Raw genomic sequence first — 54,245 nt, 5'->3', positions numbered from 1 at the left:
GGTGCGGGGCCCTCGAGCACCTCGGGGGCGCACCACAGCTCGTGGCCGGCGCGGTCGTGCACCGCCACGACACCGTCCGTCCCCGCCAGCGCGGCCCGCACCGCGGACCGCGGCAGCGCGGCCCACCGGGCGGCGTCCGCGACGGAGGCCGGGCCGTGGCCGCGCAGGTACCGGCGCACCCAGCGCGCGACGACGGGCGGGGTGCCGCCGGCGCCCGTCCCGGCCTCGGCGGTCCCCTCCCCCGCCGCCGGGACCCAGTCCGCGACGGGCACGACCAGCTGGTCCCGTCCGTCCGCGGTCAGCGGGCCCAGGCACAGGGTCGCGTCCAGGTGCAGGGCGAGCATCAGGTGGTAGGCCCGGCCCGGCTCCCCCAGCAGCCCGGCCTCCTCCCACGCGGCGTGCAGGCGCTCGCGGTGCTGCGGGCCGTGGCGCAGCGCGGCGAGCGCGGACTCCCGGGCCGCGTCGAGCCGCTCGTCGATGCCCAGGGCCCGGCGCCGGGCGGCCGTCGAGGCGACGGTGCGGGGGCCCAGCACCGCGAGCCACTCGCGCAGGTCCTCCGCCGGGACCAGGTGCAGGGTGCCGCGCATGGGCCAGGTCCGCACGATCCGGCCGTCCTCGAAGGCCTGCCGCAGTCCGTGGGACCCGCCGGCCCGCCGCAGGCCGACCGACACCAGGGCGCCGGGCAGGTCCTGCGCCTGGACGGCCCCGAGGCTCCGCACCACGTCCTCGGGCGCCACGTCCTGCGGGCGCACGAGCCCGTGGGCCGCGAGCCGCGCGAGGCCGATCTCGCGGTCGGTCAGGACGGTCGGGGAGGTCACCGCAGGGCCCGTCCCCGCTGCTCGGGCAGGGCGAACGCGGAGAGCGCGGCCACGAGGAAGGCGGCGCCGAAGACGGCGAAGACGGTGACGACGTCGTAGCGCTCCCCGCCGAGCGCGAGCAGCGCCGGCACGGTCAGCGGGGCCAGGATCGAGGCGACCCGGCCGAAGGCGGCCGCCGCCCCGGTCCCCGTCCCGCGCAGCGCGGTGGGATAGAGCTCGGGGCCGATCGCGTACAGCGCGCCCCACGCGCCCAGGTTGAAGAAGGACAGCGCCATGCCGGAGCCGATCACCTGCCACGGGAGCACGATGCTGCCCATCGACACGATGCCGAAGAGCAGGGCGCTCACCGCGGAGCCCCCGAGGAACACGGCCAGCGTGATCCGCCGGCCCCAGACCTCGATGAGCCAGGCGGCCGCGGCGTAGCCGGGGAGCTGGGCGAGCGTGATGACCAGGACGTAGCCGAAGGACGTCGTCAGGGTGAGGCCCTGCTGGAGCAGCAGCGTGGGCAGCCAGGTGAACGCCCCGTAGTAGGCGAAGTTGATGCAGAACCAGACGGTCCACAGCGCCGACGTGCGCCGCCGCAGGGACGGCCCCCAGATCGCCGTCGCCTCCTCCGCCAGGCCCGGGCCGGTCTCCTCGGCGGCCCGGGCCTGCGCGGCGGTCTCGGCCCGGGAGCGGCCCAGGGGCCGGGCCCGTTCGAACCGGCGCACCGCGGCCTCGGCCTCGTCGGTCCGGCCCCGGTGCTCGAGGAAGTGCACGGACTCCGGCAGGGCCCGGCGCACGACCACGGCGTAGAGGGCCGGCACGAGACCCACCACGAGCGCCCAGCGCCAGCCGTCCGGGGAGGACGGCACCACGAAGTAGCCCACGAGCGCGGCGAGGATCCAGCCGACGGCCCAGAAGGACTCGAGGACCACCACCACGCGGCCGCGGATCCGCCGGGGGGCGTACTCGGAGACGAGGGTGGAGGCGACGGGCAGCTCGGCGCCGAGGCCGAGGCCCACCACGAAGCGCAGGATCACGAGCGCAGCGAGGGAGCCGACGAGCGCGGACGCGCCGGTGGCCGTGCCGTAGACGAGCAGGGTCAGGGCGAAGACCTGGCGCCGGCCGAGCCGGTCGGCCAGGAGCCCGCCGAGGCTGGCGCCCACGGCCATGCCCACGAAGCCGATCGACGCCAGCAGGGACAGCTGCCCGGAGCCCAGGCCCCACTCCTGGGCGAGGGCGGCCATCACGAAGGAGATCAGGCCCACGTCCATGGCGTCCAGGGCCCAGCCGACGCCGGAGCCGACCAGCAGCTTCCGGTGCTCGGTGGTGAACGGCAGCCGGTCCAGCCGCTGGGACCGCGTCGGCGCGGACGTCGCGCCGGCGGGCCCCTGGCTCTCGTGCATGCTCCGGTCCTTCCCTCGCTGCCCAGTGCTGCGACCACTGTAGGCGGTCCGGGTCGCCGGGCGCCCCGGAGGGTCCCGGGAGCGGGCCCGAACTCGCTCTAGACTGGGAGGGTCCCACCACCGGACGGCGAGGGAGCTGCCTGTGTCCACGGTCGCCGTGTATCTCGTCGTCGCCTTCGGGGCCGGTGCTGTGGCCGTCCTCGCGCGCCTGCCGCCGCTGATCGGGTTCCTCGCGGCGGGGTTCGTGCTCAACGGCCTGGGCGTGGAGCGGCTCCCCGTGCTCGACCAGCTGGCCGACGTCGGGGTGACCCTGATGCTCTTCGGCATCGGGCTCAAGCTCGACGCCCGGTCCCTGCTGCGCAAGGAGATCTGGGGAACGGCCGGGATCCACATGGTCCTGAGCACCGCGCTCGGAGCCGGACTCCTGGGCCTGCTCATGCTGGTGGGGCTGCAGCTGCCGGGCGAGGACCTCCGCGCGCTGCTGCTGGCCGGGTTCGCCCTGTCCTTCTCGAGCACCGTGCTGGTGTTCAAGGTGCTCGAGGAGCGCAGCGAGACCACGTCCCTCTACGGGCGCGTGGCGATCGGCATCCTCATCATCCAGGACGTCGCCGCCGTCGCGTTCATCACCGCCACGAGCGAGCAGCCGCCGAGCCCGTGGGCCCTGGCCCTCGTGCTGCTGCTGCCGGCGGCGTGGCTGTTCCGCCGGATCTGGGACCGCATCGGCCACGGGGAGATGCAGGCCCTGTTCGGGGTCCTCATGGCCCTGGTGCCCGGCTACGTCGCCTTCTCCGCCGTGGGCCTGAAAGGGGACCTCGGGGCGCTGCTGGTCGGCATGCTCCTGGCCTCCCACGCCAACGCCGGGGAGCTGTCCCGGACCCTGTTCACCCTCAAGGACCTGCTGCTGGTCGCGTTCTTCGTCTCGATCGGCTTCCACGGGATGCCGACCCTCGAGATGGTCGCCATGGGCGTGCTGCTGCTGGGCCTCCTGCCGGTGCAGGCGATGCTGTTCGTGCTGCTGCTGTGGCTGTTCGGGCTGCGCCGCCGCACCTGCCTCCGGACGGGTCTGGCCCTGGGCAACCACTCGGAGTTCGCCCTCATCGTGGGGGCCATCGGCGTCTCTGCCGGGCTGTTCGACGAGGACTGGCTGGTGATGCTCTCCGTGGCGGTCGCCCTGAGCTTCGTGGTCTCGGCCCTGCTCAACCGGCGCGGCTCCTCCCTGACCAGCACCCTCGCCCGCCGGCTTCCCGAGCACCCGGACGACCGGCTGCACCCGGAGGACCGTCCCATCGACATCAGCCACGCCGAGGTGCTCGTGCTCGGCATGGGCAGGGTGGGGCAGGCGGCCTACCGGGAGCTCGCCGAGGAGCACGGCTACTCCGTGGTGGGCATCGAGAACGCCACGGACCGCGTGGAGCGGCTGCGGGCGCAGGGGGTCGACGTCCAGGAGGCCGACGCGACCGACCAGGAGTTCTGGGAGCGGGTGATCGCGACCGGCCACGTGAAGGTCGCCGTGCTGGCCATGCCCTTCCACGGCTCCAACCTCGCGGCCCTCCAGCAGCTGAGCGCCACGGGCTTCGACGGGGCCGTGGCCGCCGTGGCGCAGTACGACGACGAGGTGCAGGAGCTGCGCGGGCACGGGGTCCGGACGGTCTTCAACCTCTACAGCGGCGCCGGCCTCGCCCTGGCCGCCGAGACCGTCGAGGCCCTCGGCCGCCGGGCCGACTGACCGCGGCCGGGCGGGGCGCGCACTCCTGCGACGGTCCTCCCGGCGACGCGGCCCGGGGCGTTCCGGGGCGTTCCGGGGCTAGGCTCGCGGCATGAGGGCCCGGATCGACCGCTACCTGCTCAACGTCGCGGGACCCCGCCGCACCCCCGCCCTCAACCGGCACCTCGCCTGCCTGCTCGCCCTGGTGGCCGGAGTGCTCAACTCCGTGGGCTTCGTGGCCGTGGCCGTGTACACCTCCCACATGACGGGTCTCACCGCGATGGTCGCGGACCACCTCGTGCTGGGCGACCTGCGGCTCGTGGCGCTCGGCGTGCTGGCCGTCGTCGCCTTCACGTGCGGGGCCGCGTGCTGCGCGCTGATGTTCAACTGGGCGCGGCGCCGCGGGCTGCACAGCCGCTACGCCAACGTCCTGCTGTTCGAGGGCCTGCTCATGCTCGCCTTCGGGCTCCTGGCCGAGAGCCTCGCCTGGGTGCACCTGGACCTCCTCTTCGTCCCGGTGCTCGCGTTCACCATGGGACTGCAGAACGCCGTGATCACCAAGATCTCGGGCGCCCAGATCCGCACCACCCACGTGACGGGCATGGTCACGGACATCGGCATCGAGCTCGGCAAGTTCCTCTACCGCAACCGGCTCGCGGACGCGGACCCCGTGACCGGCGACGCCGGGAAGCTCCGGCTGCTGGCCGCGCTCGTGGGACTGTTCTTCGCCGGCGGGGTGCTCGGCGCCCTGGGCTACCTGGCCGTGGGCTTCCCGGTCCTCGTGCCCACCGCGCTCACCCTGCTCGTGGCGGCGTGGCGCCCGCTCGCCGCGGACCTGGGCTTCCGCCGCTCCCCCGCCTCCTGAGCCGAGGTGTGGGCCGGGTGCGGGTCCCGGGTCCTGACATCGGCTCCGGCCCTGGCCCCGGCCCCGGCCCCGGTGGACGTTGCCTCAGGCGCCCCGCTGCAGCGCCTTGCACAGCTGGACCAGCCGGCTGACCTCGCGGTGCGGGGCCCCGGTGGGACGGGCGACCTCGTCCCGGGCCGCCACCGCGCACCGGACGAGCGCCCACGCCCGGAGGCGCTCGTCGTCGGCGCCGGCCGCGAGGGCGAGGGCCTCCATCCGGTCCGCCAGGGCCGCGGCCAGGACCCCGCCGCGGCCGGCCTCGTCCGCGCGGTGCCACAGGGCGGGGACCAGCGCGAACTCCGGGGTGCCGACCACCGCGTCGGCCCCGGTGGCCAGCCACGGGGCGCGCGCCGACGCACGGACGGCACCGTAGTGCAGGTCCTGGTGCACGAGCGCCGCGTCCAGCTCGTCGCGCCGGAGCCGCTCGAGGCTCCGGACGGCCTGGAGCCGGAAGCGGCGCGGGAACCGGGCGTCCAGGTCCACGGCTCCCTCCAGCTCCGTCTGCCACCGCCGGGCGGTCGCGGACAGGCGCGGGAACGGGGGCCGCGCCGGGCGGGCGAGGACCCGGGTCAGCTCGCCGAGCACGCGGCAGGCCTCGAGCACCGGCAGGTCGTGCAGGTCCCGGTCGGCGGTCCGTTCGAGCAGCAGCGCCCGGTCCGCGGGCTCCGCCCGGAGCAGCTGCACGGCCCCGCGGCCGGCCCACACGCGCAGGGCCAGGTGCTCGTGCTCGGCGCCGGGCCGCGGCGGGGAGAGCCGCAGCACGGCCGGCTCCCGAGCGCGGGTGCGCACCGGCAGGATCAGGGCCCCGTCATCGTCCCGCGCCGGCCCGTCCGGGACCAGCTCCCACGCGGTCGTGTAGCGGTCGGCGAGCCCGGCCGGGACAACCACCGGGCGGCCGCCAGTTCCCGGGACGTGCCCGGAGGAAGTCGTCATCGGACCATTCTGGCGCACCGCAGAAGGGCCCCCGAGGGCGCCCGTGCCGTTCGCTAGACTGCGAGCGCCCCACCCCGCCCACGAACGGAGTCGACACGCCCGTGAACGAGCTGCTGTTCGCCTTCGGCCTGACACTGTTCGCGGGGCTGGCCACGGGCGTGGGCGCCTTCCTGTCCCTGGTCACCAAGCGCACCGACGCCAAGTTCCTGGCGGTGAGCCTCGGCTTCTCGGCCGGGGTGATGATCTACGTGTCCATGATCGAGATCTTCGTCAAGGCCCAGGTCGCCCTGGTCGCGGAGCTCGGGGCGCGCTCCGGGGCGTGGGCCACGGCGGGCGGGTTCTTCGCGGGGATCCTCCTGATCGCGATCATCGACCGGCTCGTGCCCGCCCGCGCCAACCCGCACGAGTACCCGCACGACGACGCCGGACGGCAGCGCCGGCTCATGCGGATGGGGACGATGACCGCGGTGGCGATCGCCGTCCACAACTTCCCCGAGGGCTTCGCGACGTTCGTGGCGGCCATGCAGGAGCCGTCCGTGGCGATCCCGGTGGTCGTGGCCATCGCGCTGCACAACATCCCCGAGGGGATCTCCGTGGCGGTGCCCATCTACCACGCCACGGGCAGCCGCCGGAAGGCCTTCCGCTGGGCGTTCCTCTCGGGCCTGGCGGAGCCCGTCGGCGGGGTGCTCGGGTACCTCGTCCTGCTCCCCTTCCTCGACGACGTCCTCTTCGGCGTCGTGTTCGCGAGCGTGGCCGGGATCATGGTGTTCATCTCCCTGGACAAGCTGCTGCCCACGGCCCAGGAGTACGGCGAGCACCACCTGTCGGTCTACGGGCTGGTGGCCGGGATGGCGGTCATGGCGGTGAGCCTGCTCCTGTTCGTCTGAGGCGCGTGCGGCGCCCGCCGCGGCCGGGACCGGGTCACGGGAGCGCCCGGGCGGCCGGAATGCCCGCCGCCCGGCCGGCCTCGGCGAACGCGGCCGCGAGGCTCGCCCGGGACGCGTGGGCGTTGAGCCCGCTGGGGCTCGGCAGCGCCCACAGCTGCGCCCCGGCCAGCTCCCGGTCCTGCCGCCCGAGCGCGGCCCCCGGGTCCGCGAAGGCGTGCCGGTAGGCGGTGACCCCGGCGACCGCGACGACGGCGGGGCGCAGCTCGGCGACGAGCTCCGCCAGCCGCTCCCGGCCGGCCACGAACTCGGCGGGGTCCAGCTCGTCGGCCCGGGCGGTGGCCCGGCGCACCAGGTTCGTGATGCCGAGGCCCCGGCCCAGGACGTGCGCCCGGTCCTCCGCGCTCATCCCGGCCGAGCAGTCCACCAGCCGGCCGGTGAGCCCGGCGTCGTGCAGGGCCGGCCAGAACCGGTTGCCGGGCCGGGCGAAGTGCGCCTGGGTGGCCGCGGCCCACAGGCTCGGGTTGATGCCGCAGATCAGCAGTCGCAGGTCCGGGCCGAGCAGGTCGGGCAGGGTCGTGTTCCGGGCGGCCTCGAGGTCCGCCCGGCTCGGCCGGGCGCCGCCGGACGCGTTCGGGGATGCCATGGCCACATGCTAGGCCGCGCACCGCCGGGCGAGCACCACGGGCCCTGGGTGCCCGCCGGGCTACCGTGGTGGCCATGCCCCGACCCACCGAGCTCATCGTGCCCACCGGGACCGGACCGGGACGCCTCCTGGTCTCCCCCGCCGAGACCCCCGCGGCGCTGCTGTGGCTCGGGCACGGCGCGGGCGGGGGCGCCGGTGCCCAGGACCTCGGCGCTCTCGCCGACGAGCTCCCCCGTCACGGCATCACGGTGGTGCGCCACGAGCAGCCGTGGGTGCTCGCCGGCCGGAGGATCGCTCCCCGTCCGGCCGCCCTCGACGCCGGGTGGCTGGCCGCCGCGCCGGCCGTGACCGAGCTGGCGGACGGGCTGCCCGTGGTTGTCGGGGGCCGCAGTGCCGGGGCGCGCGTGGCGTGCCGGACGGCCGCCGCGGTGGGCGCGTCCGCCGTCGTCTGCCTGGCCTTCCCCCTGCACCCGCCGGGCCGGCCGGAGCGCTCGCGGGCCGAGGAGCTGCTGCGCCCCGCGGTCCCCGTGCTCGTGCTGCAGGGCACGCGGGACGTCTTCGGCTCGGCGGACGAGGTCGTGGCCGCCGTGGACGGCGCGCCGGAGGTCGCCGTCGTCCCGGTGGAGGGGGCGGACCACGCCATGACGGTCCGCCGGTCCGGGCCCGTGGGCCAGGAGGACACGCTCGCGCTGGTCGCCGCCGAGGTGCGCCGCTTTCTCCGGCGGTCGTGCACGACCCGCTGAGCGCCGACGGGTCTTCAGCGCCGCGCCGACCAGGACTACCGTGAGGAGCACAGGGTCTCCGCGACCCGTCCGCGACCAGGGAGAGAACCGTCATGGCCCGCACCCCAGCATCCTCCGACCCGCACCGGCCCGATCCCTCCCCCGGGGAGGACCCGCGGGTCCCCGCGCCGGACGCGTCCGCCGCGGACCGCCCGGCGGCCGGCCGTGAGCCGGCCGTCCGGCCGCAGGTGGGCACGGACCCCGCGCTGGACGAGCACCAGAAGCAGGGCATCTCGGGGGCCATGTGGACCGCCCTGATCCTCGGCCTGCTGATCCTGATCCTGCTGCTGGTCTTCATCCTGCAGAACAACGTCCCGGCGGTCTTCAACTACATGGGCTGGGAGTTCAGCCTGCCCCTCGGCGTCGCCATGCTGCTGGCGGCCGTCGCCGGTGCCCTCATCATGGGCCTCGTCGGCTCCGTGCGGCTCTTCAAGCTGGGCCACCGGGTGCGCAAGCTCGAGAAGGAGCGCGCCGACATCAAGCGTGCGCTGCGCTGATCCCCCGGGGACGCCCGCCGGTCCGGGCCATCAGCGGCGGGCGTCGAGCTCTCGCACCAGGCGGCGCGGCGCCGTGAGCCGGTAGGACGTCTCGACGAGCTCGGCGGCCTCGGCCCAGTCGGTGCCCGCCGGGGACAGGTCCATCCCGACCCAGCCCGAGGGCCACAGGTACGCCGGTTCGAAGAACCGCGCGCCGGCCAGCAGGGCGGGGCGCTCCTGCGGATCGGCCTTGACCAGCAGTGCCGCGTCGAAGGCGGTGGAGACGTCCCCCCGCAGCGTGCCGCCGTACACCGCGAAGCCGGTCCTCGTGCAGAACCACGGTCGGCCGTGGGAGGTCCTCTCCTGCGCCCCGGGCAGCGCGAGGCAGATCGATCGCACGCGGGCCAGCGCCGGGTCGTCGCCGTCGAACATGATCGGGTGCGCCATGACACCCATGCTAGGCCGGTCCACGGCGCGGACGGCATCAGGCAGTAGCCTGACAGCACCCCGAACGACAGGACGGATCCCATGAGCTCTCCCGCACCGCCCGACGACCGCCCGGCGCCCGAGGACGTCGAGGTGGTCGCCCCCGCGACCGTCGTCGACCTCACGAGCGGCCCCGCCCACATCACGCCCGTGCTCGTCGACGGCGAGGCCCGCTACGCCGTGGACCTGCCCGACCAGCTCCTGGACGACGACGACGTGGCGAGCCTCGCCGTCGCGCTGCAGGTGGCGCAGTCCGGCCCTGCCGTGCTGGTGGACATCGAGGACTACCTCGGGGCGGAGGCCCCGCCGGAGGACGTCACCGACTCCCCGCAGTAGACGCTGCCGCGTGCGCCGGGGCCGCTGCCCCCGGGCGCACCGGCTCCGTGCGCCCGGGTGCCGCGCAGAGCACCGACGAGCCGGAGAACGCACTCGTCCGATGGTCACCCTGGCGTCCGGCCCCTCGGCGCGCCGACGATGGTGGTGCGGGCAGGCAGGGCGGACCGTCGCGGCGTCGTGGACGGCGCGGGCCCAGGGCGTGGGACCGGGACCCTGTCGCAGCCGCACCGACGGGGGAGAGACCATGACCGACATGACGACAGGGGCCGAGCTGCGTGCGCCCACCGCGCGAGGACGAGCACCGGGGGGCGACCGGCTCTCGGTGCTGGTCCGGATCGATCTGGACGGCCGGCACGTGACTCTGGTCGTCACGGGCCCGCTGACCGGCACCAGCCAGAAGGCGCTGGCGCCGCTCGCGGTCCGCGCCAGGGCGCTGTTCCCCGGGTCGGACCTCACCGTGGACCTGCACGAGGCCCTGGAAGCGGAGCCCGCGGCCGTGGACCTCCTGCGCTGGAGCCTCGACGAGGTGCAGCCGGTCACCGGCCCGGTGCGGATCACCGCGCTGGTCCCGTCCCGGGATCAGCAGCCGGTGGGCTTCCCGGCCGGCGGCACTCCGTGAGCACGTGGACCGCCGAGGCGACGGTCAGGACGACCCGCCGGGTGGACGTCTCCGCGGTCGGCGCCCTGAGCCGGATCGTCGCGGCGGCGCACTGCGTCGCCCGGAGCAGCGGGGCGCAGGGCGTCTGCCTCCGGATGACCGTGGAGGCCGGGACGAGGACCGGAGCGTACGGCACGGCCCTGTCCCTGCTGGCCACCCAGGTCCTGCCGCACCTCGAGGGCGCGGATCTCACCGATCTGAGGATCGTGGCCGGCGCCCCGGCCCCGGGGACGGAGACCGCCCCCCAGCCGGCACGCTGACCGGCCGGGAGGACGGAGGACCGCCGAGCACGCGGAGACCTTCGGCGTGCCCGCGGGTAGCCCTCTGCTCGTCATCGAGACGACCTTCTTCACGACGGGCGGCGTGACCGCGGGATGGCGCTCCGCGGTGCACCAGGCCGAGGACGTCAAGCACCGGTTCGTCACGATCGGCTGAGCCGCCGCGCCCTCCCCGACGACTGGCCCGACCGGCACGGTCGACAGCATCACCGGCGAGCACATCGGGAACCAGCAGGACCCGCCCCCGGACCGACCAGCGGCGCCCACGTCGCAGGTGCGGGACAATCGTCGGGTGGACGATCTGCACGTGCCCCCGGGCCCCGGCGCTCCCCGCGGCCTCAAGGTGCCGGCGGGAGAGCTGGCCGAGCAGTTCTCCCATGCTTCCGGACCGGGCGGCCAGGGCGTCAACACCACCGACTCACGGGTGCAGCTCTCTCTCGACCTGGCCACGACGACAGCGCTGAGCGACGTGCAGCGCGCACGCGCCCTCGACCAGCTCGCCGGCAGACTCTCGGGCACAGTGCTGACCGTGAGCGCCGCCGAGCATCGTTCCCAGCGACAGAACAGGACCGCGGCACGACAGCGTCTCGCCGCACTTCTGCGCGAGGCAGTGGTTCCTCCGGTTGTCCGGCGATCGACCCGGCCCACGAGCGGCTCGCGGCGTCGACGGATCGAAGGAAAGCGCCGGCGCTCCGAGACCAAGCGGAACCGCAGGCGGCCCGGGCCCGAATGACCCGCGCGCCGGCGCGGATCGCCCGGCCGGCTCAGACGTTGAAGCGGCCTTCATGACACCTCCTGCAACTACGCGGGCGGCGGTCGAAACCCTTGAAATTCCGGGGCTTTTGCTAGTCGTTGACGGTCGTCAACAGTCGTCCCTGGTCGATGTCTGCGTGCACCGATCGTGCACCAATTCGTCGTCGTTAGTCGTTGTCAGCCGACACCTTCCACCCGATCCCGGACCATTGAGTGCATGAGTACGGATCATGGGCGAGAGATGGATGAGACCTCCCGCAAGGGGGCAGAAGCACTCCGTCGCTTTTGGCAGAACCTCACGCCCGAGCAGCGCGAAGAACACATCGCCAAGAGCACGGAGACTCGGCGCCGCAACCGAGAACTGGACAGGCAACGGGTGGCTGAGCGCCAGGAGCGGGATCGCAAGAACCAAGAGAGAGCGGCCAAGGCAGCGGCCACGCGCCGACGCAATCTCGGCATCGACCACCTCAACGAATGGCAGCTCGAGGAGTGGAAGAGAGAGCGGAAACGCGAGTACAAGCGCCGGGAGAGAGAGGCGTTGTACGGCCCCATAAAGCCGACCGAGTGGCGCAAGGTGCCTGGAGGCGGGGACACGCTCTACGAGTTCCCTGGCGTAGAACCCAAGGTGCGCTACCGACGCAACGAGAAGTTCTGGGCCTACGTGGATAGCTCAGGCGGTGTAGATGCGTGTTGGCCCTGGCACGGTCCTTACAACCCTGACCAGTCTCGGTACGGCTACTTCTACTGGGACCGCGGGATGGTCGGTGCCCATCGAGCTGCCTGGATGCTTGTCAACGGCCTCTACGTTTCGGGCCAGTTGGTGGTCGATCACATGTGCGAAGTGAAGTGGTGCGTCAATGCCTACTCGCACCTAGAAGTAGTGACGCCAGGCGAGAACAGTCGGCGCATTCATCATCGAGAACCCGAAAACGCGCGCACGGCGACAAGCTTTGATGAGCCTTGGGATGACCGCTGGTATCCCTTCGGTCGCCGCCTCTACGACGAGAACGGCAAACGCATCAAGAAGAACGACGACGAGGACGGGCCGAACTACTGGATCGACCCGTTGCCGCCACGGGACGAAGCCAAGGCGCAGCAGGAACGTGCGCGCCTCAAGAACTCCACAAGCCGGCGCCTCCACTTCTAAAAGGAAAGAGCAAGGCCATGACTACTTCACTGCGAACCCTGGTCCGCGAAATGCCGTTCCCGCTCCCCCGATGCGTTCAGCGCTGGTGCGACGGCGACCTCAGGTGGACAGTCGATCCCGAGCTGATGAGGCGCATGGAAGCCGAGATCGTCGCCGCTACGTCTGCTCGTCGGCTACAAGAGCAAGGCATCGACGTGTGAAGGGTGTGGCTGGCCCCCTCAACGCGAGAGGGCCAGCCGCTCTAGCTACAGGTCGAGCACGGGCCAGTAGGTGTCGCCGGGCCCAGCCTTGGGGAAGCAACGCCCCTCTTGCACGAACTCAGACAGTCCCGTCCCGCGAAACTTCTTATCGCGTAGGGCGTACAGGGCAGTCCGGGCGCACTTCTCCCCAGGCTTGTGGATATTCAGAAGCAAGTTGTTTCCTAAGGTCGTTCCAGAGTGGACGACAAGGAATGTCAAGCAGCGCCATGTAACGTGACGCAACTCGCCGACGACACGGAGGCATCTGGCCCCACCGTCGCGCTAGTCTTTGGGTGTCTGCACGTCCAAGTAAAGACACCCGAGCCCAGCTTCCTTGCCAGAGCAAGTACGAAGCTGGGCCTCGTCGTTTGCTCTTGCACTCAGTTTACGGGTCCGTTTCACGGGACGGCCATTCGGCCGACCCGTAGCGGCCTTCTTGTGGTTCGGCTGTCCACAGGCCCAACCACAATGCACCGCAGTAGGCAGTAGTTCGCCGTAACTTGCAACCGCATCAAGTCCGTTCATGACGTTCATCACATGTCCGGGAGTGCCCGGATTTGTCCACAGCTCCGGCGCTCAGCCCTCGTGCATCGGCGCTGGAAGCTCGAGGTAAGGCTTGTCGCCGGGCTGAAGCCGCACCACATGCATTTCTGTCAGTACGACGACATCGCTTACGAACTCGCCTTCCGCGACTGGCGCAAGCACCTTCCACCCTTCCGGCATGAGCAGTCGTAGAACCTCGGGGTGATTGCGGAGGTACTCGCACACGGCGTCTCCCATCTCCAGGCATTCGTGTTCCTCAAGCCCTGCCGCCGCTGGACCCCAGCCTTCTTGGGCTGATTCGGATTCCCACATGACCGCGGCAATCTCTTGCTCGGGCGTCGTCACAGGCCCATACCCTCGTCGCCAGGCTCTAGCCGAATCCACTCACTGGCGCCCTGGTTGATGCTCTCTGCCCGCTCCAGAAGGGCACGCTCGGCCACATGGCCGCCGTTGACCGACGCCGTGAGTTCAGCATCCTTACGCGTCCAGAACGTCTCTACCTTCTCGGTGAGCATGGGGAGCCACTCGCGCTCTCCGGTGATGGCCTTGCTCTCGTCTATGTCGCCGCCGCCCCTACGGGACAGATAGGAGTACGAGACGCTGCGCTGTCCGTTGCCGTCCTCGAAGACAGTGCCGGAGTAGACCACGAAGCCTTCGGCCGGCCTCATGCGCCTACCGCCTCGTCTAGCTCGAGCACGCAGCCGGTGCACATGTCGTCGGTGCCCTTGTCCGCTTCGCCGCAGGTGACGCAGCGCCGACCGGATTCCACTTCATCGAGGAAGGCGTCGAGCTGGGGCTGAGTTAGGCCCGTGTCGTTGTCCATGATCGTTTCAAGCTGGGCGATCGTGTTGGGGAACTTGTGCACGCTCTTGACGTCGTCCCACACCTCACTGCGAAGGGTGAACGAGCCTTTGAACAGCTCCTTGAGCTCCCCTTCTTGGATCTCGGTTAGTGGCTGGGCCAGTAGGTTCATTGTTGCCATCTGAGTCTCCTTCACAGACTTAGGTGAGTAAGAGATAAGCGCGGCAGGAGCGGGGGGACTAACTGCCGCGCTTTCTCTATGCCCCTGTTCTAATCCGCTTTATCTATTGCGTCAAGGCAAAAAGCATAGAATCAAACAGAATGGGTCAATCGACCTATTTTCAGGGAAAACACCTCATTTTGCTAGTGCGCCTTAACAATAGCGGCTAATGTATTTCGCATGGACGACACATTAGTTAAAAAGCGGTTCGGAGACTTCTTAGATTCCGAACTTCAACGGACCAAGCTGAGCCAGTCAGAACTAGGACGGCGCACGAATATCCACGCATGCGACATCAATCGCTATGTACGTGGAGAGGCCATGCCGGGCTATGACCGCTTCATGAGAATCAACGAAGCATTGGAGCGAAGCCCAGGCCGCACGCTTATGCGGATTCTCTACGGCGAGAAGTGAGCCGGAAACGAGAAAGAGCGCCCCGAAGGACGCCCTAGCTCGATGAAAACAACAACCAAGCACCCCGTCAGAAGCACTTACCAGAAAGATAACAGATGAACGTAGACCCACACCTAGCCGAAGCAACAGTGGAAGTGATCACTCAGCTACGCCGCCTCTCCGCTGGCCTTGAAGTAGCAGAAGCCGACGCAGAGAAACGCTTTGCTCTTGCTGTCGACGCAATGAAGAAGGGCGGTGCAAACCTTCACTATGACGATGAGAAGCCTGCACCTCTAATCCAGGTCATTGAGAAAATGCACCCAGCGATTCGATTTGCTGGATACGAGCAATGGACCAAGACCATCGTGCTTACGCCGTATGCGATTGGTGCAAAATCCGCAGTCATTCCTGCTGAGTGGTTCTGCCCCGAGCTGATCGAAGTAGAGACGCGCTGGGGTCACGCCAACTACCCCTACGACTCCGCCGAGGTAGAGGCATGAGCGAGCACATCTACAAGGGCGACCCCTTCTGCTACCCCTGCCAGGGCACAGGCAAGGTCATCGGCTTCGGAAGCGACGGCCAGCCCTGCAAATGCCAGAACTGGTGCGACAACCACGACAACTACTGCAACCCCGAGGACGACGAATGAGCGAGACAGATGCCCTAGAGGCGGTCGAGGAACTAGCCGAGCAGCTTATTGAAGTCACCCGTCTCGCTGCGGTGCTTCGTGAGCGCAAGGTCGAAATCGAGAACCGTATAGGCGACCTCATGGAAGCCAAGCGCGTCGAGGTTCATGGCGTCGGGCCTGTAGAGCGCATGAAGCGCAAGACCCGCAAAGCGTGGGATCACGAATCCCTGCAACGCACCCTCTACCGCAAGGCACTGAATGAGCGACAAGCAGACGAGGAAACCGGCGAAGTGCTCTCCGAAGCAGAAGCGGTGTTTCGCCTCCTGACCGAGACAGCAAACCCCTCCTGGCGCACTACCGCGCTCAAGTACCACGGCCTTGACCCCGACGAATACAGCGAAACCATTATCGAGCCAGGGTGGGCGATTCGCCTGCCAGCAGAAGCCACCAAGACGAAAGACCTAGAAGCATGACCGAAGCAACAACACCCACCAATGTCATCCAAGCCCTAGCCAGGGTGATGGAAGAACTACCTGCCATCGGCAAGGAGAACAAGAGCCAGCAGGGATACAACTATCGAGGCATCGAGCAGATCACCGCGCACGCCCAACGCTTGTTCGGAAAGTACGGCATCGTGTTCGTCCCTCACGTTCAAGAGCGCAAGACCGTTGATCTGGTTGTCAACGGCAAACCCTGGACCGAGGAACAGCTGCACGTTGGCTACACCGTGTACGGACCAGGCGGCATCACAGACAAGATTGAAGTAGGCCCTGTCCTCGGTCTAGGTCGCGACAACAGCGACAAGGGTGCAAACAAGGCGATCACGCAGGCGTACAAGTACGCCCTGCTCCAAACGCTCTGCATCAGTGACGCCAAGGACGACGCCGATAGCGACCACGCGCATGAAGCAGACCCCGAGCCACCCACCGTGGATCTGTGGAACACCATCAAGGCTGCCGGACTGAGCAAGGCTGAAAAGGCCGCACTCATGGAGAACTGGAAGGCCGATTACTCCTTTGGTCCTGGCAAGGTCCCACTCACCAAGCAGACCGAGCTCACTACCCTGATCGATTCCTTTGTAGGCACCGACCCTGACGAACCAGTACCGGCACTCAAGGCGGGCGAGGAGCCGTTCGCATGACCGAGCTAACCACCCAAGAATGCGCCGATTTGCTAGGAGTGAATCGGCGCAGCATCTTCCGCTACAAGCACTACGGATTCCCTGCCCCTGTTCGTTCTGAGTCTTCGACGAAGTTCTACAACCGTGCAGAGGTTCTGGACTGGGCTGTCGAAGTCGGCGTGTATGACGACGTAGTTGGCGTAGCCACGCCCGTCCGCTTTAACGAGTCATACCGATGGAAGAAGGTCCTCGATGCCTCTCTTTGAACCAACCCTCCCAGCGAATCGGGTGCCGAAGCCAAAGAAGCAGAAGCACAAGACCGCGGCACAACGGAAGCGTCAGAAGCGGATACTGGTCGTCTCGGCCTACGCCGTCACCTTTGCTGTCGGTGCCGCACTGATCCACTGGTACCTCTCACGCGCTGCGTCCGGCAATCCCATGCAGGGCGAGGTCGGCGTGATCGGCATGGGACTGATCTGCTTCGGCTTCCTGTGCATCCTGCTGGGCCAGGACGACCGCGGGAACCGTCGCGGCCGATGAAGTCCGGCGGCCCTCCCAAACGCAACAAGCCGCTCGAGCGGAATTCCGCGCTGGAGTCCAAGACCCAGCTCCAGCGCGGCGGCTGGATCAAACGTGCGACGACCAACAGGGCCAAGGCTGAGAAGGACGCAGAGGACCGAGCCTTACTCGATCAGTCCAAGCGGGTCATCTGGGCGCGTTCGGGCGGGCGGTGCGAGTACCGATGGCCCATAGGTAAGGACCCCGCGTGGTCGGACGGCCGCTGTGTACATGAGGCCCAAGACCCACACCACATCGACCGTCAGAGCCAAGGCCACGACCACTCCCCCGAGAACCTTCTAGCCGTTTGCCGCGTTCACCACCGCTGGATTCACGACAACATCGCCGAGGCCCGCAGACTCGGCTATCTCTCCCCCGCCAAGCGCGGGGACCTCTAACCCCGAAAGGAACCCATGAGCAAAGACCCCCGCTACTACGTTTGGCTGGACCTCGAGACCAGCGGCACCGACCCCCGCATCCACGAGATCCTGGAGTTCGGCGCAGTCATCACCACCCCTGACCTGTTCGAACTAAGCCGCTTCCACCGCGTCATCCAGCCCGAAAGCGTGGCCTGGCAGCAACACATGAGCGAGTTCGTGACCGACATGCACACAAGCTCCGGCCTTCTCGACGAGTTGCTGGACTCGCCACTTACGACCAAGGACGTGGACAGGTTCCTTGCCGAGATGTTCGCCACCATGGGCGAGCCTGGAGACTTCGTGCTGGCCGGCTCCGGGGTCTCGCACTTTGATCGCCGTTTCCTCGAGGCCCACATGCCGGAGCTGGCGGCGTTCTTCGCGTACTACACGATCGACGTCGGCATCCTCCGACGCACCATGCGCGACATCGTTGGCCGTAGCGACTTGCTGTTGCCCGAGGTTCCAAAGCCTCACCGCGCCATGGAGGACGCGCTACTGCACTTGGAGGAGATGTGCTTCCTGAAAAACAGCCTCTATGCCGAGAGCCGTCCATGACGACGGACAACACGCCTGCACCGGAACCACAGCGCTACGTCATCGTGGGGCGGGACTTCTCCACCCTCCCCACGGATCGACTGTTACCAAGCCCGGCAGAAATGATCACCCATGAACAGCGCGAACAAATCTTTGCTGAATGGGTATCTGCGTGTGCCGAAGCAACCGCAGCTATCCGTGGATGCGACTTGCCTTCCGACGAGTATCTCAGCCCCGACGCCAGCTCCGTCCGCTTTTCCGAGATGAACGAAGAGGCCGAGGCAGAGATGGCTGAGTGGGACGCAATCATCAAGGGCAAACGGAAAAAGCCCCGTTGAGATGGCCGGTTGCTCCAAGCTGGGCTACGTCGCGAAGAAGGACGCGAAAGTCGCTCTGACCATGCTCAAGGAGTGCGGAGAGCGGAACCCGTGGCGCGAGGAGTGGCGGGTCTACCGCTGCAATGCCTGCAAGTGCTGGCACCTCTCCAGCAAGCCACACATGCGTTGGGGAGAGCCCTAATCCGCAATTTTCCATACTTTTTTGCGGATCGACCAACAACTTGACGGCGCTCCGCAGCAACTATTCCTGAATGGGCACTGACGTACCCACACCCTCCGAGCCGGAGTGATTTGTGGAGCGCCAGCGGAACGAATTGCTTCGGAACACAACGAGCGAAGCGAGGCGTGAGCACCACTCACTCAGTGGTCTTGATAACCACCGAACTCGTCCCGCATCTCCTGCTCGATCTCGGCTCGCGTTTGGCCTTCCTCGTAGACGGCCGTGTTCGCAGCGCTGAAGAAGATGGACAGCCGCAGCATCGAATCGTGGAAGGCCGCAAGGTCGAAAGTCGACACCTTGCCAAGGCTCGGCGTCTTGTCGTTCTTGGTGGGGTAGCGAAATTCCTGATTGGTGCGGTCAGTGTCATGAAGCTGATGCAGCAGCCCCTCGACCGTGTCTAGGTCAGCCGTGTCATAGGGTCGCGTTGCTTCAAGGCGCCCTCGCACGTCCTTCCAGAGCTTGGCTAGATCGTGTGTGGGGCGGCCATCGGCTGGTTCACGCTGATAGCGCTGAAGCTCCATGAGAAGGCTTTTCAGCTGCAACTCGATGTGGTGACGCCAGCACATCCCAAAGGGGAATACGAGCCGGTCCTGGTCACGCCCTGTCCTGTCGATGTAGTCATACATCACCTCCGCGGCAAGCCGGAACCCGGAGATATACCCAAACTCGCGGATGTCCAAGGTGTCCTGCCAGTTCAGAAACGCGTGGTGCTTGTCGTCGCTGCCTCCAGCCAGGATGTTGAGGCCGGGGATGGGCCAGAGAAAGTCATCCATGAACACGTCTTTGTTGTCATCCATTGGCTCATCATGCAGGAGGGTCATGGGCGACCCACCCGAAACGAGAGAAGTCCCAGCAAATAGCCAGGGCCTATGCCGGGGGCTTACATCGAAGCGGCCCTCAAGCAGGGTCTTTTGAAAGCTCCGGCGCTAGGAATCGAACCTAGGCTTGTTGATCCAAAGTCAACCGTGACTGCCGCTACACCACGCCGGAATGGTGTTGAGCGGGAACGCCAGTAGCTAGCGCCGTCGCCGCTCAACAAGGAGCACACGTTGGCGTTGCTCGCGGCGGCAGCGGTGGGAGGTCATGCACACAAGATACCAGTCGAACCTGCATCGCTGGCTATAGAAACGTAAGAAACCCCCGGCCTGGTGGCTCTGGGGGTTTCTTGATTAGTTCATTTGACCGAACTAGCTTCTTGAACAACGACGAACAAGAAAGGCTCAGCCTATGAGCATTCAGTGCATGTTGCAAGTGTGGTGGCATTCAGAAAGTACCGGCAATTCACGTCTCGTCCTACTCGCCATTGCCGATGAAGCCGATGATGATGGGCGCAATGCTTATCCAAGCATGCGCCGCTTGGCCGAAAAGGTGAACTGCAATAAAGACACAGTGTCCGAGTGCATCAAACGCCTTGAAGCAATGGGCGAGCTCGAAGTGAAGCGACCTGCCAAAAATGGCCCTGGGCAGTTCAATCGCTACAGAGTGTTGTTGGCGGGCGATCTGAAAGCTGTACGGAAAACCCATACAGGGTTAGTTAAGGGGTCTGTAAAAGGGTCAGTCCCAGTAGACCCGGACAGCTTCACCCCTAAACCCGTACAGTTCGACCGCTCAATCCGTACAGCTTCAGCTTCCGGGGCACGTTTTCCACAGCCTCGCAAGGGTTGTAATGAATGCGCCGGGGGTTGGAAAGAGGACGAGCACGGCAATGCTCTGGCATGTGGCTGCGAGACTGAGCTTCGACATGGCTAATGAGCCAAACGACCTATTCCGGCCCGCCTCCGCAACGATTAGACCAGTAGGCATGGCAAAGAAACTTAAAGGTTTACAACCGTGCGCATTTTGTGGGCGCCCATTCAAGGGCGACAAACGGAAGATCTACTGTACGCGAGCATGCCGCGAAGGGATCATCCGCAGTAACCCTCACAAAACGAAATGGCAGGGGTTCCAAACGCCAGCCAACGAGTCGCCGCGGCTGGATGCAATCCATGCGGTGGGCGAACCAAATCGCGGTGGTGGAAGGGCTGCGGCGTGTGGTCTGTACGGGCGGTTCGTAGCTGGACCGACCGGCGAGTTCGATGCATGGAACCCCGAAGGGCCAGCCGTGTGCTGGCGCTGTCGTGAAGCTCATATCGCGTGGGAGATGCCCGAGACAGGGGCCGAGGGACAGTCATGAGCGAGGAGAACATCATCGTCGGCTGGTTCCGCGAAGGCCCTAACGCCCCCACCACGTTCCTCAAAGACGAGGACAACAACGATGTGGAGGTTGCAGCTGGTCGGCACCCTTCGGCACAGGCGCGGGGGCCGAAGTGATCCAGCTCGACCCGATCTTTCTGATGTACGCCTTCCGCTACGCACTCGGCCGGCAGTCCTACTCCGTTCACGACGTAGCGACAGCCCTTATCGAGCACAAGGACTCCATCCGGACGGACTGGCAGCGACAGGTCATCCGGGACATCACTGAAGCCATCGCGGAAGGCCGCGCCGGGATGCGCATGGACGAGCATCTATGGCTCGACGTTGTGGCTGCTTTCGAAAGTCCTGACAAGTGACCGCCACTCTCCGCTTTACCTACGACGTGGCACGTAGCGCGGTAGTCCGCCCTGATCTGTCCATGATCTTCTCGGACCGCGCCATAGGGCACTTCGCCCAGGACATCCCCATCCACGACCCCGAGCCCGTGGAGCGCGAAGTGATCGAGGTATGGGAGCCAACAGACCTCGACCTCGAGGAGTGGCCCTATGAGGAGCCAGCGCCCCGTAAGACGATCAGGCCGGATCTACTGCCTGTGGTGACTGACTTCAGGAGGCCGTGGCCGTGGTAGATGAGCGCAACGTATGGGTGTTCTACTTCCCCGCGATGGAGAACATCATCAATGTTCTGACGCTGGTACTCCTAGCCATGGCAATCATGTTCTTCGTCCTGGCTCTCCAGAATGAGCGGCGGCGGAAGAAGCTGATCAACGAGTGCGAGGCGTTCCTTCGTGAGCCGCAGGACGACGAGACATGACCGTCTGTGAGAACTGCAATGAGCCGATCGGCTGGTACAAGCCCAGCCATCCAAACCTGTCGCCTCGCTGGATCCACGAGGCGAGCCGCAAGGAAGAGTGCGCCGTGCCTCAGTACGCGCACCCTAAGGAAGGCACATGAAGGACGTCGTCAAGCGCGTGCCTTCAATGAATGCCGCGGTTCGATGGAATGAGTGTCGGCACTGCGGTAGGACCATCGTGTCTGTGCAGTACAACGGAGCCAAGCAGGAACCCTGGCGACACGAGAGTCTGGGCAACCACGAGGCGGCCTGCTATCCGCAGGAGAGGTGTCATGACCCAAATGGTCCGTCCTGTAAATGCACCTTTGCTGAGCCTGATCCTGTGAGCCAGCCATGACCCGCGAGACCGAGGACGAGTCCGACCGCGACCTCTACGGCCGTCGCTCACTGGAAGAGACGCGCCGCCAGGCGAATCTCAGACGGCTACGAGGGGCCCGGGAAGCCCTGGAGAAGGGGCCGGAGGACGAACGTGGAGCTTGATGCCACCGATCCTGTAGAGGCGGCTCTGATCAAAGCGGCCCAGCTTCACCGCGTCACCAAGACGGCCCTGAGCGACTGCTTGAAGGGTGAGCACGAATGCCAGGAGGAAGGTCAGAACCGCGACTCATCGTGAGTTAGCGCTGCCCAACCGAGATGTGAGACGGTAAGCGAGTCAACAGACACTCCCCGTGTCACCGACAACAGTAGGACCATCAGAGCTTCGGCCTTGGTGGTCCTACTGCTTTCCTGCCACGTGCTCACCGGGACTCTTGTCCAGGTTTGGTGAGCACGCTACTACCGATTTTTGGCGCAGAAAATATGATTCATCGGGGGTGGAGCAAGTCGTTCAGGCCACTTTGTGAAGCTGTCGTAGCACACGTGAGGAATAAAGTAGCTTCTACCATCTACAGGATCAGTTTTGTAATCGATGATGGCGCCCGTCAGATCTGCACCATACAAATTGGCATCATCAAAAACGGCTCCGGTCAAGTCAGCACCCCGAAGGTCCACTCCTGATAGGTCCGCGTTATAAAGTAGGGCATTGACTAGTGTGGCGTTCCTCAAATCGCCCCCCAGAAGGTGTGCTCCAGAAATATGCGCATCAGTCAAATCCGCGTTGCGGAGGTTGACATTGACCATACGGGCGTCGCCGAAATGAGTTTCGATGAGAGTGGCACTTTGCAAGTCTGCTCCGCTGAGCTCCGCTCTAATCAGCTGAGCCCCTGATAGATCTACCCGAACGAGATTGGCGTTGATTAAATTTGCATCTGTAAGCATCGCTTCACGGAGGCCGAGCCCCGATAGGTTTCTTTCGCCAAGGTCGATGCTACGGAAGGACACCTCGCCGGCTTCCCCTCCTGCTGACTGCTCTCTGACAAAGCGCAGATTTTCACGACGCACTGCCTCCGTATCACGGCTATTGTCAATTAGTGCTTGAGCAAAAAGGGTTAGGACTGCCACCAAGGTTCCCGATACGACACCAACGGTGAGGTCGCGGGAGCTTACTGAGTAGTGCCTGAGGAGTCTGGTGCGCCAGGAGGTGCGATGGTTCGACACTCCCGACCCACCGCTCTGAGTCATGACGTGAGATCCGCGTAACGGGCGAAGAGGATTTCCTGGCGCTCCTTCTCGGTCGTGCAAGTGCGCTTGGCTCCGAACGCACGATCCACCACGGCGTCAAGCTTGTCGTGCGCCTTGATGAGTTCCAGGTCCATCGCAAGAGGGTTGTAGTGACCAGCTAATGATCGTCCCGAGTGTCGCTGTCGGGCGGCTACGACGCCCTGGCCCGCTTCAATGATTGCCGCCCGGTTTGGGCTACTGACTTCCGGCAAAGGAAGGGTGTACCAGGACAAGGTTGAACCAAAGCGCAGATCGCTTTTCAGACGCCCACCCACGGTCTTTTGCCATGTGATGAACATGGACGAAGAAATGATCGCGAACTGAAAACCATCGGGATCATCAGCTGTGAACGCGAGGTTCGAGGCTATGACATCGGCGTCGAGTCTGGCAGTCGCGAAGTAGCGACGAGTCTCACTAACGACACTAGGAATGCAGAGGTAGGTGGTGTTGCGCTTGGCTCGCTGGCGAAAGAGGTGCGGATACGCAGCCGCTTCACGTGTGGAGGCCGCCCTTGATGCCAGGCGAAACTCGCGCACTGCTTCCACACGGTCTTTCAGGATGCGAGAGCGGTTCAGGTCGTCAGGGTCCATATCCTCAAGCCAAAGACACCAACGAGGGATGTTATGCAATAGCTCACGGGAGCCGACGTAGCGGTGCACGTACTTGGCTGCAATGGGATCGCTCATGACAGCTTCGTAGTCTTCTAGCTCAACAATGAGGTTCCCCTCGTCTGTGGGCTTCGAGCCGTAAAGGACGGGAGCGATAGATGGCGATAGAGGCGTTGACGCCTTATCAACCAGCACGTTGGGCCCGTCCACGAGGTAGGCGTTGATTGTCTTCGCAGGCTGCTCTACGGGATTAGCCTTGATGTTCGGATAAGTGAACAGCCGAGTTTTTGCGAGTTTCTTCTGGGAATAGCCAATGATCACGCAATGGACAGCAGCGGCCCCTGGCGCCTCGGAGGTCCACGAAAAAGTGCGGTGAGCAAACTTGATGCGCCAGCCGGAGTTGAAGATCGGTGCGAACAAGCGCGCTGGCTGGTCTCCTTGGACGATGGAGTTAGTAGAAACGAACGCCCATTCACCCTTCATATCGCCGAAGTAGTCAACGGCCTTTTTGTACCAGCCTGTGACATAGTCCAGCCGGGACAGTGTCTTGTCCTTACCCCATACTGCTTGAAGGTCGTCCAGTTGCTCGACGCCGCGGGTGTTGTCACCTAAGAAGGGTGGGTTGCCGAAGACGTAGACGTTCTCAGACGCGGGAAGCAGCTCGCTCCAGTCCGTGTGCAGGGCATTGCCTACGTGGAATGTTGAAGAGTTCACCAACGGCAGGACATCTGGTGCCAGGCCTAGGGCCAAAGCCATGTCCTGATTGGCCTGGTGGTCCACGAGGAACATGGCGGTCTGGGCAATGGTGGCTGGCCACTCTTCGAGTTCGATCCCGTAGAAGCTGGTCATCTTGACTGCGAGTAGCTCGGAAGCGTCGAGGACCATCTGCGCCGAAGCCGGGTCGATCTCCTGCAACCGCTTCAGTATGGACAGTTCCAGGACCCGCATCTCGCGGTAGGCGACGATGAGGAAGTTGCCACAGCCACAGGCCGGGTCGAGGAACCGAAGCTGGCCCATGTCCTGCTGGAGCTTGCGCAGTCCACGGGCGTTGTGCTGATTGTCGATGAATCGCTGGCGCAGCTCATCGAGGAACAGCGGCTCAATGACCTTCAAGATGTTGGTCTCGGTCGTGTAGTGCTCCCCGAGGGCGCGTCGGGCGTCCTTGGATTTCACAGCCTGGAAGAGAGAGCCGAAGATCGCAGGGCTAATCTCGCCCCAGTTGAAGTAGCACGCCGCGATCAGCTTGTCCCGCATCGTCTTGTCGAAGTACGGAATCTCGATGGTCTCGCCGAACACCGACCCGTTGACGTAGGGGAAGCGCTGGATCAGCTCGTCGGCCTTGGTCATGCGCTTCTCCGGCGGCTTGTTCAGAGCCTGGTAGAGCGTCGCCAGAGCCCCGCCAAGGTCTGAGCCGTCAGGGCTGGTGCGGTTCTCGAGGTATTCCAGGAACAGGTCTCGCTCCCACAGGCCCGAGTCGTCAGCGAAGAGGGCAAAGAGCGTACGGACCAGGAAGATCGACGCCTGGTGCTCGTCGTAGCCGGACTTCTCCAGCTCTTCGTAGAGGCTGGCCATCAGCTGCGCAGCCTTGACCGACGCCGCAGCCTGCTCCTCGGAGCCGAAGGAACGCTTCTGGTAGCCAGCGATGAAGCCAAGACGCTCGGCCTCGGTGGGCAGGTCCTCCAGCGCGAAGGTGACTGACGCATCCTCTGCCGGCGCCTCAAGGTCCCTGACTCGGAAGGTCTGGAAGTCGCAAGTGACCACGTACCGCGGCATCTCTGCTTCGGAGAGGTTCGTGAGGTAGTCCATGGCCTGGTCCTCAGCGGCGTCGAGGTCCTTACCGGCGGACTTCTGCTCGGCGATCATCATGCCGGGCCAGAACACGTCGATGAAGCCGGTACCCCCGGTGATCCGCTTGGCCTGAGCTTCGAACTTGGCCACGTTTCGGCGTCGCATCCCGTAGACCTCGAACAGATCCGTCCAGAAGGACTGAGACTCGCCCTTCTCGTAGGTCTCACCGGCCCACTCGTTCACGAAGGCGGCAGCGTTCTTACGGATCTGGTTCCAGGCCAGGGGTTTGGTGTGCATCCCTCCATCCTCAGGGAGGGGTACCCCTGAGTAGCTGGGGACGCGCCGTTAGCTGGTGGCGCTTGTCAGGCGGCAAGCCACACGAGCGGTAGGAACCCTGCCTGCTTCTTCTCGCCTACGCCGACCCGATGCCCGCACGCTGCCGGCGAGAGCGTCGGGTGCTGAGCTAGCACCGCGTTCCAGAAGTCAGCCTGCGTTTCTGCGGATGAGCGCTGCACGTAGCCAAGCTCAACGGGGTTGAGGGGTTCGCCGTGGGAGGGGTTGCTGATGTGTACCTGTTCCATCTCGCGCCATGCGCTCGTGAAGTCCACGGCTTTAATCGTCCTCCTGTCCGTTGGCAGGGGTCAATGGGTCGGACGGCCCATGGCTGAGGCCGCTCTGGCTCGACTAGAACGGGGGCCATGGACCATGCCCTTCTACTCTTCCGCGAGTTCATCGTCGGCTTCGCTCTCATGGGTGCGCTCGGCCTTGGCACGTACCTCGCAATCGAGGGCGCTCAGTGGGCGGATCGGAAGCTCAAGGCCCGTCGCAATGATTGCTAATCGCTGTCCCAGCGAATGACCCCCTGATCTGCTTATATGTGGCGATGCACCTCCGGCATCAAAGCACTACCTGGAGACCTCGCCGTTGACCAGATGGGGCAGAAGTAGTTCGTTCTCAACTCGCCCCGGCCGATCCAGTCTCTCGGGCATCGGCACTGTTCCCACTCCCCCGTCGTCGAAGACCCGCTCCGATCTCCCCGAGTTCACGGTCAAGGTGGATCCGAAGTGGCGAGCTCGCGGAGCCTGCCGGGACTATCCGCTGCCAGAGTTCGAGCACTACTGGTTCCCCGAGTCAGCCGAGGTCGATCCAAGGGCCAAGGCCATCTGCGCGGCCTGTCCTGTTCAGGAGCGCTGCGCCGAGTACGGGAGACAGAACGAAGACGAAGGCGTGTGGGGTGGCACGTCCAAGGCCGAACAGCGCGCCCTAGCCACCAAGCGCCGGCGCGAAGAGGCCCGCAAGAACAACGTGCACCCGGTGGTCGTGGCCAAGTGCGCCTCCCCTACCTGTGACGTCGTGTTCGACACGATGCTCACGATGGACGGCCAACCAGCGAGCCGTAAGCGGATTTTCTGCAGCCGGGAGTGCAAGCTGGCCAACCGGCGCCGCAAGGAACGCAGCAAGGTCACCTGCAAGTGCGGCTGTGGCGCGGTGTTCATGCCCTACTTCACCTACGACGGCAAGAAGCGCCGCGAGCCTCGCCAGTTCTACACACGAGAGTGCTTCGGTCGCTACAAGAGCGCCATCCAGACCCGCCGCGATAGGTCGAATGACTCATAGGCAGCTCTACCGCCGATGACTAACCTGCGGGCCATGGCAAAGAAGCTGTATTGGTGTCGTTGTGGGCATGTAAGGGATATGCATTATTCGATCTGGCGAGAGGCCGTGTCTCACCTCGGCAATCTAGAGCCGTTCCAATGTCATGCCACGTTCTGCGCCTGCCGCGCATTCACCCTCGACTCTTCGCTATGGTCTCGGGTCAAGCGAAAGCTGAACGCACGATGACCAAGACCCCCAAGCGCACCTACACCGACGAACAGAAAGCCGAAGCCCTCGAGGTCTACAAGCAGCACGGCCCTGGTGAAGCTGGCCGACGTCTTGGCATCCCTGCGAAAACGATTACATCCTGGGCAAAACGTGCTGGTCTTCAGTCGGACGCACCCGCTGCCACAAAAAATGCAGTCGAAATGGCACAGCTATCCCGGGCGGCCAAGCGCGAAGAACTGCTCGACCGCATGCACGACTCGGCCCTCGACATGCTCGATCGCCTCAATGCCGAGGAAGCCGTGATCAAGGTGACCAAGGAGGGCGTGCAGGAGCTGAGCTACAAGAAGCCCCAAGCCACTTCCTGCAAGGCCTACGTCGAAGCTGCCCACATCCTGTACTCGGACATCCGTTTGGAAGCAGGCGAGGCCACCAGCCGCAACGAGGACCGACAGGTCGTGGAAGTACGGGACCACGCTGAGTCACTGATCGACCGCTTCAAGGACAAAAAGCAGCGGGACGAGCTCGCCGAACGACGAAAGGCCAAGCACGGATGACCGCTCTCAAGAAGATCAAGCCTGAGTGGTGGGTGGCGTTGGGCATCCTCGCCTTCGCCGCTTACATCGGTGCTCTCAGTCCGTATATGGGCAGGTAGTGGACTTGATCTAACTAGCCATCCCTATCGAGCAACCTCTGCAGCAAGCTCTTCCTCCTATCGGTCCACGAAAGAATCTGCTCTTCGTCAAATCTTTCTCCCGTGGATATGCCGTAGCTAATTCTGGTTTTGGTATGGGTCAGCTTATTGTCCGCATCCCTATATGTGGCCTTGAACTTAATTCCAGCGCCGTTTCGATATACGTGCCTGATGTCTTTAGTTTGTCGAGGCAAGAGGTCTCCAACTGTGATGCCTGAAACTACAGAACCCTGGTTGCGTTCCAGAACCAATCCGTAAGCTGGAAAGTGCCAGTCATTGCTGACGATCAAGTGGCGGAATCCGTCACCGAAATCTGGATCAGAGTACGTTTCGTTACTCAAAATCAGAGAAATTTTTGTCTTACGCCGTGGCCCCAAAGTTTTCCAGGATAGATAGAGAGCGAAGAGGCCGACGAGGAAGGCCATGACAGCCACCCAGTCGGAGGCGAACTTCATATCGTCGAACCAACCGGGCGGGAACTCTGTGTCGATCCAGCTGAGGGCGCGGTCCATGTCGGCATTGTCCGGGCTGCCGACGCCAACTCCGGTATCCCACGCCGAAGCTGAAGCAGGTGTGTCCTACCAGGACTTCATACAGGGGCCGCGTAGGCGGACTGGGTTGGTCAGTCCACCACTTCGGGCCGCCAGACCGGAGCACTCCTCTTGTCATACCAGGTAGTGATGGGTGCGTGTTCTTTTGGCTCTCTTGACCCCAGAAACAAGGTGCCAAGCCTCATTCGCCTTTGAACTAGTTTGTTGTCCGCATCTTTATAGATAACCGTAAATGTCGTCCATGCGTGGTTTATAAATGCCATTTGCGTAAATTTGGTTTCCCAAGGCTCAAGGTCACCAATTTGGATGATGTGAAGTCCGTACTCATATGATTTAAATTGGAGCACAAGCCCGCGAGCTGGAAAGTGCCCACGGTTCGTCACAATCAATCTGCTGTATCCGCTTTTTCCCTCTAACTCCAAACTCGTGTTGGCGTCAAGAAAGATATTGATCTTCGTCTTGCGCCTTGGGCCTAGCGTCTTCCAGCCAAGGAACGCAACCAGGATGAAGTTCAGGACGGAGAGCCAGTCGGGAGCGAGGTCCATACAGGCATTGTCCGCCCGTGCCATCCAACTCGGACATTTCACGCCAAGATTGCGCCCAACGCGCCACTAGCAGGCTTCGCCATTCTGGAAGCACCATGCATGGACCGTCGCAGTTGGCACTTGAGCCGTGAGCCTTCTCGATGATCTTGACGCCGTAGAGGCCTACCTAGCCAGCGACGAGTGCGGACTAGAAGAGGCTGCCATCATTAAGGCTGCTCTGGAGAAGGAGTGGTACGACTGGCACAACCACGCACGGCCTGAGCAGCTGCCCCCTGAGGGCGAGCACAACATCTGGTTCCTGTTGGGCGGCCGTGGTGGAGGCAAGACCCGCACGGGTGCCGAGACTGCCAAGGCCATCATGGGCTACGCCGATCCCCCGCTGGCCAACGTCCCGGTCATGCCAGGCAGTCGCGGCGTTATCGTCACACCGCGTTTCGACGCCGGGCGTGACGTCTGTATCGAGGGTGATGGTGGTCTACTCGACGTATTGCCCCCTGGGTCCGTTCGCCACTGGAACCGATCCAACGGTGAGCTGGTGCTGGGAAACGGGTCGTCGCTCAAGCTCTACTCCGATGAGAAGCCCGAGAACCTGCGTGGTCCCAACTTCGCCTGGGCCTGGTGTGATGAACCGGCTTCATGGCTCAAGAACGGGATCCTGACCTGGGACATGCTCCGGCTGGCCCTGCGTAAGGGCAAGCCCTTCACCATCGTTACCGGCACACCCAAGAACCTTCCCCTGATTCGTCACCTGATGGGCAAGGACGTTGAGATCGGCACCCGCAAGCTCAAGGGCCGTAAAGACGTGAAGATCAGCCGATTCTCCACGTACGACAACGCGGCCAACCTCGCTGAGCAGTCACTAGCCGAGTACGAGGAGATGTACGAGGGCACGCGCCTTGGCCGCCAGGAGCTGCACGCCGAGCTACTCGAAGACGTTGAGGGCGCGCTATGGCGTACGGAGACAATCGAGCCGTACAAGGAGCTGGACCTGGCTTTCGAAGGCCTCGATCTACGCACGGTCGTGGTCAGTGTGGACCCTGCCGTGACGTCCAATCCCGACAGCGCTGACACAGGAATCATTGTCGCTGGCAAGAGTCGGATCGACGGTCACGACTACGTGATCGCGGATCGGACCATCCACGGCACGGGCTATGAGTGGGCGTCACGAGCGATCAAGGCGTACCACGAGTTCCAGGCGAACTACATCGTCGCGGAGGTCAATCAGGGCGGCGATCTGGTGATCGACAACATCCATCAGATAGACCCGAACATCCGTGTTGAGACCGTGCATGCAAGCCGCGGCAAGGACATCCGGGCTGAGCCAGTAGCCACCCGGTATGAGAAGGGCAAGGTCCACCACCTGACGTCCTTCCACTACCCGACCGACAACCTGGCGAAGCTGGAAGACGGAATGACGACGTGGGACCCAGCGTCGGGGATCAGCAATGACCGCATCGACGCCTTGGTCTGGGCCATCACGGATCTTTCAATCAAGAAGGCCGGCACTGGTCAGTCCGGTACGGTTCGCGACACACGCTTACGAGGGAGACGCTAGGTGGCCTACGAGCCTCCCATCTTCGATCAATACACAGCTCTGGACTTCAAGAGCGTTCTCGGTGGCGATGGGTACGGACTTCGATCCAACCTCGCACCGACGTGGATCGGCAAAGAGAACCAGCGACGCCTACGCGCCTACACGGTGCTGCAGGCGTACCTCACGAACTCCTCGCGGCACCTACTCGACCGGAAAGCCAGCGGCTCCGACGCACGCCGCGAGTACGGCGATGCGGACAACATCGTGTCCACGTTCGTCTCTGCTGTCCTGGGCGACGAGCAGGAGATCCACGTCGAGGGCGCCGAGGACTATGAAGAGGACTCTCCCAGCTCCGAAGCGACCGCGGCCTTCGAACTACAAGAGAAGCTGCGCGAGTGGGCCACTGATGAGCGCCTGCCGCTGAAGATGATCGAGGCCGAGACCAAGGCTGTTGGTCTGGGTGATGGTGTCTATGCCCTGGGCTGGGACACGAAGAAGAAGCGCCCACGCCTGCGTGTCCGTGACCCTGGGTTCTACTTCCCGGTGATCGATGACAGCAATGATGACTTTCCTCGCCGCGTCCACATTGCTTGGGAGCTGGACGAGGACGACAACCTCCGCACCGTCCGGCGCATCACCTACGAGCTGCGCACGGTCGATCCGTACAGCGTGCCGTGGAGCGATGAGCCGGTCGAAGAAGAGTGCTTCATGTCCGATGGCGTCTGGAAGTTCGGTGAGCTCACTCGCTCGGTGGACGACTTCAAGGAGGGCGCCGGCCGGTACATGGAGGACGAAGAGGGCCTGGTGCGAGACCGCGCCCTTGGCATCGACTTCATCCCTGTGGTTCACGTGCCCAACACCCCGAGCACCGAGGCTCACTTCGGCACGTCTGTGCTGTCGCTGGTGTTGCAGATCCTCGACGATCTGCAGGAGGCAGACACCGACAAGGCCAAGGCCTCTGCTGTCGTGGCTACGCCGTTCCTGGGCATCGCAGGCGCGCGCATCGATAAAGACGAAGGGCTTGTGTTCGGGCCTGGCTCGTACATCGAGATGGCGGAGAACGGCAAGCTGTTCCCCGTTGATCTGTCTGCCGGCCTCGAGCGGATTGCCACCCACATCGAAGAACTACAGAAGCGCCTCAGCGTGAATGTGAAGCTCCCCGATGCCGCCCGCGGCCGCGTGGACTCCAGCGAGATCGAGTCAGGCATTCACCTGTTGCTGTTGTACTCGCCCATGAAGAACATCGTTCGGGCTATGCGCTTGGTCCGTGATGAGAAGTACCCGCTGCTACTGAAGTTCGTCCAGCGCTTCTACATGCTGGCCGGCGAACTGGAAGGCCCCGAGCAAAGGGCAGAGATCGTCTTTGGCTCGTTCATGCCGAACGACGAGACGGCCAGTGTCGAACTCGTGGTGAAGCTGTTGCAGACCAAGGCCATCAGCCTGGAGACAGCGGTACGGATGCTCATTGAGGCAGGTCTACCGATCGAGGATGCCGCCGAAGAGGTGCGCAAGATCCAAGAGCGGGACTTCGTAGGGGCTGCTGACCTGCTGGCTGCTACTGGCAACGAGCAGGACGTGGCGGACTACCTGGGGCGCGAGGTCTCTACGGTTCGGCCTCCAGCGCCGCCTATTGACCTAGAACTCCCGGAGGAACAAGAATTTCCCGAGAACTAACGAGCGTAACTCGGATGTCAAAATTATCCGGAACCGTTTTGCCCGCTTCGTAATACTGCGCGAACTGTTCACGGGTTAATTCGTTACGGCTAAGCACCGACGACTCATCCCATAGAAACTGATACTTGTTTTGGGAATCCGATGATGTGCGCGCGGTTGTACTTTGCCACGTGGATCCGTCGCTTGGACTTTTTGGCGGGGATAAAATTGGTCTCCATAAAGACCAGGTGGACCCGAATCGCTGCCATCCTTTTTTGTGGAAGGGACCGACTCTCTTCCAGCGCTCTGCGGGTTTTGTACGGACAAAAACCTGGATATTCGATCTAGGGCTGGGTCGTATGCGCACACGGACGCCCATAACTTTCGGCTCCCTTTTGAAAAGAGAGGACTCTTCCCATACAACCCCGATAACTCGTTCGTGGTTGTTCACGTGGCTGTAGTTGATTGCGACTTCAGCTCGTTGACCTGGCTCTAACGTACGAGGCATTTCTTGGTATTCAGATGGACTGTCGATGTATGGATAATTAGGGGTCCAGTCGTACACTGCAGGGTGAAACATTGTCTCATGGCCGTTATTCATTACGCGGACCACCATGATTGCGACGACAGCGCGCTGAGAGTACTCATGCTTGGCGGGGAAATTAACGGTCGTCACCTGCTTTGCGAGTTCTAACTCGATTTCTGGTATCGGACTTTTAAGCGATGCCAGCTGGTTAGCCGCAGCAATGCCGGAAACGACTAGGGCCACCAATGAAACGAACAAAGCCGTAAGGTCGTGCCACTCCGGGGCGTTCATACACTGTCTCCACTCGTCGACTCTTGCGGCTCCGTCGCTGGAACCCAACGCTCAGGCTTGTCCTTCGGTAATAGTTCTCCTCGTGACCGGAGGCGAGCAAGTGCACCGGGGTCGACAACGCTGCCGCCAATAACGTCCTCCCAGCCGATCATGCTCTTCACCAGGATGCGTTCTTGCTTATAGACGCCGAAGTCCTCATGGCGGTGCGTGTTCATCCAAACGGATCCCTCACCTGGATTTGTGGATGTGCCAGTCACTAGTCGCCACAAATCCCAGGACCTTCCCTTGCGTTGCCAGCCCTTCTTTCCAAACGGTCCGATCCGCGTCCACCGTGCGTCAGGCGTTACATCCCACGTGAAATGACGAGCAGCAGCAACATGAAATCGAAGCCCCCTGGTTTGCGGCTCCCGCCGAAACAGCGCGGCCTCTTCCCAGACCACTGCGATTATTCGGTCATAGTCGTTGGCCAAGCTGTAGCTGGTCACCATCTCGACGCTTTGCCCCCGATTCAGTTCGTAGGGCATGGAGTACGCCACGCTTGGGCTTTCGTACACGTGGTAACCGGGCGTTGTGTCGTACACGCGTGGGCTAAGCATCGGTTCGTGACCTCGGTTAGTTACTCGAATTATTAACGCCGAGACCACGGTGTCTTCCATGACGGCTTCACCAGGTATCGGTGTTTTCGCTATGCGCTCCTGACTGGACAAGTCCACAGATGGCATCGGGCGTTTTAGCGACGCAAGCTGATTTCGCAGGGCGACCCATGCTACGAAGAGCGCTGCTAGCGACACGAACAACGCCGTTAGGTCGTGCCATTCAGGGACGCCCATCTATCAACTCCGTTCATCGATCGTCTGTGCCTTCTCCGTCATTCCACGCCACGGCATCAGCTACCAGCTCCTTGGCTACTCTCCCCCACAAGTCGCGTCACAGCGACTCGCCTCACCGCTGGGCACCAAAGCGGGAAGGAACCCATGCCTACCTGTGGGGCCGACGTATTGGGAGATACACCGAGTGCCAGAAGACCTCGACCCTGACAACACCCCTAACCCGGATGACGACCCAGGGAAGCTAAGCCGGACGTTTTCGCAAGACGAGCTAGATCGCATCGTCTCCCGCGAGAAGGACCAGGCAAAGCGATCAGTAGCCAAGCAACTCCAAGAGGAGCTGGGCGCACCGATTGATGAGGTCAAGACGCTGCTCGATGAAGCTCGCAAGCGTTCTGACGCTGAGAAGACCGAAACACAACGGGAACGTGAAGCCCTACAGCGCGAGAAAGAAGACGCGCAGCGGGAGCGGGCAGAAGCCGCACGGGAACGCCATGCGACACGAGTCGAGCGGGGACTACTGAAGGCCGGAGTGCCGACAGAAACCCTCGAACGAGTCCGCCGCATGGTCGATGTGGAAGTCGGAGCAGACGACGACAGCCTTTCGGACGCGATTACCTCGCTGAAGGAAGAACTGCCGTCGCTGTTCGAAACCAAGGCCGATGATCGCAAGCAGCCCCCATCTTCCGATCCGAAGGGAAAGCCGAAGCAGCCTGCTCCGGACGACGACGCTCTCTTGCAGGGCGCTGAACGTGCGAAGAAGCGCTACGGCTCCGCATAAGTCGCGCCAACAACGGGGGCTAATTACACATGGATCTGAACTTACGGACGGAGACCTACACTCCGGCTGAAGACCACAGGTGGCTCGGGTCATCTCACGGCGTCGACACTGGCGAAACCATCACGCTGGACGCAACCACTCTCTTAGCAGTCTTCCCCACCGGCACGATCCCTTCGGGCGTCGTCCTCGGCAAGATCACCGCCACGGGCAAGTACGGACCGTACGCATCCGGGGCCTCTGACGGCCGCGAAGTCGCACGAGGTCACTTGCTCACCACCAACAAGGTCAAGGCCACTGACGGCACGAACGTCGACACGCCCGCTGCCTTGTTCTGGCACGGACGTGTGCGGGAAGCATTCCTCCCCGCCAACCACGGACTCACCTCCGCAGCCAAGACCGCCCTTTCTCAAATCCGGTACGTGGGGTAACGCATCATGGACATCAACGATCTCATCAACCGGCGCGAGCTCCAGGGCTTCGTCCGAAGCATCCCGCTGGACACGTTCTCGCTTCGCACGTACCTTCCAGACGACTTTGTCGACGACATCTCATGGCGTGCAGTCAAGGGTCGCCTGGCTGACCAGGACGCCGCCGAGTTCCGTGCTTGGGACACCGAAGCACCGCTCGGGAACCGTCAAGGCACCAGCCGCATCAGTGGCGAACTGCCTCCGATCTCCAAGAAGATGACCCTCGGCGAAGAGGAACGTCTTCGTAAGCGCATGATCAACGGCAGCGATGTCCCATACATCGACGCCATCTTCAACGACGTGGCCAACCTCCGTCGTGCCATCGAAGGTCGTATCGAAGTCGCCCGTGGCCAAGCCATCTGGGACGGCAAGACGACCATCAACGAGAACGGCATGGTGGTCGAGGTCGACTACGGCATGCCTGCGAATCACAAGGTTGCGCCGGCCACTGTCTGGTCCAACCACGCAGATGCCACGGTCATTGCGAACCTCAGCACTTGGAAGCAGCGCTACATCGACACCAACGGCGTGGAGCCGGGCTTCATGCTCACCTCCAACCGCGTGGTCCTCGAGCTGATGCAGGTGGCAGAGTTCCGCACCCTGCTCTCTTCGTTGCAGGGCGCTCCGGGCCTCATCACCCGCCAGGCGCTCAACGACACCTTGGCTGCTTACGACCTGCCCAACATCGTCGTCAACGACGAGAAGGTACGGGTCAACGGCACGCCTACCCGCGTCATCCCTGACACCAAGGTTGTCTTCCTCCCTTCCGAGGGCGAAGACCGCCAGGCTCACGGCCGCACCTTCTGGGGCGAGACTGCCGAAGCGTTGGCCTTGGTCAACGAAGGCATCCTCCGCACCGACGAGGCTCCTGGCATCGTGGCCGAAGTCTGGGAAGACAACGACCCATTGCGCACCTGGACCCGCGTCACTGGTGTGGCCCTACCCGTCATCGTCAACCCTGAGTTGGCCCTGACCGCAACGGTTCTGTAATGGCTCCGAAGCTGGCCTACACGGTCGACGTCAAGGATCCCAAGACCGGCGAGGCGAAGACCTTCGGACCCGGCGACGAGCTGCCATCTTGGGCCGTGGAACAGATCACCTTTGAAGGTGCGTACGTTCCCGGCACCAAGGACGAGAAGCCACAAGAGCCTGTGTTCGACCCTACGGTCGACCTCGGCGCTGACGAGCTTCCAAATCTCAAGGTGGACCAGCTCAAGGCCTACGCCGATGCACACGGTGTGGAAGTCGCTGCTTCTGCCAAGAAGGACGAGCTCATAGCGGCAATCACCGCCGCTCAGTAATCCGAAGAGCGGCTCTGGCCTGTTGTCGGGGGACGTTACCGCCCGGAGTCGCTCTTCGTTCGCTTCACCCGGAGGGAGGGATCCATGGCAGTACCGCAGCTCTTCGAGCAAAGCGATGGCGGCAACATCAAGCTCTATGCCGGCGACCCCAAGCACATCCGCTTACGCCTCCAGGGCCAAGACCTCTCTACGCGGCGCTTCACGGCGCAGATCCGTGCGAAGCAGAACGACCCCACAGTCATCACGTCTTTCACGATCACCAAGAACGTCGTTGACGGCCTAGAAGCAGGCACGAAGGACACGATCATCGATCTCAAGCTCCGCGGCGACAGCGCCGAGGGTGTGGTTGATGCTCAGACGCGCTTGCCTGACGGCGTGCGGTCGGTCTACTTCGATGTGCAGTCCTGGGACCTCGGAGGAGCCTCCACCACGATTGCGTGGGGCATCCTCGAGCAGCAGCGGGACGTGACCCGTTGAGCGACATCCTTGAATTCGTACTGACCAAAGACACCGAGGAGTACGTCATTGTCTCTTCCGGCGTTGCTGGCGGTCCTGGCCCTCGCGGAGAGCGTGGACCATCTGCCACGCCTGGTGTGGAAGTCTCCGACCCCTACGTCACCGAGACAGGCCACGTCGCCTTCGACATCATCACGCACTACGGCATCACGGCTACCGGCCAGGCGTACTACGTCAGCCACCCCTCGGAGATACCACCGGGGGAAGAGGCGTACCTAGACGTCGACACCCTCACGCTGATGCGTGGCGGGCCTGGCGCCGACCCCAGCACGTCGAGCCTCGTTGCCCGCGGTGATTGGGTCCGCAACACGCAGTACGACATCAACGACCTCTTTCGGTACAACAACCGGATCTACCGCGTGATATCTCCCTTCCGCTCCGGGACCAGCTTCGACGACTCCAACGTGCAGCTCTTCCTCGGCAGCCCCGAGGGCACAGGGGTCACGTACCTCGGCGACCTCAACACGCAGATCCACCAGGATCAAGTGGGCCGCTACATCGTTTACGGCACCGCGCTCACCCAAGAGCGCAGCCTGGTGCTGTCCCGCTTCCGCAATTCCGCAGACCAAACGCAGTTGATTGACGAAGGCACCGAGTACGTCATCGTCCGGCGCAATGAGGCCGTGGGGAACTTCGCCCTGGTGGTTCGCAACGGCGACGTGCAGGGCGCAGCCAACGAGATCGCACGCTTGCAGCCCGGCAACTGGGTGCATGTGAAGTACGACCGGAACAACTGGCTTCTCATGGCCGCTGGTCCTCTCGCTACACAGGGTGCCTACGTGAAACCGCCAAGTGGCATCCCGAACACCGACCTCGACAGCGAAGTGCGGGGCAAGCTGAACCTCGCCACCACTGCCGTCCAGGTCGCTCCTGTCACCTCGGTCAACGGGCAGACCGGCGACGTCCTGATCACTACGGGTGGTGAAGGCGCTGACGTGGGTGATGCCAGTCCATCGGCCAAGGGCCTCGTTCGTCTTGCTGGCCATCTGGCCGGCACCGCCGATGAGCCGACCGTTCCAGGCCTCACAGCCAAGGCCGACCTCACCGACCCACGTTTCTCTGATACCCGCATCCCCAAGGGCGCAGCGGGTGGGGTTCTGGCCGGCAACTACCCGAGTCCGACCTTCGCTCAGCAGATGGCCACAAAGACGCAACTCGACGCTCTGGCAGCACAGGTAGCCGCACTGATCTCACCCTTCCGAGTGCTCGACGGCCCTCCTACGGACTCTCCTGCGGACGGCCAGCTGCCGACCATCGACAAGACCAACAACCGCCTCTACGTCCGTGTGAACGGCACCTGGCGCTACACCGCACTTCAAGGACCCTGATGGCCAATCGGATCGACCTCGCCAACAAAGCAGAAGTAGACGCACTCCGCCTCGAGCTCCGAAACGCGCTCAACGGGTTCTCCGTGCTCCCCTACCGCATCAGCGACGGGCCTCCGACCGATGCTCCGGAAGATGGACACCTCCCGACCGTCGACACCACGAACAGTCGGCTCTACATCCGTACGAATGGCGTGTGGCGCTACAGCGAGCTGGGCGATGCAGACCTGGGCCTCACGCCCGAGCAGCTGGCCGCCCTCGCTTCGGTGCCCAACAAGGCTGACCAATCGGTGGTCGACGCTGCTCTCGCGCTGAAGGCTGATCAGGACGATGTGACGACCGCTCTGGCCACGAAGGTCAACAGCTCGACGCATACCGCTGGGCTGGCGCTAAAGGCTGACCAGACGGCGTTAGATGCCGAGGTGCAGGCCCGGCAGACCGGGGATGCTGACACTCTTGCTGCGGCCGCTACTGACGCAAGTACGAAGGCTTCGGCAGCCGAGGGAGCGGCTATCTCTGCTGCCGCCTCAGACGCTACGGACAAGGTGGACGCCGAGGCTGTTGCTCGTGCGGCCGCTGATGCTCTAAAGGTAGACAAAGAGGGTGGTTACTTTGCGCCTGTTCTGGTGAGGGAAATTGGTGACGAGACTGTGCCTGCCGACTTCCCCGTAGGTGGGCTTGTGTTCTCCAAGCAACCGATCACGGTGCGCTCATGGGACGGGCTGCAGGTTCCGCAAAGTACAACAATTTCAACGACAACCCGTGGTATTGGTGACGATGCTTTTGCTCTCGTGAGTGGTACCGCGATGCTGTACGCCAATGACGCGATCACGATTCCTGCCACGACCACCACGCAGTATGTCTCTTATGATGCCCTCGACTTAGGTGCCTTCGCTGCTCGCTTTTATTTCCGTAACGAAGCGGCCACACCGTCAAGCAACGCGGTTATCTTCCGAGCCGAGAACGAGACGGCCCAGCAAATCATCGTCTTGTTGGTCAACAGCTCCAACCAGCTTGTCCTCCGGGATTCGACAAACGCGACAGTGTTCACAAGCTCGGCCCTAACTTTGAACCGCACCTACCGGGTAGAGGTCCGCCGAGCGGCTGGAAGTTCCAGCATTGTGCTTGCTATTTATGATCTGGCTGGCAACCAGACTGCTTTAACGACGCAGAACATGGCGCGCGATCACCTCGTCTACCGACTACTTTGGGGTCGCCAGAACTCGGTGCAATATGGACCGGGGCACTTCTCTCACATTGCCGTGACTGACACCAACCAAGAGGTGGGCGACTATCTGGGCGTGCGCGCCTAATGCCGTCCACCTGGGCAACGCATGACGGCAGCCCGATACGTCTAGATGGCGTGTGGGACGGTAACGATGTGCGGCCAGTGTCGATGGGCGCTGGATCATCCTCAGAAGAATCCGCCTTCCGCACGGCGAGCCTCCATCCGTTCGCAGTGTCGGCACCCGCTAACACGTCAATGGGGGACGGCGCAATCTTCGAGGCCTCATCCGGCACAATGACGGCAAAGTATCTTGAGCAAGCCCCAGAGCTGAACCGAGCGAATTGGTCCGTGCCGATTGTCTTTGCATCCATCGAAGACCCTGTTGCAACAGTCACGCACCCAACGACTAACGCGACAGTCACCTGCCGCATCCCGTCAGAAGCAGCACTGTCGGGGGGTACAGACAAGAACCTTGCTGTTATTCAGCCAGACGGCCGAACCATCTTCGAGTTCTATGCGATGACGCAGGTTGATTCCACCGATTGGACTTCGACCTATACAGTCCAAAACGACCTCTTCGGTTCAGGAATCACAGCCGGGGCGAGAGCGTCGGGAACATCTCTCGTCATGGGGATCATCCGCAAGGCTGAGATCGCTTCGCTGAACATTCCGCACACGCTCACGCTCGGCCTCCCGAACACGGTGCTCCAGACGGGGTTCGTTTGGCCCGCAAGATCCCAAGATGGCGATGGTGCTACTGCCTACACCGGCACGGTCCCGATGGGCTCGCTGTTCGCCATCCCTCCGTCCGTCGATCTTTCGTTGCTGACCCTCACCCCCGAGGGAGCGGCGCTGGCGACGGCACTGCAGGACTACGGAGCACATGTAATGCGCCGCGCAGACACAGCCGCGCTTTACGCCGAGGTTGCTTCTGACGACGCCGCAACGCTGCGTATGCGGTCGGATTGGCAGGCCACGTTGTTCCCGCTAGTACGAGCTGTCACGAACAACTCATCGGCCAACGTGTCGGGCGGCGGCATACGTCGTCGGCCACCCGCAGCCCCGCTCCGCTAGCTCTTGTTCTTTTCAGCCTCATACCGCTCATAAAAGACGTGAAGGATGGCGGACTTCCTTCCAGCCGCGCGTCGGTAGGCCTCGCCAGCAGAGACCTTCATCTTCTTTTTGCACTCTCTGAGCTGTAGTAACAGCTCGGTGTCCGACGTCGCTCTGGCTATTTCTATCTCTGCTGCGTGATCGACGTGGGAGTGCAGGCCTCGAAGGATCGGGTCGCTGTCGTAGTCGTGGAACATGCAGTAGAAGGCCATGCGTACTGAGACGGCGGTGTGGTCCTTCTCCGCGGCCCACAGTTGCTCCCAGGCACGCTGCATACGGTCGTAGTTCTTGCCTGTCTCCTTGGCGTGCAGGGCCTTCTCGGCCTCGTGGAACTCACGCAGAGCCGCATCGATCTCGATCTGCTTTTTGCTCCGCTCCATGAGAGGAAGCTACCCCTGGCTAGGGACGTTGTCACCAGCCGCGATACACCTGGGTCAGCTGGACCCACAACTCCTAACGGCGTTCACTTTGCCGACCTCACCCCAGCGTGTAGTTACAAGGCCACCATCTTCATTGGTGACGGAGATGCCGTTGGCGCCAGCGCTTTTGTACTCCCCGCACACGAGCACGTTTTCAATCTCACCAGGTGCAAGAACCTGCACGATCAGGGGCGTTGGGTCGTTTAGCAGAGGGGTGATAATAAGGGCTAGGGCAGCTAGAATTGCTAAAACGGTGGCGAGAGCGAAAGCCATTGCCCACTTCAGATCACGACGGGCTTGTTGAATCTTTAGTTCAGTGGAACGTGATCGCGGATTGCGTCCCCGTGGCCAACCGTGGGCAGCGCGCGTCCCGAAGTAATTACACGCGGTAGCAGCTCCGACTGCGGTAACCAAAAGTGCAATAAATACAATAATCGACTGCTTACTTTGGTTGTCAAGAACTCCAAGAGTTTCGGAGCCGAAGAAAAGTGCCGTGAACGAGAAAAGGCCAAACAGAGCCATGCTTGCAGCGAGCCACTCCTTCGCCACACTCCTTACACTGGCTAACTCTGTTGCGGGAGACAACGGAGGCGGAGAAAGCTGAACCTCCCCCGCCTTTTGCCAGTTCTTCGTCGCCTTATTGAACGCGCCTATCGATAGCAGTGGACTCTTCTGCCTGGCCTTTTCGTATGCCTGGTCGGCAGCGGCATCAAATCGCCTGTAATCCCGCTTCGCTTTCTCAGCGCGTATCTCCTGTTCTTTCCAGGCACCGCGCGTCTCATCCCTTGCTGAATCAGCAGCATCCCGGGCGGCGCTTGCTCCTGCCGGATCCGGGGTTTCCTGATTAGCCATCTCCGGCTCCCTCAGTCCCGATGTGAAGGTTATTGTCACACGGGGTAGGTCAGCGGCGCACTCGTTTCTTTGCTACCCCTTGTCATAATCTTGCATTTTATGCCTGACTAGGCGTGTTTTCAGGTGCAAATAGCCATCTCCGTCGTTTCAACCACGGTTTAGCACTGCTGGCCGTGTGACACTCTGTCCGCAAACGGCCAAGGTCCGCGCCCATGCACTTCATTTCCCTGTTCCTCGGCCTCCTCGCTCGACTCTTTGGAAGTAACGAAGTGGCCAAGACCAAGCTCGCTAAGCAGTCCGACATCGACGCAGCCGTCAAGGCCCACGATGAGAACCCGAACGCACACGGGGGCATTGCCGGCGGAGGGGTCACCGATGCGGAGGCGCAGGCGAAGGCCAATGCAGCTCTGGCCGCAGCCAAGGCTGATGCGACCACCAAAGACGGCGTGGTCTTGGCGAATGCGGCCGCCGACGCCACCGCGAAGGCCAACACCGCCGAAGCCAACGCCATTGCAGAGGCCAACGAGAAGTACGTGAAGCCGCCTGGCGGCATCCCTTCTTCTGATCTGAACACCGCCGTCCAAGAGTCGCTTGCGAAGGCTGACTCGGCCATCCAGACCGGAACCGCCGTGACATCCGTCAACGGCCAGACCGGCGATGTGGTGCTCGACGAGACGGGGACGCCGATAGGTGATGCTTCCTCGACCGGCAAGGGCGTTGTTCGACTTACGGGAGACCTTGGCGGAACTGCTGACTCTCCCACCGTTCCGGGCCTCGCTTCCAAGCTGAACAGCGCCACGTACACCGCGGGTATGACGACCAAGGCCGACAAGACAGACCCTCGGTTCACTGACTCTCGTACCCCCACGCCGCATGCGCAGTCGCACGCCCCCGGCGGCTCTGACCCCATCGTCATCGAGCCACCAACCGCCACAGCGGTGCCTTTCACGGCCAAGCCCGGCATCCAGGCGGGCAACGTGCAGGCTGCCATCGAAGCCGTACAAGCTGGCGCCGCAAGCGGACGGACGGCAATGCAGGCCACGATCGATCAACTCGTCGCAGGTGCCGCGACGATGAGCACCGCTCTGACCGACGTGCTGGCGAGGCTCCAGCTGCTCGAGTCCACCTACGCGCCTGTCACCGATGGCGTCACCTGGACCCTTGTCTCCGCCGACGAGTTCAACGGATCGTCCATCGATGCCGCGAAGTGGTTGCTCTTCAGCAGTAGCGGCAACGGAGACGGCACGTTTGTTCCAGCCAACGTCGTCGTGGTCAACGGCGAGATGCAGGTCAAGGGCCTCGGCGACACTGGTGGCGGCGTAGCCATGAAGGTGGGCCAGACCTACGGACGCTGGGAAACACGCATGAAGCTCGACGTGGGTAAGGGCTACTCCCCTGTCGTTGCGCTTTGGCCAGACTCCGACAGCCAGGCTGACGGCGAGATCCGCTTCTTCGAAACCCTCAACGGTGCCGCCAACACCGGCACCATCACCCTGCGCAAGCCGAACAACCCCACCGACACCAGCAAGCAGCACACCTACACCATCGCTCCGGGCGAGTGGCATGTCTGGGCTGTCGAATGGCTGCCGAACCGCCTCACCTTCTATGTCGACGGCCTCAAGGTCTACGAAGTCACTGACCCTGCATTCATCCCCACCAAGGGCTTCCATTTTGTGGCTCACCTCGAGTCCAGCGTCGGGAGCACTAGAACAGGTATTCCAGCGCGCGATTCCTCAACGCCGCAGCCGCTCATCCTCCACATCGACTACGCACGCGCCTACAAGACCGACGTGACCATTCCAGGCACTGGCGCAGATCCCGGCGACGGCGGCACCGAGACTCCACCCGACCCCGCTCCAACCACCGATGCTCGCAAGACCGCAGTCACCGCAGCCATGGGCCAGTTCATGGGCGAGTACGTGCGCTCGGACGGCGGCGTGCTCGAAGACGTCGGCACCAACCGCATCACCTCGATGTCACAGGCCAACGGGCTCTTCCTCGCGGCGCTGAAGAAGGATCAGCCCACCTACGACAAGATCCACAACTTCGGCCTCACCAAGCTGAAGCGATCGGTGAACAACAAGTCCACCGCGGTCAACATGTGGGTGGCGAGCTACTCGACCAGCACCAATGCCGTCACGGACGCCTCGTTCGCTGCCGGTGGTGACTACCAGCGCGTGCTTGCCTACAAGCTCGCCATCGACGCCTGGAACCGCCAGAGCGACCGCGATGCACTCCTGGCGCTGGAAGCTGACCTCGACATCTTCACAGCCAACGCTGACGAGGGGCGTCTGTACCAAGTCACCGACGAGTGGCAGAAGATCGAAGCCGCTGGCTTTAACGGCCACCACGTGTTCAACGGCTCGCAGATCTTTGAACAGAAGCTCTCGGACAACAACCCCGCTGCCTACAAGATCCTCAAGGCCCTCACTGGCAAGGCGAAGTGGGACCAAATGGGATCGGGCCACTGGGACTCCCTCACCAAGGCCACGGACAACGCTGGCGGCTTGGCAACCACCACCGGCCTACCTCCCGAATGGAACGACTACAGCGTCACCCAGCACGACGTCGGCGCTATCACCACGGGCACTCGTGGCTGGTCCTACTCCCGCTCGACAGACGCGACCTACGAATACCCAATCGTCATCCACCGCGCAGCACTGGTGGAACGCCTCTGGAACGACGGGCAAGCTCGCTCGTACCTCACCGGGCCGATCCGCACATTCCTCCTGGCTGAGATCGCCCGCGCCGGCAAGGTCGCAGGCAAGTACACCCACGCCGGAGCTGTGATCAGCGGTGAAGACAAGCTCACCCACGAATACGCGGCATACGAGTCGATCGTCACCGGCGACCCGACGAACTCCGTGGCGGCCAACATCAAGGCCACCAAGCTCACGAACCTCCCGGTTTCCAACGCTTACGGCTCGTACCTCCGCAGCGATCCACCATCTGCAACGGCCACCTCGACCTACTACGGCAACTTCTGGATGATCGTCTGCGAGGCCCTCGACCTCGGCATGCTGTCCAGCCTCGCTACTGCCTTCCCAGCAGCTCCCACCACGGGCGGGGGCACTGGCGGCACTGGTGGCGGAACAACGACACCGCCTCCACCGCCTCCAACGTCGCCCACTGGCATGTGGGTAGACCCGATCAACTTCCCACTGCAGCAGGCGCAGGTCTACGCCAGCCAGGGCCGTACCGGCGACGCCAACCTCATGCAGCGTATGGGCGAGCAGCCTGTCGGAATCTGGATCGGAGACTGGGGCGGCATGTCGCCCTCGATTCTCAGCGGCAAGCTCCAAGCAGCAGCAGCCCTACAGCAAGAAGCATTCATCATCGTCTACAACATCGTGGGACGAGACAACGGCCACTACTCAGCCGGTGGTGCCCAGACGATCGCCGCCTACAAGGCCTGGATCGACGGCTACGTGGCTGCTTGTGCTCCCTACGCGGAGTACGTGACTGCGGTTATCGAGCCTGACGCACTGGCGGACCTGACCAACGTGGCTCAAGGCAACCAGGCCGGCCGTATTGAGTGCTTGCAGTACGCCTGCTCGCAGTTCAAAGCGATTGGTTGCCACGTCTCCATGGACGCCGGTCATTCGAACTGGAACGCCGCCTCAATCATGGCTGGGCGACTCCAACAGGTCGGGACGCAGAACTTCCACACCTTTGCGCTGAACACGTCTAACAACCGCCCACAGTCTGAGATCCTGCCCTTCGGGTCCCAGCTCTCGGGCCTCATGAGCGGCATGAAGGCCATCATCGACACCTCACGCAACGGCGCGGACAGCGGCGGCGATTGGTGCAACCCTCCGGGCATGAAGTTCGGCCCCACGCCGACGTTCAACACCGGCATCAGCTGGGTCTACGCCTTCCACTGGCTCAAGCGTGTGGGTGAGTCTGACGGCTTTTGCAACGGCGGACCCTCTGCCGGTGCATGGTGGCCTGAATACGCACTCGACATCGCACGGCGCACCTGGGGTACCGGGCTGTGAGCGGTTTGACCGATTCCCAGCTCCAGGTGGTCCGGGACGAGATCGGCGACGGCGGCCCAAGCGACATCGAGTTGGACGACCTGTTCGACCGTACGGGAAGCGTCAAGGGCGTCATCCTTGCGGTGATCAAGAAGCGCTTGGCCAACTTCGCGGCCGATCCCGCTTCTCTGTCCGTCGACGGCTTCTCGCAGAACGCCTCGGCCAACATCACCGCGCTGCAAAAGCAGCTCGAGCGAGTGCAGGCCGAAGGGGTCAGTGAGAACGGTGAGGACGACTCCGGTGTCTACGCCCGCATGGGCGGCCTCGTGCGGGGAGACAGAGGGCGGTGACGCGGGAAGAGGCTGAGCAGCTCAGTGCCGAGCTACGGGCCTCCTACGCGCTCGTGTGGCGCCGCATCGAAGAACAACTGGGATTGATCGAGGACCAACCGCAGGACTGGACGCCACAGAAGCTTCGCCAGTTTCAGAAGGCAGTCGAGCAAGCCATGGGTTCCCTCGATGCCGCGGCGCGTGCGTGGATCCAGGAGAACCTACCGAGCCTCTACTCCGCCAGCGTCGTCGCCACGAACCAGCAGCTCGTGGCCGCAGGTGTGGAGATCGCCGGGGGCGCTACGGCCTTCCGATGGACGCCGCCTCATCAGCAAGCCATCACGGCTCTAGCCAACGAGCTCTACGAAGACCTGCTCGGCGCTACGGCCCACGTCAGCCAGACCACGAAGCAGCTCGTTCGGAAGCTCACGAAGGAGACCGGCCTTACGGGCATCCGCGACGTGTCGCATCGGCAGGCCACCGGGCGCAAGCTACGCAAGACGCTGGAGAGCAACGCCGTCTCCGCAGTGATCTACCGCAACGGCTCACGCCACGGCTTGGCCGAGTACAGCCAGATGGCCATCCGCAGCACCACGGGCATCGCGATGAACCAGGCCGCCATCAACGCTGGCGAAGCCTATGACGTCGAGTGGTTCCAGTGCATCGACGGCCCAGGGTGCGGCTGGACCTCTCACGGCGATGGCGTCACGGCCTCGGGCAAGATCGTCACCGCCAAGCAAGCCAAGGCTCATCCGCTGAGCCACCCCAACTGCCGACGCACCTTCGGGCCGCGACCGGACCTCACCAGCGAAGCCCAGGCAGAAGAAGCCGAGAAGGAAGCCATTGCCGAGCTGGAGATATTGCAACGCTCCCAGGTCGAGCAGGACCGGGTGAGGATCGCTGCCCAACAACGACGAGCGAATAGGCTGGCAGCCCGCGAACGAAAGCTCTCCGCATGACCCTCGCCAAGTTCGACATCAAACTTCAGCCAACCACGATCGACGTGAAGATCAACGGTGAACCCGTGGGGCTTGAACCCGTCAGCGTGCAGATCGTCAAGGAAGGCCCATACGATCTGCCCCGCGTGGCGCTGCTCTTCGACGCTCTGGACGTGAAGATCAACGGAGAGGGCCTGACCGAGCTTCGCAGCGACCATGAGGACCTGGCTCGCTTCTTGGAATCCATCGACCCAAAGACGCTGGAAGCCGAAGCGCTCGAGCGCACAAGCTTCGGTACAAGCCCCACCGCAGCCATGCTCAACATCCTCAAGGAACTGGCCAGTGGCTCTTAACCTCGACGGTGCGCGCCGATCCGTAGACAAGCTGTTCCTCGACAAGTGCGTCATCGTGCGCGATCCCGAGGGCCCCCGAGACGACGTGTACGACGAAGCCACGATGCAGATGGTTCCAACGACAGACGACTCCAAGCGGGTTTACTCCGGCAAGTGCGTCTTCACGACCAAGGATCTCCAGTCGAATGAGGCCAAGGAGTACGCCGGCCAAGAGGCAGTCGACGCCACCTACCGGATCTCGCTCCCTTGGAACGTGCCGGATATGGCTATCGGCGACGTCATCACCTGCACTGCAAGCAGGTACGACAAGACGCTCCAAGGTCGTAAGTTCCGGGTCACCACGGTCACGCGAACCTCGTTCCTTGTGCGGCGGCAGGCAACGGTGCAGATGCTGGAGACTCCCTATGGCTGACATCTTGAAGGTCGACACCGAGGGGCTGGTCAAGGACTTCGACAAGTTCCTCAACAACCTCCGGCCCCGCATCAGGCGCAAGAACGTCCACTTCGCCGCACTTCTGACTACTCGGGTCAAGGTCAAAGCATCAGGTCGCCCTGGTCCAAACGCCCCAACTGGCGACTACCGCAGCAAGATCGACGCGGCGATGATCAACACCGCGGACTCCCTTGGCTTCGCTGTGGGAACGGACGACATCCGCGGCCGGCGCCTGGAGATGGGGTTTGATGGCGTCGATTCGCTCGGACGTCGCTACAAGCAGCCGCCCTATCCGCACTTCGGCCCAGCCGTGGACGAGATTGCCGACAAGTACGTGCAGGCCGTCGCTGACGCTCTGGACGACGCATCATGAGCGCGACACCTCCACGCCGCATCGTCACGATCCGCGTCCGGGACCTGTTCGCCACGGCGACGGGTAAGTCGATCGGAATCCTGGAAGCGCCCAAGCCCCCAGCGGGCCAGGCGCAGCCGTCCATGCCCTACGGCATCCTCTACCCCATCGACGGCGCTACCTACTCGGGCACCTTCGCTGACGCCTACGCCGATGTGTCCTACCCGTATCAGGTGTCCTCCTTCGGCGTGGCCTACGAGCAGGTCGAGGACATGGCTCATCGGATTCACCAAGTGGCTCTAGACACTGACGCTCACCCGTTGGTGATCGAAGGCTATGTAGTCATGGCCAGGGACATCGACACCGCCCCCTCACAGCCCGAGAAGGTCGGCCCGGACCTCTTCTCCGTCGTCGAAAGATTCCGTTTCGCCATCACGCCCCAGTGATACTTTTCCGCTTGATGTAGCTGCTGTCGTACCAAGACGACCGCCGCGATGATCTAAGCGGACCACCTCCGCGCCTTGCTTGGGCCGCTACTGGCGAGACACCTGCAAGGTCTTAGGGGGATGGTCAATTTGGCCGAGATGATTCACATAAGCCACGAAGGCTCAAAAGCCCTCGGAAGCTGCACGCGCAAAGCGTTCGACATGGTTTGGAAGCACAAGGGCTGGAAAGAAGTCCCTGCTGCCACCGCTCTCGCTGGCGAGATCCTTGGTAAGCCCGTCTCTTCGCTCGATAACCTCGACGAAAACGAGCTGAAGATCGTCGCTGCACAAGACGGAGTCACCTTCGACGACAAGGTCAAGAAGGCCGATCTCGTCAAGATTCTGTCCGAGTCCCCCGCAACTACTCAAGAGGGGGCATAAGCCATGGCACGCGGTATTCAGCGCGGCAACATCAAGATCCTGTTCTGCCCGGCAGTCGCGAACGTTCACGCACCGACCGCCGCAGAACTCACAGCAGGAACCGACATCACGGGCGATGTGGGCGAGCTGGACGGCTGGACCTTCAACAGCACCCAGATCGACACGCCAGACATGGCGACCCGTCAGACCAAAAAGATCCCTGGTCCTGACGAAGCAGCCGACTCGTCTTTCACCCTCTACGAGGACGACACCACCAACCCTCTCCGCTCTCTCTTGGAGAAAGACGTTGTGGGCTTCGTCGTCTTCACCGGCTTGAAGGGACTCACCACCGCTGGTTCAGCGGTCGATGTGTTCCCTGTCCAAGTCTCGGGTAACAACCGCCTCTACTCTGCCGGCAACGAAGCCGCACGCTTCCGTGTGCAGTTCTCGATCGACGACGAAGTAGGCGTGGACGCAACTGTGGCTGCCTAGTTCATGGCTCCTAACGTCTCCCGCCTGAACAAGCTCAGCCAGAAGAAGCCGAACGTTGCCACTGCGCGGCTCATCCTTGAACCCTCCCTCCTGCGTGCTCTTGAAGAGGCGAAGGGGTCGGGCAATGACGAGCAGGTAGCGGAACTGGAAGCCCAGGTGGAAGAAGCCACCGTGACTTTCGCATTCCGCTCTATCGGTCGTCCAGCGATGAACGCACTCATGGACGAGCACCCGCCCGTTGACGTCGACAGGGCCAAAGCTAAGCGGCTCCATGTAGATTTCGGCGACCTCACCTGGGGCCAGTCATTCGAACCGGCATTGCTGGCGGCGTGCTTGATCCCTGAAGAGGGCGAAGAGCCCCTTACGGTCGAGGACTTCGAAGCTCTCTACAAGTCGGACAACTGGACTGCGCCAGAGCTGGACACCTTGTTCATCACGGCGTTGAGCGTCAACAGCTCTAACTCGATCGAGGCCCTGGGAAAAGGATAAGGAGCGACGCCCGACTCCGGGCGGAGCTCGCCTACTGCGTCCCTCGCGGTATCCCTCACAGCGTCTTTCTCGGGTGGGAAGAGGCAGATCAAGACAAAGCAATCGCTTGGCAGATCGAAGAATCGAAGCAGTGCTCGCACTGTGGCACCCGCCCTGACGACTGGATAGACCCGAACACTGGCCGTGACTACTCGCCGCCGCCGTTCATGGTCGAATCCCGCCGATGTGTTGGGTGCCAACGACTCGACGAAGAGCGCCAAGAAGCAAGCAAGAACGATGCGGGGGCAGGTCTCCAACTGACCTTCGTCCCCTGGCGTGACACTGGGGTAGACGAGTGACGGTCTTCAAGAACATCGAAGTCGAGGTGTCGACAAAGAATCTCGGCAAGTTCAAGGCCGAGATCAAAGAGGCACGCGACGAGGTCAAGAACCTCGGGACCAACAGCACCAAGGCGTCCCAGGAGACCAAGAAGAGCTTCAATGTCCTGGAGCAGTCCACGGCTGGCTACGGCAAGTCCATCCAGAGCGCCGATCAGCTCCGCGAGCAGGCCGCCAAGAGAGCCGAAGCCGCACTCAAGAACGAATCCAAGCTCCGCGCCGAGCTGACCAAGGGTGTCGGCGGTGGGGCTGCTGCCACTGACATGGCTGTGCTCTACAAGCAGAGCCTCCGCGCCGCTGACGGCTACCAGCAACAAGAAACGAAGCTCAGCCGTCTCCGTGACACTCTCGGTGGCACCGGCCGGAACCTCGACGACTTCAAGCAGAAGACTCACCAGTCCCTCAAGACGATGGTCGCCGCAGCCGGTGGCATGGATGCCCTCGGCACTGCGGGCGTCGTCGGTACAGCTGCCCTGGTCGGTGGGATGGGCTTTGCCACGAGCAAGATGATGACCTTCGAGGCCGTCATGAGCGAGGTTGGCGCCGTCTCAAACGCGACAGCCGACGAACTCAAGCAGCTCTCAGACGCAGCCCTCAAGGCCGGCCAATCGACAGTCTTCACGGCCACGGAAGCCGCCAAGGGACAGGCGGAGCTTGCCAAGGCAGGTATCAGCGTCAAGGACATTCTTGGCGGTGGCCTGAAGGGTGTCCTCGACCTCGCGGCTGCCGGTCAGATCAGCGTGGCCGAGGCCGCCGAAACGGCAGCTTCTGCAATGACCGTCTTCGGCCTCAAGGGCAAAGACGTCACCCATATCGCCAACCTCCTGGCTGGTGGTGCCAATGCCGCCCAGGGTGGCGTGCACGACTTCGCTTTGGCCCTCAATCAGTCGGCTCTTGTCGCTCGCCAGTTCGGCCTCAACATCGACGAGACAGTCACGGGCCTTACCCTCTTCGCCCGCTCAGGCTTTCTTGGCTCCGATGCCGGTACGTCGCTCAAGCAGATGTTCCTACAGCTCGCATCGCCCTCCAAAGAAGCGTCGGCGATCATGAAGCAGTACGGGATCAACGTCTACGACGCCAATGGGAAGTTCGTCGGGTTCACCAAGACGGCAGAACTGCTCAAGACTCAGCTGTCCGGCTTGGACGAGCAGACCCGAAACCACGCCCTGTCTACGATCTTCGGTTCTGACGCAATCCGCGTGGCGAACCTGATGATGCGCGAGGGCGAAGCTGGCATCAAGAAGATGAGCGACACGCTCAACAACCAAGCCTCCGCAGCCGAGCTGGCAGCCAAGAAGATGGACAACCTCAAGGGAGATGTTGAGCAACTCAAGGGCGCGCTCGAAACCGCTCTGATCAAGACCGGCCAGTCCACCAACGGCATTCTCCGGGGCCTGACAAGCACCACGACTGATCTCGTCACTGGCATGACCGAACTTCCCGGTCCGGTTAAAGCAGCTGGCGCAGCCGTGGGCGGGCTCGCGCTGGCAACGACGGTTGCTGTGGCCGTGGCAGGCACCGCCATCCCGCGGTACAAGGCACTCCAGGGTGCGCTCAGCGGCGTCACTATCGGCTCGGTCAACGCTGGCTCGGCTCTCGGGACCTTCACCAAGGGCCTCGGCCTCGCCACTGTTGCCATCGGCGCGGGAATGCTGATCTACTCCGCCTACGCGGCGAGCCAAGCCCGAGCACGCAGTGAGGTCGAGGGGTTGACCACGGCCATCCTCGCCCAACGTGACGGTACGGCAGGTGCCATCGAGGAACAGATCCTCAAAGAGCTTGCAGACAACAAGGCACTGTCCACGCTTCAAAAGCTCGGCGTGAACCAACGCGACGTCAACGACGCGATCCTTGGCAACGCCGATGCGTCTCAGCGGGTATATGACCAGATCGTCAAGGCGAATCCCAAGATCCTGGAGCATGAACAGTCTCAACGGTTGCTCAAGAACGCACTTCTGGGAAACCGGGACGCAGCAAGCCAGTTTCTTGAAGTCCAAAACGCCACGAAGAACAGCATCGACGGGTTCAAGACAGAGCAGGCCGTCCGCGAGATCGCCAAGATGCGCGGTCAGTTCTCCGAGGCTGCAACGGCAGCTCGCGACCAGAACAAGGCTCAGTCAGAGCTCAAGGAGTCGTCCCCCGAAGCGTCTGCAGCCCTGGAGGGCATTGGTGGCGCAGCTAAAGGCGCAGCCAAGGGTGTCCGAGAACTCACGGACCAAGAGAAGGAACTGGTCGACGCCATAGCCGCGTTCGGCTCCCCTGCTTCTGCCTTCCGTGACGCTATGTCCCTCGCTCAGGAGTCGGCTCGCGATGCAGCGCAGGCGGCCGCAGACTCCCAACGGGATCTCCAGTCGGGCCAGAAGAAGGCGCTCAGCGAGCAGAACAAGGCAGCGCGTGACGCGATTCGGGATAGGCAGAAGTCAGATCTCGACGCCCTACAAGCTCGGAAAGCTGATCTCGCAAGCAACGCTAAGGGTCAACGCGATTCCATCAACGACGAAATCTCGGCGCTCAAAGACCGCCAGCAGGCAGAGCTCAGCACCTTCGATTCCCAGAAGGAGACCTACGAAGCGGGCAAGGCCACCGTTGCCGACTACGCCAGCTCCGTCACTGTCTCGCTCCAGGGTTACATCGACCAGCTCAAGAAGCAGAACGATGCCGAAGAGGAGTGGATGCAGAATCTGAACACGATCGCCACGCGCTTCGGTTCAGACATCGCCACCCAGCTCGCAAAACTTGGACCCGAAGCAGCTGTTCTCGTTCAGCAGTTCGCAGCCAGCACTTCCGTCGAAGGACAGAAGGCGGTCGAGCAGATTCGCCGCAGTCTGAACCTCACCCAAGCGGGGGCCGATCAGGCCACCTATTGGCGCATTATCGAAGAGAAGTCGCGACAGGGCGCAGACGCCACGGCCAAGTCCATTGCTGGCGCCCTCCAGATGCGCGTTGCAGAAGTCGAAGGCATCGCAGCCAAGTACGGCTTGGCGCTGAAAGGCGCAGCGGCCGGCGTCGGCGTGCTTTACGGGCCCCCTGGCATCAACGCAGACGGCACTTTCAAGCCGATCGAGTCCACCAGGCGACCTCCTGCCAAGACGTTCGCAGACGGCGGCGTTGAGGACCACAGTGCACAGATCGCCCCAGCAGGAGCGTGGCGTGTCTTTGCCGAGCCTGAGACTGGTGGCGAGGCCTACATCCCACTGGCTGGATCCAAACGGCAACGCTCGATGGCGATCCTCGAACAGGTGGCCGTCGATCACTTCGGAATGGACCGCGCAGCTTTCGCCATTGCCAAGGGTGCTCGCACCTTCGCAAGCGGCGGCATCCTCTCCAAGATCCCCAAGCCCCCGTACTTGGACGAAAAGAAGGTCGTCGAAGTCATGGCAGGCAAGACCATGGACGACTCGTACAAGGCAGTGATCCGGGACGCCGAGGCCATCCTTGCCAACGCCGCTGCGGGGCCAGTGGGCGACGGAGCCGTGGGCCAAGGCTGGAAGGCTGTCACGTCATTGCTGGCGAGCAGGGGCGTGCCCCACACCGTCACCTCCACGACTGGCGGACGCCACGCGGCCAACTCCTACCACTACAAGGGCAAGGCCGTCGATCTCGTCAGCAGCAACATGATGAGCATCTTCAACGCCCTTCTCGGCGTGGCCGGCAACCTCTCCGAGCTGTTCTACACACCAGCCGGATTCAGCATCAAGAACGGCAAAAGGGTCCCACCCATCGCGGCGGCAGGGCACTACAACCACGTCCATGCAGCCACTTACGACCAGGGCGGTGACCTCAAGCCCGGCTGGACCATGGCCTACAACGGCACGGGTCAGACCGAGCACATCATGACCAACGCCCAGATCGATCGCCTCGAGCGCGCAATCCGCGACAACGCCCGACCCAGCGCCAAGGTCATCATCGACGGCTCCGTATCTCCGCATGAAACGGCCCGCCAGGTGGCAAGGAGGTTCGGATGAGCTC

68 protein-coding genes and 1 tRNA gene (2 of these 69 running past the window's edge) are annotated in these 54,245 nt (G+C 63.3%); 51 read left to right on the top strand and 18 right to left on the bottom strand.

What is annotated here, in order from left to right; all coding sequences use genetic code 11:
* On the bottom strand, window positions 1-818 hold the 5' portion of the coding sequence (locus tag ACFYE3_RS10375; protein ID WP_387608768.1) for a winged helix DNA-binding domain-containing protein. It extends 289 nt beyond the left edge of the window; only the first 818 of its 1,107 coding nucleotides appear in the window; it begins with the start codon at window positions 816-818; the stop codon falls past the left edge of the window.
* Window positions 815-2,206, bottom strand: a complete 1,392-nt coding sequence (locus tag ACFYE3_RS10370; protein ID WP_387608767.1) for an MFS transporter — start codon at window positions 2,204-2,206, stop codon at window positions 815-817. Before ACFYE3_RS10370 ends, ACFYE3_RS10375 begins: the two co-directional genes overlap by 4 nt.
* Before the next feature lie 142 nt (window positions 2,207-2,348).
* Here ACFYE3_RS10370 and ACFYE3_RS10365 point away from each other — a divergent pair, with 142 nt between their 5' ends.
* Both ACFYE3_RS10365 and ACFYE3_RS10360 read left to right on the top strand, forming a co-directional pair.
* Complete coding sequence (locus tag ACFYE3_RS10365; protein WP_387608765.1) at window positions 2,349-3,932, top strand: cation:proton antiporter domain-containing protein; 1,584 nt, start codon at window positions 2,349-2,351, stop codon at window positions 3,930-3,932.
* A gap of 91 nt (window positions 3,933-4,023) precedes the next feature.
* Entirely contained in the window at window positions 4,024-4,776 is a 753-nt protein-coding gene (locus tag ACFYE3_RS10360; RefSeq protein ID WP_387608763.1) for a YoaK family protein, read from the top strand.
* Between the two features lie 84 nt (window positions 4,777-4,860).
* On the opposite strand, the gene ACFYE3_RS10355 is transcribed toward ACFYE3_RS10360, so the two are convergent.
* Complete coding sequence (locus tag ACFYE3_RS10355) at window positions 4,861-5,748, bottom strand: aminoglycoside phosphotransferase family protein (protein ID WP_387608761.1); 888 nt, start codon at window positions 5,746-5,748, stop codon at window positions 4,861-4,863.
* A gap of 101 nt (window positions 5,749-5,849) precedes the next feature.
* Here ACFYE3_RS10355 and zupT point away from each other — a divergent pair, with 101 nt between their 5' ends.
* Complete coding sequence (gene zupT / locus ACFYE3_RS10350; RefSeq protein WP_387608758.1) at window positions 5,850-6,635, top strand: zinc transporter ZupT; 786 nt, start codon at window positions 5,850-5,852, stop codon at window positions 6,633-6,635.
* A 34-nt stretch (window positions 6,636-6,669) separates the two neighbouring features.
* Here zupT and ACFYE3_RS10345 read toward each other — a convergent pair whose 3' ends face one another.
* Entirely contained in the window at window positions 6,670-7,278 is a 609-nt protein-coding gene (locus tag ACFYE3_RS10345; RefSeq protein WP_387608756.1) for a mismatch-specific DNA-glycosylase, read from the bottom strand.
* A gap of 74 nt (window positions 7,279-7,352) precedes the next feature.
* Between ACFYE3_RS10345 and ACFYE3_RS10340 the strand changes: the two genes are divergently transcribed.
* Window positions 7,353-8,021, top strand: a complete 669-nt coding sequence (locus tag ACFYE3_RS10340; protein WP_387608753.1) for an alpha/beta hydrolase family protein — start codon at window positions 7,353-7,355, stop codon at window positions 8,019-8,021.
* A gap of 92 nt (window positions 8,022-8,113) precedes the next feature.
* The gene (locus ACFYE3_RS10335) at window positions 8,114-8,557 is read left to right on the top strand and encodes a LapA family protein (protein ID WP_387608751.1); all 444 of its coding nucleotides are present in this window, start codon (window positions 8,114-8,116) and stop codon (window positions 8,555-8,557) included.
* A gap of 30 nt (window positions 8,558-8,587) precedes the next feature.
* Here the strand turns inward: ACFYE3_RS10335 and ACFYE3_RS10330 are convergent, their stop codons facing one another.
* Entirely contained in the window at window positions 8,588-8,983 is a 396-nt protein-coding gene (locus ACFYE3_RS10330) for an MmcQ/YjbR family DNA-binding protein (RefSeq protein WP_387608749.1), read from the bottom strand.
* Window positions 8,984-9,064: 81 nt separating this feature from the next.
* Here ACFYE3_RS10330 and ACFYE3_RS10325 point away from each other — a divergent pair, with 81 nt between their 5' ends.
* The 7 genes from ACFYE3_RS10325 to ACFYE3_RS10295 all read left to right on the top strand — a co-directional run bounded on the left by ACFYE3_RS10325 (window position 9,065) and on the right by ACFYE3_RS10295 (window position 12,394).
* Window positions 9,065-9,358, top strand: coding sequence for a hypothetical protein (locus ACFYE3_RS10325; RefSeq protein ID WP_387608747.1), 294 nt, complete (start codon window positions 9,065-9,067; stop codon window positions 9,356-9,358).
* 244 nt (window positions 9,359-9,602) lie between these two features.
* Window positions 9,603-9,977 carry a hypothetical protein gene (locus tag ACFYE3_RS10320; RefSeq protein WP_387608745.1) on the top strand — a complete coding sequence of 125 codons (375 nt, stop codon included), beginning with the start codon at window positions 9,603-9,605 and terminating at the stop codon, window positions 9,975-9,977.
* Window positions 9,974-10,276, top strand: coding sequence for a hypothetical protein (locus ACFYE3_RS10315; protein WP_387608743.1), 303 nt, complete (start codon window positions 9,974-9,976; stop codon window positions 10,274-10,276). Before ACFYE3_RS10320 ends, ACFYE3_RS10315 begins: the two co-directional genes overlap by 4 nt.
* Before the next feature lie 46 nt (window positions 10,277-10,322).
* Entirely contained in the window at window positions 10,323-10,451 is a 129-nt protein-coding gene (locus tag ACFYE3_RS10310) for a hypothetical protein (protein WP_387608741.1), read from the top strand.
* A 135-nt stretch (window positions 10,452-10,586) separates the two neighbouring features.
* Window positions 10,587-11,027, top strand: coding sequence for an alternative ribosome rescue aminoacyl-tRNA hydrolase ArfB (gene arfB, locus ACFYE3_RS10305; protein WP_387608738.1), 441 nt, complete (start codon window positions 10,587-10,589; stop codon window positions 11,025-11,027).
* Between the two features lie 261 nt (window positions 11,028-11,288).
* Window positions 11,289-12,194, top strand: a complete 906-nt coding sequence (locus ACFYE3_RS10300; protein WP_387608737.1) for an HNH endonuclease — start codon at window positions 11,289-11,291, stop codon at window positions 12,192-12,194.
* 17 nt (window positions 12,195-12,211) lie between these two features.
* Entirely contained in the window at window positions 12,212-12,394 is a 183-nt protein-coding gene (locus tag ACFYE3_RS10295; protein WP_387608735.1) for a hypothetical protein, read from the top strand.
* A 615-nt stretch (window positions 12,395-13,009) separates the two neighbouring features.
* Here the strand turns inward: ACFYE3_RS10295 and ACFYE3_RS10290 are convergent.
* From ACFYE3_RS10290 to ACFYE3_RS10280, 3 genes are read right to left on the bottom strand one after another with little or no spacing between them, the layout of a single operon-like run.
* Window positions 13,010-13,321: a hypothetical protein gene (locus ACFYE3_RS10290; RefSeq protein WP_387608733.1), complete on the bottom strand. Its 312-nt coding sequence runs from the start codon at window positions 13,319-13,321 to the stop codon at window positions 13,010-13,012.
* Window positions 13,318-13,644, bottom strand: coding sequence for a hypothetical protein (locus tag ACFYE3_RS10285; RefSeq protein ID WP_387608732.1), 327 nt, complete (start codon window positions 13,642-13,644; stop codon window positions 13,318-13,320). The genes ACFYE3_RS10290 and ACFYE3_RS10285 overlap by 4 nt, the downstream gene beginning before the upstream one ends.
* Complete coding sequence (locus ACFYE3_RS10280) at window positions 13,641-13,958, bottom strand: hypothetical protein (RefSeq protein ID WP_387608730.1); 318 nt, start codon at window positions 13,956-13,958, stop codon at window positions 13,641-13,643. Before ACFYE3_RS10280 ends, ACFYE3_RS10285 begins: the two co-directional genes overlap by 4 nt.
* A 219-nt stretch (window positions 13,959-14,177) precedes the next feature.
* Here ACFYE3_RS10280 and ACFYE3_RS10275 point away from each other — a divergent pair, with 219 nt between their 5' ends.
* From ACFYE3_RS10275 to ACFYE3_RS10235, 9 genes are all read left to right on the top strand, one after another.
* A complete protein-coding gene (locus ACFYE3_RS10275; protein ID WP_387608729.1) occupies window positions 14,178-14,411 on the top strand; it encodes a helix-turn-helix domain-containing protein in 234 nt (77 codons plus the stop codon).
* 95 nt (window positions 14,412-14,506) lie between these two features.
* Entirely contained in the window at window positions 14,507-14,890 is a 384-nt protein-coding gene (locus ACFYE3_RS10270; protein ID WP_387608727.1) for a hypothetical protein, read from the top strand.
* Window positions 14,887-15,039, top strand: a complete 153-nt coding sequence (locus tag ACFYE3_RS10265) for a hypothetical protein (RefSeq protein WP_387608725.1) — start codon at window positions 14,887-14,889, stop codon at window positions 15,037-15,039. Before ACFYE3_RS10270 ends, ACFYE3_RS10265 begins: the two co-directional genes overlap by 4 nt.
* Entirely contained in the window at window positions 15,036-15,491 is a 456-nt protein-coding gene (locus ACFYE3_RS10260; RefSeq protein WP_387608724.1) for a hypothetical protein, read from the top strand. Before ACFYE3_RS10265 ends, ACFYE3_RS10260 begins: the two co-directional genes overlap by 4 nt.
* A complete protein-coding gene (locus ACFYE3_RS10255) occupies window positions 15,488-16,159 on the top strand; it encodes an ERF family protein (RefSeq protein ID WP_387608722.1) in 672 nt (223 codons plus the stop codon). Before ACFYE3_RS10260 ends, ACFYE3_RS10255 begins: the two co-directional genes overlap by 4 nt.
* On the top strand, window positions 16,156-16,404 hold the full coding sequence (locus ACFYE3_RS10250) for a helix-turn-helix transcriptional regulator (protein ID WP_387608720.1): 249 nt from the start codon (window positions 16,156-16,158) through the stop codon (window positions 16,402-16,404). Before ACFYE3_RS10255 ends, ACFYE3_RS10250 begins: the two co-directional genes overlap by 4 nt.
* A complete protein-coding gene (locus tag ACFYE3_RS10245) occupies window positions 16,391-16,678 on the top strand; it encodes a hypothetical protein (protein WP_387608718.1) in 288 nt (95 codons plus the stop codon). The genes ACFYE3_RS10250 and ACFYE3_RS10245 overlap by 14 nt, the downstream gene beginning before the upstream one ends.
* 431 nt (window positions 16,679-17,109) lie before the next feature.
* Window positions 17,110-17,670, top strand: a complete 561-nt coding sequence (locus tag ACFYE3_RS10240) for an exonuclease domain-containing protein (protein ID WP_387608716.1) — start codon at window positions 17,110-17,112, stop codon at window positions 17,668-17,670.
* A complete protein-coding gene (locus ACFYE3_RS10235; protein WP_387608714.1) occupies window positions 17,667-17,987 on the top strand; it encodes a hypothetical protein in 321 nt (106 codons plus the stop codon). The genes ACFYE3_RS10240 and ACFYE3_RS10235 overlap by 4 nt, the downstream gene beginning before the upstream one ends.
* 360 nt (window positions 17,988-18,347) lie before the next feature.
* Here the strand turns inward: ACFYE3_RS10235 and ACFYE3_RS10230 are convergent, their stop codons facing one another.
* The gene (locus tag ACFYE3_RS10230) at window positions 18,348-19,028 is read right to left on the bottom strand and encodes a hypothetical protein (protein ID WP_387608712.1); all 681 of its coding nucleotides are present in this window, start codon (window positions 19,026-19,028) and stop codon (window positions 18,348-18,350) included.
* Between the two features lie 97 nt (window positions 19,029-19,125).
* Window positions 19,126-19,197, bottom strand: a tRNA-Gln gene (locus ACFYE3_RS10225).
* 237 nt (window positions 19,198-19,434) lie between these two features.
* On the opposite strand from ACFYE3_RS10225, the gene ACFYE3_RS10220 reads away from it, so the two are divergent.
* From ACFYE3_RS10220 to ACFYE3_RS10195, 6 genes are all read left to right on the top strand, one after another.
* Window positions 19,435-19,956, top strand: a complete 522-nt coding sequence (locus ACFYE3_RS10220; RefSeq protein ID WP_387608709.1) for a helix-turn-helix domain-containing protein — start codon at window positions 19,435-19,437, stop codon at window positions 19,954-19,956.
* 420 nt (window positions 19,957-20,376) lie between these two features.
* Window positions 20,377-20,517, top strand: coding sequence for a hypothetical protein (locus tag ACFYE3_RS10215; protein ID WP_387608707.1), 141 nt, complete (start codon window positions 20,377-20,379; stop codon window positions 20,515-20,517).
* A complete protein-coding gene (locus tag ACFYE3_RS10210) occupies window positions 20,514-20,756 on the top strand; it encodes a hypothetical protein (protein WP_387608704.1) in 243 nt (80 codons plus the stop codon). The genes ACFYE3_RS10215 and ACFYE3_RS10210 overlap by 4 nt, the downstream gene beginning before the upstream one ends.
* The gene (locus tag ACFYE3_RS10205) at window positions 20,753-21,028 is read left to right on the top strand and encodes a hypothetical protein (protein ID WP_387608702.1); all 276 of its coding nucleotides are present in this window, start codon (window positions 20,753-20,755) and stop codon (window positions 21,026-21,028) included. Before ACFYE3_RS10210 ends, ACFYE3_RS10205 begins: the two co-directional genes overlap by 4 nt.
* Entirely contained in the window at window positions 21,016-21,213 is a 198-nt protein-coding gene (locus ACFYE3_RS10200) for a hypothetical protein (RefSeq protein ID WP_387608700.1), read from the top strand. Before ACFYE3_RS10205 ends, ACFYE3_RS10200 begins: the two co-directional genes overlap by 13 nt.
* Window positions 21,214-21,721: 508 nt before the next feature.
* Window positions 21,722-21,865, top strand: a complete 144-nt coding sequence (locus ACFYE3_RS10195) for a hypothetical protein (RefSeq protein ID WP_387608698.1) — start codon at window positions 21,722-21,724, stop codon at window positions 21,863-21,865.
* A gap of 161 nt (window positions 21,866-22,026) precedes the next feature.
* Here ACFYE3_RS10195 and ACFYE3_RS10190 read toward each other — a convergent pair whose 3' ends face one another.
* The 3 genes from ACFYE3_RS10190 to ACFYE3_RS10180 all read right to left on the bottom strand — a co-directional run bounded on the left by ACFYE3_RS10190 (window position 22,027) and on the right by ACFYE3_RS10180 (window position 25,855).
* Window positions 22,027-22,692: a pentapeptide repeat-containing protein gene (locus ACFYE3_RS10190; protein ID WP_387608696.1), complete on the bottom strand. Its 666-nt coding sequence runs from the start codon at window positions 22,690-22,692 to the stop codon at window positions 22,027-22,029.
* Between the two features lie 116 nt (window positions 22,693-22,808).
* Window positions 22,809-25,544 (bottom strand): DNA methyltransferase, encoded by a 2,736-nt coding sequence (locus tag ACFYE3_RS10185; RefSeq protein WP_387608694.1) that lies wholly within the window; start codon window positions 25,542-25,544, stop codon window positions 22,809-22,811.
* Window positions 25,545-25,609: 65 nt separating this feature from the next.
* On the bottom strand, window positions 25,610-25,855 hold the full coding sequence (locus tag ACFYE3_RS10180) for a hypothetical protein (protein ID WP_387608692.1): 246 nt from the start codon (window positions 25,853-25,855) through the stop codon (window positions 25,610-25,612).
* Window positions 25,856-26,300: 445 nt separating this feature from the next.
* Between ACFYE3_RS10180 and ACFYE3_RS10175 the strand changes: the two genes are divergently transcribed.
* The gene (locus ACFYE3_RS10175; RefSeq protein ID WP_387608690.1) at window positions 26,301-26,864 is read left to right on the top strand and encodes a WhiB family transcriptional regulator; all 564 of its coding nucleotides are present in this window, start codon (window positions 26,301-26,303) and stop codon (window positions 26,862-26,864) included.
* A 221-nt stretch (window positions 26,865-27,085) separates the two neighbouring features.
* On the top strand, window positions 27,086-27,625 hold the full coding sequence (locus ACFYE3_RS10170) for a hypothetical protein (protein WP_387608688.1): 540 nt from the start codon (window positions 27,086-27,088) through the stop codon (window positions 27,623-27,625).
* A gap of 112 nt (window positions 27,626-27,737) precedes the next feature.
* Here ACFYE3_RS10170 and ACFYE3_RS10165 read toward each other — a convergent pair whose 3' ends face one another.
* Window positions 27,738-28,274: a hypothetical protein gene (locus tag ACFYE3_RS10165; protein ID WP_387608686.1), complete on the bottom strand. Its 537-nt coding sequence runs from the start codon at window positions 28,272-28,274 to the stop codon at window positions 27,738-27,740.
* A 110-nt stretch (window positions 28,275-28,384) separates the two neighbouring features.
* Entirely contained in the window at window positions 28,385-28,858 is a 474-nt protein-coding gene (locus ACFYE3_RS10160; RefSeq protein ID WP_387608684.1) for a hypothetical protein, read from the bottom strand.
* A 127-nt stretch (window positions 28,859-28,985) separates the two neighbouring features.
* On the opposite strand from ACFYE3_RS10160, the gene ACFYE3_RS10155 reads away from it, so the two are divergent.
* A complete protein-coding gene (locus ACFYE3_RS10155) occupies window positions 28,986-30,413 on the top strand; it encodes a terminase large subunit domain-containing protein (RefSeq protein WP_387608682.1) in 1,428 nt (475 codons plus the stop codon).
* Entirely contained in the window at window positions 30,414-32,066 is a 1,653-nt protein-coding gene (locus ACFYE3_RS10150) for a hypothetical protein (RefSeq protein WP_387608680.1), read from the top strand.
* 792 nt (window positions 32,067-32,858) lie between these two features.
* Here ACFYE3_RS10150 and ACFYE3_RS10145 read toward each other — a convergent pair.
* On the bottom strand, window positions 32,859-33,386 hold the full coding sequence (locus tag ACFYE3_RS10145; protein WP_387608678.1) for a hypothetical protein: 528 nt from the start codon (window positions 33,384-33,386) through the stop codon (window positions 32,859-32,861).
* Window positions 33,387-33,876: 490 nt separating this feature from the next.
* On the opposite strand from ACFYE3_RS10145, the gene ACFYE3_RS10140 reads away from it, so the two are divergent.
* The 8 genes from ACFYE3_RS10140 to ACFYE3_RS10105 all read left to right on the top strand — a co-directional run bounded on the left by ACFYE3_RS10140 (window position 33,877) and on the right by ACFYE3_RS10105 (window position 40,381).
* Window positions 33,877-34,470, top strand: coding sequence for a phage scaffolding protein (locus ACFYE3_RS10140; protein ID WP_387608675.1), 594 nt, complete (start codon window positions 33,877-33,879; stop codon window positions 34,468-34,470).
* Window positions 34,471-34,499: 29 nt separating this feature from the next.
* Window positions 34,500-34,898 carry a head decoration protein gene (locus ACFYE3_RS10135; protein WP_387608672.1) on the top strand — a complete coding sequence of 133 codons (399 nt, stop codon included), beginning with the start codon at window positions 34,500-34,502 and terminating at the stop codon, window positions 34,896-34,898.
* Between the two features lie 6 nt (window positions 34,899-34,904).
* Window positions 34,905-35,927 carry a major capsid protein gene (locus ACFYE3_RS10130; RefSeq protein ID WP_387608670.1) on the top strand — a complete coding sequence of 341 codons (1,023 nt, stop codon included), beginning with the start codon at window positions 34,905-34,907 and terminating at the stop codon, window positions 35,925-35,927.
* Window positions 35,927-36,238, top strand: a complete 312-nt coding sequence (locus tag ACFYE3_RS10125) for a Rho termination factor N-terminal domain-containing protein (protein ID WP_387608668.1) — start codon at window positions 35,927-35,929, stop codon at window positions 36,236-36,238. The genes ACFYE3_RS10130 and ACFYE3_RS10125 overlap by 1 nt, the downstream gene beginning before the upstream one ends.
* Before the next feature lie 84 nt (window positions 36,239-36,322).
* The gene (locus ACFYE3_RS10120; RefSeq protein WP_387608666.1) at window positions 36,323-36,715 is read left to right on the top strand and encodes a hypothetical protein; all 393 of its coding nucleotides are present in this window, start codon (window positions 36,323-36,325) and stop codon (window positions 36,713-36,715) included.
* Complete coding sequence (locus ACFYE3_RS10115) at window positions 36,712-38,082, top strand: hypothetical protein (protein WP_387608663.1); 1,371 nt, start codon at window positions 36,712-36,714, stop codon at window positions 38,080-38,082. The genes ACFYE3_RS10120 and ACFYE3_RS10115 overlap by 4 nt, the downstream gene beginning before the upstream one ends.
* A complete protein-coding gene (locus ACFYE3_RS10110) occupies window positions 38,082-39,392 on the top strand; it encodes a hypothetical protein (RefSeq protein WP_387608661.1) in 1,311 nt (436 codons plus the stop codon). The genes ACFYE3_RS10115 and ACFYE3_RS10110 overlap by 1 nt, the downstream gene beginning before the upstream one ends.
* 263 nt (window positions 39,393-39,655) lie before the next feature.
* A complete protein-coding gene (locus tag ACFYE3_RS10105; RefSeq protein WP_387608659.1) occupies window positions 39,656-40,381 on the top strand; it encodes a hypothetical protein in 726 nt (241 codons plus the stop codon).
* Here ACFYE3_RS10105 and ACFYE3_RS10100 read toward each other — a convergent pair.
* Both ACFYE3_RS10100 and ACFYE3_RS10095 read right to left on the bottom strand, forming a co-directional pair.
* Window positions 40,378-40,800 carry a hypothetical protein gene (locus ACFYE3_RS10100; protein WP_387608656.1) on the bottom strand — a complete coding sequence of 141 codons (423 nt, stop codon included), beginning with the start codon at window positions 40,798-40,800 and terminating at the stop codon, window positions 40,378-40,380. The genes ACFYE3_RS10105 and ACFYE3_RS10100 overlap by 4 nt on opposite strands.
* A gap of 54 nt (window positions 40,801-40,854) precedes the next feature.
* Window positions 40,855-41,691, bottom strand: a complete 837-nt coding sequence (locus tag ACFYE3_RS10095; protein WP_387608654.1) for a hypothetical protein — start codon at window positions 41,689-41,691, stop codon at window positions 40,855-40,857.
* Window positions 41,692-41,903: 212 nt separating this feature from the next.
* Here ACFYE3_RS10095 and ACFYE3_RS10090 point away from each other — a divergent pair, with 212 nt between their 5' ends.
* The 12 genes from ACFYE3_RS10090 to ACFYE3_RS10035 form a co-directional block, all read left to right on the top strand.
* Window positions 41,904-45,689: a glycoside hydrolase family 6 protein gene (locus ACFYE3_RS10090; protein ID WP_387608653.1), complete on the top strand. Its 3,786-nt coding sequence runs from the start codon at window positions 41,904-41,906 to the stop codon at window positions 45,687-45,689.
* Window positions 45,686-46,018, top strand: a complete 333-nt coding sequence (locus ACFYE3_RS10085; RefSeq protein ID WP_387608651.1) for a hypothetical protein — start codon at window positions 45,686-45,688, stop codon at window positions 46,016-46,018. Before ACFYE3_RS10090 ends, ACFYE3_RS10085 begins: the two co-directional genes overlap by 4 nt.
* Window positions 46,015-46,956 carry a hypothetical protein gene (locus ACFYE3_RS10080; protein WP_387608649.1) on the top strand — a complete coding sequence of 314 codons (942 nt, stop codon included), beginning with the start codon at window positions 46,015-46,017 and terminating at the stop codon, window positions 46,954-46,956. Before ACFYE3_RS10085 ends, ACFYE3_RS10080 begins: the two co-directional genes overlap by 4 nt.
* A complete protein-coding gene (locus tag ACFYE3_RS10075; RefSeq protein WP_387608646.1) occupies window positions 46,953-47,288 on the top strand; it encodes a hypothetical protein in 336 nt (111 codons plus the stop codon). Before ACFYE3_RS10080 ends, ACFYE3_RS10075 begins: the two co-directional genes overlap by 4 nt.
* On the top strand, window positions 47,278-47,700 hold the full coding sequence (locus tag ACFYE3_RS10070; RefSeq protein ID WP_387608644.1) for a DUF6093 family protein: 423 nt from the start codon (window positions 47,278-47,280) through the stop codon (window positions 47,698-47,700). Before ACFYE3_RS10075 ends, ACFYE3_RS10070 begins: the two co-directional genes overlap by 11 nt.
* Window positions 47,693-48,094, top strand: a complete 402-nt coding sequence (locus tag ACFYE3_RS10065; protein ID WP_387608641.1) for a hypothetical protein — start codon at window positions 47,693-47,695, stop codon at window positions 48,092-48,094. The genes ACFYE3_RS10070 and ACFYE3_RS10065 overlap by 8 nt, the downstream gene beginning before the upstream one ends.
* Window positions 48,091-48,519 (top strand): hypothetical protein, encoded by a 429-nt coding sequence (locus tag ACFYE3_RS10060; RefSeq protein WP_387608640.1) that lies wholly within the window; start codon window positions 48,091-48,093, stop codon window positions 48,517-48,519. Before ACFYE3_RS10065 ends, ACFYE3_RS10060 begins: the two co-directional genes overlap by 4 nt.
* A 120-nt stretch (window positions 48,520-48,639) precedes the next feature.
* The gene (locus ACFYE3_RS10055; RefSeq protein ID WP_387608639.1) at window positions 48,640-48,939 is read left to right on the top strand and encodes a hypothetical protein; all 300 of its coding nucleotides are present in this window, start codon (window positions 48,640-48,642) and stop codon (window positions 48,937-48,939) included.
* A gap of 3 nt (window positions 48,940-48,942) precedes the next feature.
* A complete protein-coding gene (locus ACFYE3_RS10050; RefSeq protein ID WP_387608637.1) occupies window positions 48,943-49,410 on the top strand; it encodes a phage tail tube protein in 468 nt (155 codons plus the stop codon).
* A 3-nt stretch (window positions 49,411-49,413) separates the two neighbouring features.
* Window positions 49,414-49,899, top strand: coding sequence for a hypothetical protein (locus ACFYE3_RS10045; protein WP_387608635.1), 486 nt, complete (start codon window positions 49,414-49,416; stop codon window positions 49,897-49,899).
* Between the two features lie 334 nt (window positions 49,900-50,233).
* Complete coding sequence (locus ACFYE3_RS10040) at window positions 50,234-54,241, top strand: phage tail tape measure protein (protein ID WP_387608633.1); 4,008 nt, start codon at window positions 50,234-50,236, stop codon at window positions 54,239-54,241.
* A protein-coding gene (locus tag ACFYE3_RS10035; protein ID WP_387608630.1) for a hypothetical protein crosses the window boundary here: on the top strand, window positions 54,238-54,245 show its 5' portion. 754 nt of this gene lie beyond the right edge of the window; only the first 8 of its 762 coding nucleotides appear in the window; it begins with the start codon at window positions 54,238-54,240; its stop codon lies beyond the right edge, outside the window. Before ACFYE3_RS10040 ends, ACFYE3_RS10035 begins: the two co-directional genes overlap by 4 nt.

Origin of the sequence: Kocuria arenosa (genome assembly GCF_042879215.1) — a bacterium.
Taxonomy (GTDB): domain Bacteria; phylum Actinomycetota; class Actinomycetes; order Actinomycetales; family Micrococcaceae; genus Kocuria; species Kocuria arenosa.
Note: the sequence above shows the minus strand (reverse complement) of the source record. Positions and strands in the feature narration are given on the sequence as shown.

Coding starts and splice junctions, on each gene's coding strand:
- ACFYE3_RS10370 (WP_387608767.1), bottom strand. CDS start 2,206: ATGCACGAGAGCCAGGGGCCCGCCGGCGCGACGTCCGCGCCGACGCGG.
- ACFYE3_RS10360 (WP_387608763.1), top strand. CDS start 4,024: ATGAGGGCCCGGATCGACCGCTACCTGCTCAACGTCGCGGGACCCCGC.
- ACFYE3_RS10355 (WP_387608761.1), bottom strand. CDS start 5,748: ATGACGACTTCCTCCGGGCACGTCCCGGGAACTGGCGGCCGCCCGGTG.
- ACFYE3_RS10345 (WP_387608756.1), bottom strand. CDS start 7,278: ATGGCATCCCCGAACGCGTCCGGCGGCGCCCGGCCGAGCCGGGCGGAC.
- ACFYE3_RS10340 (WP_387608753.1), top strand. CDS start 7,353: ATGCCCCGACCCACCGAGCTCATCGTGCCCACCGGGACCGGACCGGGA.
- ACFYE3_RS10335 (WP_387608751.1), top strand. CDS start 8,114: ATGGCCCGCACCCCAGCATCCTCCGACCCGCACCGGCCCGATCCCTCC.
- ACFYE3_RS10330 (WP_387608749.1), bottom strand. CDS start 8,983: ATGGCGCACCCGATCATGTTCGACGGCGACGACCCGGCGCTGGCCCGC.
- ACFYE3_RS10325 (WP_387608747.1), top strand. CDS start 9,065: ATGAGCTCTCCCGCACCGCCCGACGACCGCCCGGCGCCCGAGGACGTC.
- ACFYE3_RS10320 (WP_387608745.1), top strand. CDS start 9,603: ATGACCGACATGACGACAGGGGCCGAGCTGCGTGCGCCCACCGCGCGA.
- ACFYE3_RS10300 (WP_387608737.1), top strand. CDS start 11,289: ATGGATGAGACCTCCCGCAAGGGGGCAGAAGCACTCCGTCGCTTTTGG.
- ACFYE3_RS10295 (WP_387608735.1), top strand. CDS start 12,212: ATGACTACTTCACTGCGAACCCTGGTCCGCGAAATGCCGTTCCCGCTC.
- ACFYE3_RS10285 (WP_387608732.1), bottom strand. CDS start 13,644: ATGAGGCCGGCCGAAGGCTTCGTGGTCTACTCCGGCACTGTCTTCGAG.
- ACFYE3_RS10280 (WP_387608730.1), bottom strand. CDS start 13,958: ATGGCAACAATGAACCTACTGGCCCAGCCACTAACCGAGATCCAAGAA.
- ACFYE3_RS10275 (WP_387608729.1), top strand. CDS start 14,178: ATGGACGACACATTAGTTAAAAAGCGGTTCGGAGACTTCTTAGATTCC.
- ACFYE3_RS10270 (WP_387608727.1), top strand. CDS start 14,507: ATGAACGTAGACCCACACCTAGCCGAAGCAACAGTGGAAGTGATCACT.
- ACFYE3_RS10265 (WP_387608725.1), top strand. CDS start 14,887: ATGAGCGAGCACATCTACAAGGGCGACCCCTTCTGCTACCCCTGCCAG.
- ACFYE3_RS10260 (WP_387608724.1), top strand. CDS start 15,036: ATGAGCGAGACAGATGCCCTAGAGGCGGTCGAGGAACTAGCCGAGCAG.
- ACFYE3_RS10255 (WP_387608722.1), top strand. CDS start 15,488: ATGACCGAAGCAACAACACCCACCAATGTCATCCAAGCCCTAGCCAGG.
- ACFYE3_RS10250 (WP_387608720.1), top strand. CDS start 16,156: ATGACCGAGCTAACCACCCAAGAATGCGCCGATTTGCTAGGAGTGAAT.
- ACFYE3_RS10245 (WP_387608718.1), top strand. CDS start 16,391: ATGCCTCTCTTTGAACCAACCCTCCCAGCGAATCGGGTGCCGAAGCCA.
- ACFYE3_RS10240 (WP_387608716.1), top strand. CDS start 17,110: ATGAGCAAAGACCCCCGCTACTACGTTTGGCTGGACCTCGAGACCAGC.
- ACFYE3_RS10235 (WP_387608714.1), top strand. CDS start 17,667: ATGACGACGGACAACACGCCTGCACCGGAACCACAGCGCTACGTCATC.
- ACFYE3_RS10230 (WP_387608712.1), bottom strand. CDS start 19,028: ATGACCCTCCTGCATGATGAGCCAATGGATGACAACAAAGACGTGTTC.
- ACFYE3_RS10220 (WP_387608709.1), top strand. CDS start 19,435: ATGAGCATTCAGTGCATGTTGCAAGTGTGGTGGCATTCAGAAAGTACC.
- ACFYE3_RS10215 (WP_387608707.1), top strand. CDS start 20,377: ATGAGCGAGGAGAACATCATCGTCGGCTGGTTCCGCGAAGGCCCTAAC.
- ACFYE3_RS10185 (WP_387608694.1), bottom strand. CDS start 25,544: ATGCACACCAAACCCCTGGCCTGGAACCAGATCCGTAAGAACGCTGCC.
- ACFYE3_RS10170 (WP_387608688.1), top strand. CDS start 27,086: ATGACCAAGACCCCCAAGCGCACCTACACCGACGAACAGAAAGCCGAA.
- ACFYE3_RS10165 (WP_387608686.1), bottom strand. CDS start 28,274: ATGGACCGCGCCCTCAGCTGGATCGACACAGAGTTCCCGCCCGGTTGG.
- ACFYE3_RS10160 (WP_387608684.1), bottom strand. CDS start 28,858: ATGGACCTCGCTCCCGACTGGCTCTCCGTCCTGAACTTCATCCTGGTT.
- ACFYE3_RS10145 (WP_387608678.1), bottom strand. CDS start 33,386: ATGCCCTACGAACTGAATCGGGGGCAAAGCGTCGAGATGGTGACCAGC.
- ACFYE3_RS10135 (WP_387608672.1), top strand. CDS start 34,500: ATGGATCTGAACTTACGGACGGAGACCTACACTCCGGCTGAAGACCAC.
- ACFYE3_RS10130 (WP_387608670.1), top strand. CDS start 34,905: ATGGACATCAACGATCTCATCAACCGGCGCGAGCTCCAGGGCTTCGTC.
- ACFYE3_RS10125 (WP_387608668.1), top strand. CDS start 35,927: ATGGCTCCGAAGCTGGCCTACACGGTCGACGTCAAGGATCCCAAGACC.
- ACFYE3_RS10120 (WP_387608666.1), top strand. CDS start 36,323: ATGGCAGTACCGCAGCTCTTCGAGCAAAGCGATGGCGGCAACATCAAG.
- ACFYE3_RS10110 (WP_387608661.1), top strand. CDS start 38,082: ATGGCCAATCGGATCGACCTCGCCAACAAAGCAGAAGTAGACGCACTC.
- ACFYE3_RS10100 (WP_387608656.1), bottom strand. CDS start 40,800: ATGGAGCGGAGCAAAAAGCAGATCGAGATCGATGCGGCTCTGCGTGAG.
- ACFYE3_RS10095 (WP_387608654.1), bottom strand. CDS start 41,691: ATGGCTAATCAGGAAACCCCGGATCCGGCAGGAGCAAGCGCCGCCCGG.
- ACFYE3_RS10090 (WP_387608653.1), top strand. CDS start 41,904: ATGCACTTCATTTCCCTGTTCCTCGGCCTCCTCGCTCGACTCTTTGGA.
- ACFYE3_RS10075 (WP_387608646.1), top strand. CDS start 46,953: ATGACCCTCGCCAAGTTCGACATCAAACTTCAGCCAACCACGATCGAC.
- ACFYE3_RS10065 (WP_387608641.1), top strand. CDS start 47,693: ATGGCTGACATCTTGAAGGTCGACACCGAGGGGCTGGTCAAGGACTTC.
- ACFYE3_RS10060 (WP_387608640.1), top strand. CDS start 48,091: ATGAGCGCGACACCTCCACGCCGCATCGTCACGATCCGCGTCCGGGAC.
- ACFYE3_RS10055 (WP_387608639.1), top strand. CDS start 48,640: ATGGTCAATTTGGCCGAGATGATTCACATAAGCCACGAAGGCTCAAAA.
- ACFYE3_RS10050 (WP_387608637.1), top strand. CDS start 48,943: ATGGCACGCGGTATTCAGCGCGGCAACATCAAGATCCTGTTCTGCCCG.
- ACFYE3_RS10045 (WP_387608635.1), top strand. CDS start 49,414: ATGGCTCCTAACGTCTCCCGCCTGAACAAGCTCAGCCAGAAGAAGCCG.